Genomic DNA, 55,717 nt, shown 5'->3' with positions numbered 1-55,717 from the left:
CGGTGGCCAGGCGGGTCGCCCACTCCCGTGCCGTCTTCTCCAGGTCCCCGTCCGCAACGACTCGGTTGACCAGGCCCATCCGCTCCGCGTCCGCCGCCGGGACCGCGTCCCCGAAGAACATCAGCTCCTTGGTGCGGTGCGGGCCGATCAGCCGGGGGAGCAGGTACGCCCCGCCGCCGTCCGGTACGAGGCCGCGCCGTACGAACACCTCGATGAAACGGGCCGACTCGGCGGCCAGGACGAGGTCGCAGGCGAGCGCGAGGTGCGCGCCGAGGCCGGCCGCCGTGCCGTTCACGGCGGCGATCACCGGCTTCTCGCAGTCCAGCACGGCGCGGACGAGCCGCTGGGCGCCGAGGCGCAGGGTGCGGGACACGTCACCCGGGATGCGCTCCCCGCCCCCCGCCCCGCCCCGCAGATCAGCGCCCGCGCAGAAGCCGCGTCCGGTGCCGGTGAGGACGACAGCCCGTATGTCCGGGGACGCCGACGCCTCCTCCAGCAGTCCGATCAGGCGGTCCCGCAGCGCGGGTGTCAGGGCGTTGAGGGCCTCGGGGCGGTCCAGGGTGACGTACGAGACGTGGTCGCGGACCTCTTGCCGTACCGGCTCGCTCATCGGCACACCACCAGCGCGTCCAGTGCCACCGCGCCCTGGCCGCGGGGCAGCACCATCAGTGGGTTGATGTCCAACTCGGCCAGGTGGCCGCCCAGTTCGAGCGCAATGCGCTGGACGCGCAGGACCACCTCCACGAGGGCGTCGAGGTCGGCCGGGGGGCGGCCCCGGACGCCGTCCAGCAGGGCCCGGCCGCGCAGTTCGGCGAGCATGTCGCGGGCCTGCTCCTCGCCGAACGGCGGCACCCGTACGGCGGCGTCGTGCAGCACTTCCACCAGGACTCCGCCGAGCCCGACGGTCACCGTCGGCCCGAAGAGGTCGTCGTGCGTCATGCCGACGACCATCTCGACGCCCTGCTCGACCATCTGGCACACCAGCACGCCGTCCAGGCAGACGCCCTCGTAGCGGGCGATGTCGGTCAGCTCGCGGTAGGCGTCCCGGACCTGGCTGGCCGAGGTGAGACCGATCTTCACCAGACCCAGTTCCGTCTTGTGGGCGATCTGCGCGCCGGACGCCTTCATCACCACCGGATAGCCGACCTGCCCGGCCGCCCGTACGGCCGCCGCCGCGCTGGTGACCAGCTGCTCGCGCGGTACCCGGATGCCGTAGGCGCGCAGCAGTTGCTTGGCCGCGTGTTCGCTGAGCTGCTGACCGGGCCGCATCAGGGCCTCGGCCTTGCGGAAGGAGGGGGAAGGGGTGCGCGGGGCCTCGTCGAAGGGGGAGCGGTAGTCGCTCACGAAGCGGTGGTGGTCGAGCCAGGCGCCGACGGCCCTGAGGCAGTTGCCGACGGTGCGGAAGGTGGCCACGCGGGAGGAGCCGAGCAGGACTTCCCGGTACGCCGGCTCGGTGCCGACCGGCGACCCCCACACCACGCACACCAGCTTGCCCGTCGCCTCCGCCGCCTCGACCAGGTCGCGTACGAGCTTGTCGCTGAGCGGGGGGAAGGGGCCGGTGACCGGGCAGATCAGCACCCCGACCTCCGGGTCGGCGAGGATCGCGTCGATGATCTTCCGGCCGCGTTCGTCGCCGACCGGATGCCCGCCGTTGTCCACCGGGTTGGCCGCGCTCAGGTACTCCGGGATCCACTGGTGCAGCTCGGCCTGCCTGTCCGGCGACAGCGTCGGCAGTCGCAGCCCCAGTCCGGCGGCGAGGTCGGCGACATGGGCGCCCGTGCCGCCGGAGATGGAGTAGACGACGACGCCCTCGGCCCGCGGGGCCCGCGCCCGCGCCAACAGGGCAGCCGTGTCCTGGAGTTCGTCCAGGCCGTCGACGCGGACGACCCCGTACTGCCGCATGGCCGCGTCCACCACGTCGTCGGCGCCGGTGAGCTTGCCGGTGTGGGTGGCGGCCGTACGGGCTCCCGCCTCGGTGCGGCCCACCTTCACCGCGACCACCGGCACCTTGCGGCGGGCGGCGCGGTCGGCGGCCAGCAGGAAGGCGCGGCCGTCCTTCAGGCCCTCGACGTACGCGGCGATGGCGCCGACCTCGGGCTGCTCGGCGAAGTAGGAGATGAAGTCGGAGGTCTCCAGGTCGGCCTCGTTGCCGGTCGGCGCCCAGTGGGAGAGTCTGATGCCCAGTTCCTGGAGAGCGAAGAGGGGGCGACCCTGGTGTCCGGACTGGGTGATGAGGGCGATGGCGGGCCCTTCCAGGTCGTCCCGGAAGCGTTCGAAGGCGTTCAGGTTGGTGTTCGGCCCGAGCAGCCGCAGCCCCGACCGCCGTACGGCCTCGGCGAGCCGCTCCTGTGCCTCGGCCCCCTGCGCCCCGGTCTCCGCGAACCCGGAGGCGAAGGCCACGGCGAACTTCACCTTCGTCTCGGCGAGTTCCTCGATCACCGGCAGCGGGTCCGCCACCAGCAGCACGGCCAGGTCGACCTGTTCGGGCAGGTCGGCGACCGAGGCGCAGCAGGCGACGCCGAACACGGACGGCCGGGCCGGATGCACCGGGTGCACCCGCGCCCCCACCCGCTCGGCCCAGGTGAGCAGCTGTCGGGTGATCCCGGTGTTCGGCCGCCCCTCGGCGTCCGAGGCGCCGATCACGGCGACCGACTGGGGCCGGAAGAACCGCGCCAGATCCGGTACGTCCGCGTACAGCGGCCGCCCGCTGACATCGAGGCCGGCCCCGTCGTCCCCGCCGTCCAGGGGGTCGGCCCGGCCGTGGACGGCGGGTCCGGGCCGCTGCTCACCGCAGGCGATGATCCGGGCCCGGCGGGAGTCGGTGGTGAGGGTGCCGTGGGTTGATCCAAGCATCGTCCGCCCGCTCCTGTCATGACTGCCAAGTAACTGACGCACTGTCAGATTACTGAACTGACGCAATGTCAGGAACGGGTCGGGACGGCAAAGTTGTGTACGGCTAAGCCAGTCTCCTGGCCACCGCCTTGGCGATCTTCTCCGCGTCGATCGCCAGCTCCCGGAAAATCCCGCTGCCATCCGACGCTGGGCCGCAGCCACCGCTCTGCTGAGCGTCGCCGCCCCGGTCGTGGAAGCCTGACCCGTCATCCGAGAGTTCCGTGACGTCGGCCTCGGTAGCACCCAACAGGGCCAGGACGCCGGTACGGACCTCTCCCACCACATGCAGCGTTGGAATGGCCGGGTGCTGGTAGACCCTGGTTCCCTGCCCGCAGGTGCTCAGATGCTCCATGAGCGCCTGCCAAGCTCCGCTGCGGAACCAGGTCCCCTGACGCTGCCGAAGGGCTTCCGGGTTGCCCCAGCTCTCCAACTGTGACCACTCCACGCCGTGGCGAAGCCTGTGCAGCATCCCATTCAGGGCCACTCGCAGATCCAGCTTCGTCATCGAAAAGTGCCTCGGGCCGTGGAACTGGGCGATGACCTCACACGCCCTCCCCCACTGAGCTTCGGTCACGTCCGGCGGCACGAGAGTGCCGCTCTCGTGGTGCCAGGCGATGACCTTGCACGGAGCCCCGGACCGCTTGACGAAACGGTGTGTGTCGGGGAGGACAACGATCCGGAACATATCGAAGATCCCGGCCTTCTCGGACTCGCTCAGGTTCGCCAGCCGCCTCTTGGAGGAGCGGGCAAGGGCAACGATTGCGTTGGCTCGCTGCTGCGCCTTGTCGTAACCAGCCAACCAGTCCCGCACTTCCTTCAGCTGCTTCTCCCAGCCGTCCACTTCTTCCTGAAGCTTCTTCGCCGCTGCCACGGCCACGGCTGGCTCCATCCCGGCCTTGATGTACTCCGGCACAGCGTCCTCGATCAGCTTCTTCTGCTTTTCGATACTCGCCGTAAGGCTATTCTCCCGCTCGGCATATTTGTCCCGGTCACCCGGAAGGGTGTTGACCCACCGGCTTGCCAGGGCTTTCAAGCGATCCTCGTCACGGACCAGTTCCGCCACCTTGTTCCAAACGTCCTTTTCGGCTTCAGCAGCGTCCAGATTCGTGCAGTCGCACCCCGGCTTCTTCACTGCCTTGCCGTCCTCCATGACGACTTCGGGCCGCTGGCCCTGGCAGTAGTAACTGCGGTGTTCCGTGCGGCCACCGCCAACGTAGGTCTTTCCGCAGCCGCTGAGGATATGGCCGCTGAGTGAGTAGGTGCGGGCGGCGCTCTGTGGCTTCTCCAGGGACCGCTTCTTGAGCGCGGCCTTCAGCTCCACGTTTCGGTGGGCCGTGAGGATCTGCGGTACAGCAATACGTACGGGTTCGCCATGGACGGGCGTGCCGTCCTCGTAGAGCTTGGTGGCCTTCTTGCGGCAACCGCGGTTGGTCTTGCGGTACGTGGTGTAACCGTCGAAGGTCTCGGAGTGCACCCGCTGATAGAGATTCGTGCATGTCCAGGGCTTGCCGCTGCGCGTGTACATCTCCAGTCGATTAAGCTCGTCAGCAGCCTCCTCGAAACTCTTCTTGTCGTCGATGAGGAGGGAGACGGCCTTGTGGATGACGCGAGCCTCGTCCTCGTTGACAACGAGGAACGAGCCCTTCTGTCCCTTGCCCTCGATCCTGTACCTGTACGGCGCGGGCCCGGCCGGCCAACCTCCGTATTCGATCTTCTTGTTCCGCCCGTCCAGGGTGCGCTGACGGATGCGGTTCCACTCCATCTCAGAAAAGAACACGTACTGCTGGAACATCGTCCAGCCCAGCTCCGTGCTGGTGTCGATCCGTTCCTGGATGGCGATGAAATGGATGCCGATATCCTGCATGCGCCAGGCCCAGTTGAAGGCGGCTCGGGCGGTGCGCCCAACGCGGTCCACCTTGGGGACGACGATGCGGTTGGCCTCGCCTTCCCACGCTCGCGCCTCCAGACGAAGCATGCCCGGCCGGTGATCCAGGGAGCCGCCGACCCCTTCGTCCGAGAAGACCTCCAGGAGCGTGTGTTGCAGGCTCTCGGCCTCCCAGGCGTGAAGCTCGTCGTCCTGGACTTCGAGTCCGTACCCCTTCAACTGTTCTTCGCTGGAACAGCGTTTGTAGCCGAGTGCGATGATCTCGCTCCCGACCGTAGCGGTGTTGGGGCGTCGCATAAGCTTGGACATGTCAGTCCCTCCGTGGCTGGCCAGGCCCCGGGGTATGTGGCGTACCGCCGGGGTCACCCATGTGGCGCAGATCTTAGGGCGTCGCGCTGTCAGTGGGCGGACCAAAGATGTACGGCGCCGGTGCCGTTCTGCACCGGCGCATCACGGAACTGTCCGACCCGGAACCCTCCACCGCGGCCTGCGCAGGTACCGCGCCTGGCCCACGGCCGGATGACGTGAGGCCGTCACCCCGGCAGCCGAGACAGCCCTATGCCAGCGTTTTGGGCGATGACCCTCGCGATTTTGCGTGCGTCGATGGCTAGTTCGCGGAACATGCCGCTGAGCGGGTTGGTGTAACCCTGGAAGTAGAGGCCTGGCGCGTGGGCCGGGGTGCGGGCGCCGTGGACGACTGGCTTGCCGTGCGCGTCGAGCACGCCGAGGTGGCCTACGAGGTCTTCCAGGGCGCGGACGTAGCCGGTGGCCGCGATGGTGGCATCCGGTCCGACGCGGCTGCCGTCGGCGAGGAGGACCTTGTCGTCCTCGAAGCCCTCGATGGCGGCCACGATTTCGACCCGGCCCCTACGGACGGCGTCGATGATGCCGACGTCCTGCACCGGGATCGACCCTTCGTTGACCCGGCTGTAGAGGCCGGTGTCGGGGCGGGGCAGGCCGTGGCCGGAGAGATCCGGAACGCTCAGCCTGGCCATCAGCTTCGCCAGCCGGTCGACGAGGCCGACCGGCAGCCGTCGTACCAGCACACCTGTGTACTGGGCAGCCCAGCCGCAGGCCGTGCGACGCGCGATGTGCGGGGCGGTGCGCACGGCCAGCCGCACTCGGGAGGCGCCGCCCTCCACCAGGTCGACGGCGATCTCGGCGCCGGTGTTGCCGACGCCGACGACGAGGACGTCGCGGCCGGCGTACGGCTTCGCGTTGCGGTACTCAGAGGCGTGCAGGAACTCGCTGGTGTACGTTTCGCGGCCCGGCCAGTCGGGGACGTGCGGCGTGTGATTGTAGCCGGTGGCGACGACGACCGCGCTGCCGGTCAGTTCGCGGCCTCCAGTGGCGTGCAGTACCCAGCCGGTGCCGTCGGGGGAGCGATCGATCCGGAACACCTCGACCCCGGTGACGATCTCCAGCTCGTGGTGCTCGGTGTACTTCTCCAGGTAGCGCACCACGTTGTCGCGGGACACCCAGCGCCCGAACCTCCGCGGTATCGCGAGCCCCGGCAGGGCGGACAGCCGGCGGGTGGTGTGCAGGTGGAGCCGGTCGTAGTGGCGCCGCCAGGAGGCGCCCACCTGGTCGGCCTTCTCCAGGACCACGGCCCGTATGCCCCGCGCGCGCAGCGCGTATGCGGCGGCGAGCCCGCCGGGACCGGCGCCTATGACGTAGACGGGGCGGTCGGCGGGGGTCGGGGAGAGGTGCACGGAGGGGGGACGGTGGTCAGCCATGAGCGCGAGCGTAATCACGCACCCGGTTGATGGGTCTCGGTCAAGACCGGAATTGGTTGCGGATTGATCACGCCTGTAGGAGGAGTGAGTGGGATCGGTGACGTAGGCGTCCTGGTTGTGATGGCACGGCGCGCTACTTCCCGCCGCCCCTGCGGCAACCCGCAGACCTCGGCAGGGGACGCACAGGCGGGCTTCGCTGTGGGTTTTACGGCGCATCTGACGTATCGTCAGATGTCATGGACGCGATCTGGCTCGACGGTGCGGAGTGGCTCGCGGTGCTGCGCATAGGCCTCGGCCTGTGGTGGCTGGAGAGCTGGCGGCACAAGGACAAGAAGGCCTGGTTCCAGCGCGGGGCGGGCATCGCCTGGGCGGCGGACGTGGCGGCGAAACACCGCTGGGCCCCGGTGCGGGCGGGCTTCGAGACGGTGGTGAAACCGCGGCCGAAACTGATGGCGTACATCGTGGCCTACGCCGAACTCGCCCTGGGACTCGGCCTGGTCCTCGGCTTCCTGACCCCGGTGGCCCTGCTGGGCGGCCTGGTCCTGAACGCCCTCTACTTCGTCCTGATGATCCACGACTGGGCGGAACAGGGGCAGAACTCGATGATGGCGCTGATCTCGCTGGCCGGCTTCTTCGGGATGGCGTGGCAGACGTGGTCGGTGGACGCGGCGGTGGGGTGGTTCTGATGAGCGCCCGCTTCGACGTGCCCGAGGTGGACGCGTTCACGAGGACGTACTGGGACGCGGCGGCCGAAGGAACACTCCTGATCCGCCGCTGCGGGGCCTGCGGCCGGGCCCACCACTACCCCCGCGAGTTCTGCCCGCACTGCTGGAGCGAGGAGGTGAGCTGGGAGGAGGCGAGCGGCCGGGCGACCCTCTACACCTGGTCCACGGTCCACCGCAACGACCTCCCGCCCTTCGCCGACCGCACCCCGTACGTGGCCGCGGTGGTGGACCTGGCCGAGGGGCCGCGGATGATGACGGAGCTGGTGGAGTGCGGGGCGGGGGACCTGGCGGCCGGGATGCCCCTGCGGGTGGCCTTCCGGGAGGGAAAACCGGTGTTCAGGCCGGGCGGCTGACCGGAATCATGACGGCATGCATCCAGACGCCTGGCATCTGACCCACGACCTGGACGAGTTCCTCGCCCGCGCCGGGGACTTCCTCGGCTCCCGGCCGGACCTGCACACCGTGCAGCTGACGGTGACGCAGGCACTGCGCAAGCGCGGGCTGCACCTGTACAGCGACCAGGCGCCGCTCTTCGGGACGCTGGAGGACGAGAGTGGCACGGTCCGGGCGACGCTCCTGCACACCCCGCCCTTCCCGGTCCATCCCACCCCGCTCGGCCCGCAGGAGGCCGAAGGGCTGGCGGCCCGGCTGGCGGACCTCGGCCGCCCGGTCACCGGTGTCACCGCCGAACGGGACACGGCGGCCTCCTTCGCGGCGGCCTGGCAGCGGCGCACCGGCACCGCGGGCCGGATCCACAAGCGTCAACGACTGTACCGACTCGCGGAGTTGAGCGTCCCGCAGCCGGTACCCGAAGGCCGGGCACGGGTCGCCGGGCCGGCCGACCGGGACCTGCTGGTGCGCTGGTACGGCGCGTTCATGGCCGAGGTCGGGGAGCCCGTGAACCAGGACCCGGGCGGGTGGGCCGACGCCCGCATCGGCCACGGCGGCATCACCCTCTGGGAGACACCCGACGGCACCCCCGTCTCCATGGCCGGGGCGACCCCGGAGACGGCCGGCCAGGTACGGGTGGCCCCGGTGTACACCCCGGCACATCTGCGCGGCCACGGCTACGCGGGCGCGGCGACCGCAGAGGTCAGCCGAGCCGCCCTGGACTCCGGGACGGCCGAGGTCCTCCTCTTCACCGACCTCGCCAATCCCACGAGCAACGGGCTCTACCAGCGGATCGGCTACCGGGGCGTGGCGGACTTCGCGGTGTGGGAGTTCGGGGACTGAGCGGCGGAGGTCACGGCCACAGCAGCTGGCGGTGCCAGCCGAACGCGTTGCGCCGGTACTCCAGTCGTACGTGCCGCCGCTCGGCGTCACCCTGGAAGAACTCCACCACCTCCGGCCGCAGCCGGTACAGCGTCCACGTGGGCGAGGGCTCGGCCGGGTTCTCCCGGGCCCTCGCCCAGGCCGCCTCCGAGGCCTGCCTCAACTCCTCCAGCGAGGACAGCTCCTCGCTCTGCCGTCCGGTGAGCGCCGCCGCCAGCGCCCCTGTCGAGCGGGCGTGCAGGTCCGCCTGGCTCTCCTCGGAAGGCGCGGAGGTCACCGGCCCCCGCACCCGCACCTGGCGCCCCAGTGCCGGCCAGTAGAAGGCCAGGGCCGCGTACGGGTGGGCGTTCAGCGCCCGGCCCTTGCGGCTCGTGGCGTGCGTCGCGAACGACCAGCCCTCCGCGTCGGCACCGTGCAGCATCACGATCCGCACGTCCGGCCTGCCCTCGTCGTCCGTCGTCGCGAGCGACATCGTGTGCGGCTCCGGCTGCCCCGCCTCCACCGCCTCCGCGAACCAGCTCGTGAACAGCAGCAGGGGCGTCGGCGGGGCGGTGTCCGGGTCGAAGGGACGCAGCTCGGTCACCTCGGGCGCCCAGACCCGCAGCGAACGCAGCATGTCGTGGAGATCCATGTGTGCCATGGGGCGAGTATCGCCCCGGCGGCTGCAAGGTGATCCGGAAGCGGAGTCCTAGTCGCGCAGGTACTCCCACATGACCCAGCCCCACCTGCCCTTGTTGGCCCCGGACAGCACCTTGCCGTAGGTCCAGTTCGTCCCGCCCTTGGCGGCGAGGCAGCGGCCGCTGAACTTCGTGCCCTTGGCCAGGAGGCCCAGGGAGGCGGAGCCGGTCCCCGGGTTCTTACGGAGATTCACGCTTGCCGTGGTCGTCTCCTTCAGGGGTATGGGGAAGGTGTCGTCCTTGGCGCAGGCAGCGGGCAGGGCGGAAGCGGCGGGAGCGATGGCCACCAGACCGCCGAAGAGCACAGCAGCGGACACCGTTGCTGCCGCAAGTCGCCCGAAGGCATGCATGGCTTACCTCTTTCGGATTTCAGAGACGTGTTCGATCAAGAGGAAGCCTAAAGGGGCATGATCCGCCTCCGGCGGACGTCTCGCTCGACCGAGAAGTTCCTCCAGATCCCTTACACAAGCGGGACACAATCGAGGCGTTCGTTTCCGCGAAGCCCGCGAAGCCCGCGAAGCCCGGGGAGCCCGGGGAGCGGGGTAAGTTCCGGAGGACCGGCCGGTCAGCGGCCGAGGATCACGGTCCCCGACGAGCAGAACCACCCCCCGGTCCCCGAGGCGACCCCGAGGCGTGGCAGGTCTCCGTCGCGCCGCCGTACCTGCCGGTCCCCGGCCTCTCCGCGCAGCTGTCGCACCGCCTCGACCAGCAGGAACAGCCCCCGCATGCCGGGATGTTGGGCAGACAGCCCGCCGCCGTCCGTGTTCACCGGCAGGTCACCGCCCCGCACCAGCAGCCGGCCCTTCTCCACGAACGCGCCGCCCTCGCCCTTCCCGCAGAAGCCCAGGTCCTCCAGGGTCACCAGGGTCATGTAGGTGAAGGCGTCGTAGATCTCCGCGAAGTCGACCTCGGCCGGGCGCACCCCGGACCGTTCGAAGGCGAGCCGGCCGCTGACCGCCGCCGGGGAGACCGTGAAGTCCTCCCACTCGGACATCGCCGCGTGGGAGACGTGCTCGCCGGTGCCGAGGATCCAGACGGGGGCCGTACGGCAGTCCCGTACGTACTCCTCCGCCGCCAGCAGGACCGCCGCGCCGCCGTCCGAGCGCAGACAGCAGTGCAGCTTGGTGAAGGGGTCGGCGATCATGGGGCCGGACAGGACGTCGTCCACCGTGATCGGCTCGCGGAACATCGCCTCGGGGTTGAGGGCCGCGTTGGCCCTGGCCTGCACGGCCACCTCCGCCAACTGCTCGATCGTCGTGCCGTGTTCGATCATGTGGCGGCGGGCGGCCATCGCGTACTTGGCGATCAGGGTGTGGCCGTAGGGGACCTCGAACTGGAGCGGCCCGCGCGCGCCGAAGGACAGGTTCCCCGTCCTGCGGCCCGCCCTGATGTCCGCGCGCGCCGTCGAGCCGTAGACCAGCAGGACGGCGTTCGCGTGGCCCGCCGCTATCGCGTCCGCCGCGTGCGCCGCCATGACCTCCCAGGTCGAGCCGCCCACGGAGGTGGAGTCCACCCAGGTGGGGCGCAGGCCCAGGTACTCGGCCACCTCCACCGGGGCCAGCGTGCCGAGGCCCGCCGAGGCGAAGCCGTCCACCAGGGCACGGTCCAGACCCGCGTCCGCGAGGGCGCGGCGGGCCGCCTGGGCGTGCAGGGCGTACGGGGTCACGTCGTCCACGCGGCCGCAGTTGGAGAGGGCCACGCCGACCACGGCGACTTTCCGGCTCCCGGGATTCATGAGAGGCCTCCTGCCCCTGTGCATATCGTTCCGGCCCTCCTAATATGACGGACCGTCAGATCGGGAGGGAAGAGCCATGGACACGCGCCTCACCGCCGAGCAGGACGAGATCCGCCGCACCCTGCGCGAGCTGCTGCACAAACGCTGTGGCGCCGAGGAGCTGCGGGCCGCCGTCGACAGCCCGGCCGGGTACGACCCCGCCCTGTGGTCCGCCCTCGCCGACCAGCTCGGCCTGCCGGGACTGGCGCTCCCCGAGTCCTACGGCGGCGTCGGCTGCTCGGTCACCGAACTCGCCCTCGCCTGCGAGGAGACGGGGCGCGCCCTCGCCCCCTCCCCGCTGACGGCCACCTCCGTCCTCGCGGCCCCGCTGATCCTCGCCCTCGGTACCGAGGCCCAGCGTGCCGAGCTGCTGCCCCGCCTCGCCGCCGGAACCCGCACCGCCACCCTTGCCGTCCCCGGCCCCGCCCTCGCCGCCGCCCTCGCCCTGACCGGCGGCAACAGCGGGTTCTCCGCCGGCGGCGGCCGGGCGGGCGGCGTGCAGGCCCGGCACACCGCGGCGGGATGGCGGCTGTACGGGCAGGTCGACCAGGTGCTGGACGGGCACAGCGCAGGGCTGCTGGTCGTCGCCGCGCACACCGGCGGCTTCGCCCGGTCCCGGACGCTGCTGTTCCTGGTCGCGGGGGACGCCGAGGGGGTCGTACGGGCCCGGCAGACCGCGCTGGACGCCACCCGGCCGCAGGGGAGAGTCCAACTGCGGGACGTGGCAGCCGAGTTGCTCGGAACCCCCGACGCGGACGTGCTTCCCGCCCTCGCCGCACTCGGGGACACCGCCGCCGCCGTGCTCGCCGCCGAGGCGGTCGGGGCTGCCGGCCGGGCACTGGAGAAGACCGTCGAGTACGTGAAGCAGCGGGAGCAGTTCGGGCGGGCCATCGGGTCCTTCCAGGCGGTGAAGCACCGGCTCGCCGATGTGTATGTGCAGGTGCAGGCGGCGCGGTCCGCCGCCTGCTACGCCGCCTGGGCCACCGCTCACGGGGAGCTTGTGGGCGGGCTCGCCCTCGCCCAGGCGCTGGAGGCGCTGCGGGTCGCGGCCGCCGAAGGGATCCAGCTCCACGGGGGCATCGGGTTTACCTGGGAGCACGAAGCCCACCTGTATTTCAAGCGGGCCTCGGGCGACGAGCTGCTGTTCGGGCCCGTGCACCGGCTGCGGGCGCATGCCGCCGACGCGGCTCGGCTCTTCGAGGGGAACGAGGTGACCGTGTGATCGGCGTCAGGTGGGTGCAGAGGCTGTCGTCGACGCGGGGCTTCGCGAAGGCGGCGCCCCATGTGATCCCCGCGCTGGACCGGGCCGTCCATCGGCTCACCCGCGGGAAAGTGCTGCTCAGCGCACAGATGCTGCCCGGCGTGATCCTCACGTCCACGGGGGCGCGGAGCGGGCTGGCCCGCCGCACCCCGCTCGCCTGCATGCCCGAGGAGGGCGGGCGCGGCTGGATCCTCGTCGGCTCCAACTTCGGGCGCACCGACCACCCTGCCTGGACCCACAACCTGCTCGCCCACCCGGACGCCTCGATCAGCTGGAAGGGCCGGGACATCCCCGTCACGGCCCGGCTGCTGGAGGAGGAGGAACGGGCGGCGGCCTGGAAGGCACTGCTCGCCTTCTGGCCGCCGTACGCCACCTATCAGGCGCGGGTGACACGGGAGATCCGGCTCTTCCGGCTCACGCGCCGGTAGCCGTGAGGGCGCTCAGTCGCAGAGGAACAGGTGGGGGTTGTTCTTGACCTCGAGGTAGAGGCTGCTGGAGCTCTGCCCCATCTTCACGGACACGGTCGCGCAGAACTTGTCCGCGACGTGCACCGGCCCGGCGTACTCGCTGAACATGCCGGAGTCCGTGTCGCAGTGGGTCCCGTCCGACTTGCACAGGCTCAGGGACATGTACTGCTTGGAGCCCTGGTTGTTGCCGAGGATCGCGCAGCCCTTGTCGCCGTTCTCGTAGGCGTACAGCGTCGCCACCGTCTTGTCGCGATCCGTGGGCGTGTGCAGTGCCCAGGCATCGGTCTGGTGGTATCCGGCTCCGCACACGTTGGCGACCGCGGCCGCCGCGGGCTTCTCCGCTGCCATGGCCTGCGGAGCCGCCACGGCGACGGCGGCGAGGGCGGCGGTGGCAGCGGCGCTTGCGCGCAGCTTCGACAGGGACTTCAGCATGGGGGGCTCTTCCTGCTCGGCATGAAACGGTCGTGAATCGACCAGGTGTTTGGGTCGCGGTCGTTGACCGTAAGTGCCGAATGGGATCTTTGTGGAGCCGGTTTTCCCAGGGGGCCGGACCAGTTGGCCGGAAAACGCCATCGGCCGGAATATCGCCCCCGTGCCGGGGGAGGAGAGGAGGACTGCGCGAGGGTCGGCGCGGTTGCGTAAGCGGAAGGCCCTACGGCCTCGAAAAGACGACCGAATGCAGAGCCCCCGCGGAACGGTGGGCCTGCCTTGCCCGCCCGGCTGCCGGAGGGAAGGAGCGGGCGGCGGCCTGAAAGGTGCTGCTCGCCTCCTGGCCGCCGTACGCCACTTGTCAGGCCCTGGGTTCCTCGCTCGGTCAGTCCCCGGTCAGTGCATCGAGACCTGGGCGCAGGCCACGTCGTACTGCGAGACCGAGTGTGAGTTGTTGGAGTTCTGGGGCTGTTCGCCCGCGTAGTGGGTGCCGGCCGTGCCGTCGGGGTTGAAGGCGGAGCCGGGCGCGGCCTCGGCCTGGCCGGGGCGGGAGGGCTGGTCCTCGCAGGACTGGTTCGGCTGGCCGCCGCCTGCGAAGGCGGGGGCGGCGGCCAGGCCCGCGGTGCCGGCCACCAGCGCGGCGGAGGCGACGGCGAGCGCGGCACGCTTGAGAAGCGTCATGACGGGCTCCTTTCGTGGCTCACCTGGTGATACGTGCGCGGGCCAGGCAAGGATTGCCCGCCTGGCTACAGCGTCGCCAGGCGCTCCACCAGCAAGAACGCGCCGATTCCGAGCATCGCCGCGCCCGAGGTGCGGGTGACCGCGCGGGCCGCCACCGGGCGGGCCGCCAGCAGGACGCGGGAGAGGGCGCCGACGGTGAGGTACACGGCCGCGCAGCACGCCATGTGGAGCAGGCCCATGGCCGCCGTCTGCGCGGGTACGGGCAGACGGGCGCCCCGCAGGGTGAGGAACTGGGGAAGCACGGAGAGGTAGAGCAGCAGGCCCTTGGGGTTCAGGCCGCTGATCGTGGCGCCTCGGAGGAACAGCCTGCGGTCGGCGTCCGGGGTCTCGTCCCCCGCCTCCGGGACGGCCGGACGGCGCAGGACGCCCCAGCCCAGCCACAGCAGATATCCGGAGCCCGCCACCGTCAGTGCCGTCAGCAGCCGGGGCGAGCCCGCCACGAGCACCGCCAGGCCCGCCGCCGCCAGCACCGTGTGCAGGGCGTACCCGCAGACCAGGCCCGCCACCGCGCGCGGTACCGAGCGGCCGCGCAGGGCGGTCGCGATGACATACGCCCAGTCGGCGCCCGGCACGCACACCAGCAGCAGGTCCACGGCGAGGAAGGAGAAGAGCAGTCCCGAGTCCATAGTGGGGACATTAGGCGTGAATGGCCCGAAAGTGTTCCTGAAATTTGCCCATGATCGCCGATTCTGAGCAAGTATCTTCTTCATGGACGACATGGACCGGAAAATCCTTGCCGAGCTACAGCAGGACGGGCGGCTGACCGTGACCGAGCTGGCCGCCCGGGTGCGCCTGAGTGTCTCGCCCTGCCACCGGCGGCTGCGCGAGCTGGAGCGCTCCGGCGCCATCCAGGGTTACCGGGCGCTGGTGGACCCCGCCTCGCTCGGGCTGAACTTCGAGGCGCTGGTCTTCGTCTCCATGCGGCAGGAGGACCGGGACACGGTCGCCGAGTTCGAGCGGGCGGTCGGCGAGCTGGAGCACGTCCTGGACGCCCAGCGGCTGTTCGGCGAGCCCGACTACCTGCTGCGGGTGGCCACCGCCGACCTCGCCGCCTTCCAGCGGCTGTACGACGAACGGCTCGCGACCCTGCCCGGGGTGCAGCGGCTGACCTCGACGCTGGTGATGAAGCACGTGGTGCGGGACCGGCCGCTGCCCGCATAGCGGCGCAGGCGGTGGCTCACCGCATGTGAACCACCGCCTGCCAGACAGGACTTGGGACGCAAATAAGGGGCCGGGTACTACTTGGTCGGCTTCTTGCCGGTCACGCCCAGGTGGACCAACAGCGCCAGGTTCGGCTTCAGTTCGGCCTGCTTGACGCCCCAGGACGTGAAGCCCTTCTGGTGCGACGCCACCGCCGCGAGCATCGCGACCAGCGAGCCCGCGATCGCGGCCGGGTTCACGTCCTTGTCGACCCTGCCCTTGGCCTGCAGTTCCGCGATGGAGTCCACGAGGGAGTTGTTCACCGAGTTCAGGATCTTCATGCGGATCTTGTAGAACCGTTTGTCCCCCTCGGCCGCGCCGAGGTCGACCACGCGCAGGATGGCGTCGTTCTTCCGCCAGAACTCCAGGAAACCGTCCACGAGTTCCTGAGCGGTCTGCCAGCCCGACTTGCCGGCCCAGGACCGCCCCTCGAGCAGCTCGGTCAACCCGGCGCCCTCGGTGGCCATTTGCTCGGCGATCTCCAGGACGGCGCCCTCGACGTCCGGGAAGTACTGGTAGAAGGTCGCGGGCGAAGTGCCCGCCTTCCGGGCGACATCGATGACCTTGACGTCCCGGTAGGGGGAGGAGCTGAGCATCTCGCTGAGGCAGTCGAGCAGCTTCTGCCGGGTCGCCTGCCCACGCCGGCCGGCCACGCGGCCGTCGACGGTACGCACTTGTCCTGTCATGCCGTCAGCTTACCGAGGGGTGATCGGAGCGCGATTCGGCCGACTGCAAATGGGGTGCACGGGGGTATCGGGGGTGGTGTGGCTGGTCTGCGGGGTGCGCGCGGCGCGGTTACTTTGACGGCATGGCCGAAAACAGGGCATCGGTGTACGGAGAGGGCGTCCCCTGCTGGGTTGACGCCCAGCTCGCCGACGTCGAGGCGGGCAAGCGGTTCTACGGTGAACTTTTCGGGTGGACCTTCGAGGACGCTCTCGGCTCCTCCGTATGGGCCCTGCTGGACGACGAGCCCGTCGCCTCGCTCGCCCCCAAGATGGACGGCCGGATGCCCACCGTCTGGACGGTGTCCTTTGCCACTCCGGACGCCCGGGCCCTGTGCCGGCGGATCGCCGCGGCAGGCGGGCAGGTGGTCATGGCCCCGTTCCCGGTGGGCGACCTCGGTACCGCCGCCCTCGTCACCGACCCCGAGGGCGCGGTGTTCGGCCTGTGGCAGCCGGGCGGCCACGCCGGGTTCGGCCGCTGGCACGAGCCGGGCACCTTCGTCTGGGCCGAGCTGTACACCCGCGACACCGCCGCCGCCAACGCCTTCTACGGCGACCTCTTCCACGAGGCCCTGTTCGGCGCCGGCGCCGAGCCCGACTTCGGCCGCGCGGACGTCTCCGAGGTCTTCCCGGCCGAGATGCCCCCGCACTTCGTCACCCACTTCCGGGTCGCGGACCTCGACGACTCCCTCGGGGCCGTGCAGCGGCTCGGCGGGCGGGTCCAGGCGCCACCCTTCGAGACGTCGTACGGACGAGTGGCGGTCGTCACCGACAATCAGGGGGCGTCGTTCGCGGTACTGCAGCGGTGATCGCGGTAGCGCGGCGATGAAATGACCCTATTCAGACGTATTCGGACCTATTCGGCATGAGACACCCTGATTTCTCACCGGGTTCGCAACCAGCCGCCCGGCCAGGAAGAATCGGGGTGCGTGCCGCCATGGCGGTGCGGTGGTGAGACGCTGCACTTCGGTCGCGTACATATGTGGTGGCGCGGCTCGTACGGGGAGGTGGCAGGCAAGTGGTGGATCAGCTGACACAGCACGATCCGCGGCGGATCGGGCCGTTCGAGGTGCTGGGCCGGCTGGGCGCCGGCGGCATGGGGCTGGTCTATCTGGCACGCTCGGCATCCGGCCGGCGCGTGGCGATCAAGACGGTCCGCACCGAGCTGGCCGAGGACCAGCTCTTCCGTGTCCGCTTCACTCGTGAGGTGGAGGCGGCCCGCGCGGTCTCCGGCTTCTACACGGCGGCCGTCGTCGACGCCGACCCGCGCGCCGCCGTGCCCTGGCTGGCCACCGCCTACGTTCCCGCGCCCTCCCTCGAGGAGATAGTGAACGACTGCGGGCCGCTCCCGGCCCAGGCCGTGCGCTGGCTGGCGGCGGGCGTGGCCGAGGCCCTCCAGTCCATCCACGGCGCCGGCCTGGTCCACCGCGACCTGAAGCCGTCCAACGTCCTGGTGGTCGAGGACGGCCCCCGGGTGATCGACTTCGGTATCGCCTCCGGCGTCTCGAACACCCGTTTGACGATGACGAACGTCGCCGTCGGCACCCCCGCCTACATGTCCCCCGAGCAGGCCAAGGACTCCCGCAGCGTCACCGGCGCCAGCGACGTCTTCTCGCTCGGTTCGATGCTGGTCTTCGCCGCCACCGGACACCCGCCCTTCCACGGCGCCAACCCCGTCGAGACCGTCTTCATGCTGCTCCGCGAGGGCCCGGACCTCACCGGCCTCCCGGACGAGCTGCGCCCGCTGATCGAGTCCTGTATGCAGATGGAGGCCACCGGCCGGCCCAACCCCGCCGACCTCCAGGCCCAGCTCGCCCCCCATCTCTTCGGCTCCGGCTCCGACGACAGCGGCACCGCCTCCGCCTGGCTTCCGGAGAAGGCGGTCGGCCTCATCGAGGCCCGCCGCGGCGGCCGCCCCGCCGCCAAGCCCGCCCCCGCCTCGTCCGGCCCCCGCAGCGCCGGCCGGGCGGCCATGCCCCCGCCGCCCTCCTACGACCCCCCGGCCCCCGCACCGGCCGGCCCGGTGGGTGCCCCCGACACCGGCCCGGTCCGGCTGGCCGGCGCCCAGGTGCCCATCGGCCCCGGCCCGCGCGTCGCCGACGCCCGCGCCGCCGCCGTCAAGGCACCCCCGCCGGAGGCCGGCCTGGTCGCCAGCTGGTCCCGCCCCCGCCCCGGCGTCAACGGCGCCGACCCCGCCGTGCCGCCCGTACCGGCCCTGCCCCCGGAGACGGCCGGCGGCTGGCGCCCCTGGCGCTTCCGCATGTCCAACGACGTCTGGGGCACCCCGTCCGTCGACGGCGACCTGGTCTACGTCACCTCCTTCGAGGTGCACGCCCTGGACGTGGGCACCGGCCGCCGCCGCTTCAAGACGCGGGACGTCGCCTGGTCCATGGCGGTCGCCGACGGCCGCATCCACGCCTCCGACGGCCCCACCCTCTTCGCCCTGGACGCCCGCGAGGGCACCGACCTGTGGCGGCTGTCCACGGACTCCTGGGTGTACTCCCTGAAGGCGGACCACGGCACGGTCGTCACCGGCACCCGCGGCGGCGGCGTCCAGGCCTGGGAGGCCGCGAACGGCCAGAAGCTGTGGGAGATCAGCGGCTGCCAGACCGACTTCGAGTCCCCCGAGTCGGGCCCCGCCGTCCACGACGGCACCGTCTACGTCTGGCAGGAGGCCCGCCTGCGCGCCCTGGAGGCCCGCACCGGCGAGGAGCGCTGGTCGTACCCCATCGGCGACGCGGCCTCCTGCGGCGGCGTCCCGGTCCGCATCACCCCGGCCCCCGACGGCTACGTCTACGTGTCCGCCGGCACCCGCGTCCTCGCGATCGACGTGGCGAGCGGCCTGGTCCGCTGGCACTTCGAGGCCCCCGCGGTGTTCCTGTGCCCACCTGCCTTCGCGCCCGGCCCGGCCGTCACCGGCGGCGGCATCTACCTGGCCGACTACCTCGGCACGGTCTACGCCCTGGACGCCACCGACGGCCGCGACCGCTGGCGCATCGCCACCGAGGCCCGCTCCTCCATCGAGCCGGTCCTGGTGGCGGCCGGACACGTCCACGTGGGCAGCGGCAAGGGCCTCTACACCCTGGACGCGGTCACCGGCACCCCCAAGTGGCGCTTCCAGGCCGGCGGCGACGTCGTCGGAGCCCCCTCGGTCGCCGAGGGCCGCATCCACTTCGGCTCCACCGACCACCTGCTGTACACCCTGAAGGCCGACGACGGCCGGCTCAGATGGAAGCTGGCCACGGGCGGCGAGATCACCGGCTCGCCGGTCGTCAAGGACGGGGTGGTGTACGCGTGCAGCAAGGACCGGTGCGTGTACGCGCTGGACGCGGAGAAGGGAACGGGGACGGCCCGCACGGCGTGAAGGCGTGACGGCCGTCGTACCGGTGTACACGGAAGGGCTCCAGACGGCGGCCGTCTCAGGGCTGACGCTACCCCCGGCGCCGAGTACCCGCCAGGTGGCGGATCGTATGGCGGCTCCTGCAACAGGCGCCCCACACACCACACCACCCCCACCCCTTCCTGCCGTCGGCCGACCCCTGCCAGGCGGACCCGCAGGCCGACGTCAGGCCCTGAGGCTCAGGCCCTGAGGCCCAGGCCCTAGCGCAGCCGGTACTCCCGCCGCCTCCCGGCGAACAACTCCGCCTGCCGCTCGGCCGGCAGGTTCCCGAGTGCGATCAGATGCGGCGCCTGCGCGAACGCCTGCGCACGCGCCGCCTCCTTGGCCGCCCACAGCGCCCGCACGGTCCCCTGCACGCCCTGCGCCGGATACCCGGCGACGACGGTGGCGCAGCGTACGGCCGCGTCCAACGCCGCACCCGGTGCGGTGAGTTCGGACACGAGCCCGATGGTGTGGGCGCGTTGCGCGGAGATCCGTTCCGCGGTCCCCATGAGCATCATCCGCGCGACCTCGCCGTACGGCATCCGCTCGGCCATGAGCACGGACTCGTAGGCGCTGACCATGCCGTACGTCGTATGCGGATCGAAGAAGGCGGCCGTGCCGTCGGCGACGACGAACTCGCTCTCCCCGAGCAGATAGAAGGCGCCCCCGCAGGCCATCCCGGCCACGGCGGCCACGACCGGCTTCCACAGGCCGTTCGCTTTCGGCCCGATCGTCAGCAGCGGATCGTCCTGCATGTACGGCGACGAGGGCTGCGGCACGACGAAGTCCCGGTCGATGCCGGTGCAGAAGGCCCGCTCTCCGGCCCCGGTGAGGACGACGGCCCGCACCGAGTCGTCGTACCGCAATTCACGCCACACCCCGGCGAGTTCCCGGGCCATGTCCGCGTCGACGGCGTTGAGCCGCTCGGGCCGGTTCAGGGTGACGACGGCGACGCCGGTGTCCTTGTCGGCCGCGAGGCGGACCGTGGTCACGACAGCACCCACTGCGGAAGCCCGTCGCAGAAGACGACCTGAACCCGGGCGCCGATCCTGACCCGCTGCGGATCAAGGGAGCCGAGCGGCGCCCCGGCACGGCTCACCAGATTCCCGACGAGCCGTATCCGGGGCAGTTCCTCCAGCTCCACGACGACGACGTTGTACGGCGCCTGTTCCGCGTAGTCGGGCAGCAGCGGCGGATGCGGCACGACGTACGACCAGACGCGTCCGCGCCCCGAGACCGGCCGCCACTCGCTCGCGAAGGACTGGCAGTGCGGGCAGCAGGGCCGGGGCGGGAAGCGGGCCTCTCCGCAGTCGGCACAGGCCTGGACGCGCAGCTCGCCGCGGGCGGCGTACTCCCAGAAGGGGGCGCCGTCGGTGTCGATGACGGGATTCAGCATGGTCAGCTCCTGAGGAGGAGAGCGGAGGTGGGAACGCCTTCCCCGGCCGTGACCAGACAGGTGGCGGCCCCGGGAACCTGCGCGGTACTGCTGCCGCGCAGCTGCCTCACCCCTTCGTTGAGGAGGTTGAAGCCGTGCACATAGGCCTCGGAGAGTCCGCCTCCGCCGGTGTTGACGGGCAGCCGCCCTCCGATCTCCAGGGCACCTTGCTCGGTGAAGGCCCCGCCCTCCCCCCTCCCGCAGAAGCCGTACCCCTCCAGGGAGAGCGGGACGAGGGCGGTGAAGGCGTCGTAGATCTGTGCCACGTCCACGTCCTCGGGCGTGAAGTCGGCGTGCTTCCACAGATGCCGGGCGGCGGTCCAGGCCGGGCCGGTGAGCGGGTCGTCGTTCCAGTAGTTGACCATGCCGTGGTGCTGGGCGGGCAGACCCTGGGCGGCGGAGTGGACGTAGACCGGGGTCCGACGGCAGTCCCTGGCGCGCTCCCTGCTGACGACCACGCAGGCGAGGGCCCCGTCCGTCTCCAGACAGTTGTCGAAGAGGCAGAGGGGCTCGCTGATCCATCGCGAGGTCATGTACATCTCGCGGGTGAGCGGCCGTTCGTGCATCACGGCGGCGGGATTCTGGTTGGCCCGGTTCCGGCAGGCGAGGGCGACGTTGAAGAGGTGGTCCCGGGTGGCGCCGTACTCGTGCATGTAGCGGCGGGTGAGCATGGCTATCTCGTCCGCGGGGCGGAGCAGCCCGAAGGGCCGGGTCCACTGGGCCGGGGTGGGCAGTTGGGCGGCGGTGTTGCGCCAGGGCCGGGGTCCACTGCCCCGCTTCCGCGACCGCCAGGCCACCCCGACCGTGGCCTGCCCCGCGGCGATGGCGGCAGCGAGATGCGCGACGGTGGCACAGGACCCCCCACCCCCGTACCCCACCTTGCTGAAGTAGGTCAGATCCCCGAACCCGACGGCCTTCGCCAGCTCCACCTCGTCGGTCTCCTCCATGGTGTAGGAGGCGAGGGCGTCGACCTCGCCGGGCGCGATCCCGGCGTCGTCCAGGGCGGCGAGTACGGCGCGGCAGGCAAGGGTCTTCTCGTCCTCCGGGAGGTGTCTGGCGAAGGCGGTCTGCCCGATCCCGACGATGGCGGTGGCGTCCTTGAGCCCCGGTCCTGCCATGGTGCGTCCCCCTCCGCGCGGATGACCCTGTGCTGACAGCCCGTCAGGTTACAGCTAATCTGACGGTTAGTCAGCTACTGGTGGGGGGAGGCCTGCTGTGAGCGATTGGGGCACCATTCCTCGTCTGGTGCGGTGGTCGGCCGAGCGGTACGGGGACACCGAGGCGGTGGTCGAGGGCCGTACACGGATCACGTACGCGGAACTGGGCGTCCGGGTGGAACGTGCGGCGGCGGCCTGCATCGCGAGAGGAGTCCGGGCCGGCGACCGGGTGGCGATCTGGTCCCCCAACTCCCTGGACTGGATCGTCGCGGCACTGGGCGCGGTGTCGGCGGGGGCGGTGCTGGTGCCGCTGAACACCCGCTTCAAGGGGGCGGAGGCGGCGGACGTACTGCGCCGCAGCGGGGCGAGGCTGCTGTTCGTGACGGGCACGTTCCTGGGCACGTCGTACGTGGCGTCGCTGCGGCGGGCGGCGGGTCCATCCGACGGCACCTGCGGCACCGGTCGCCGCACGCCGCTGCCCGCCCTCCCGGCGCTGGAACAGGTGGTGGTCCTGGCGGACGACGCACCACAGGACTTCCGCACCTGGAAGGACTTCCTGGCGGGCGGGGAGGGGGTGGAGTCGTCCGAGGTTCTCCGCCACGGAGCGGAGTTGGACGGCGGCTCCCTGTCGGACATCGTCTTCACCTCGGGGACGACGGGCCGCCCCAAGGGCGCGATGATCACCCATGAGCAGACCCTGACGGCGTACGGCATCTGGGCGGATCTGGCGGGCCTGCGCAGCACGGACCGCTACCTGATCGTCAACCCCTTCTTCCACACCTTCGGCTACAAGGCCGGGGTGATCGCCTGCCTGATGCGCGGGGCGACGATGATCCCGCAGCCGGTGTTCAACGTGGACACGGCGCTGGCGAACGTGGCGGCGGAGCGGGTGACGGTACTGCCGGGCCCGCCGACCCTCCACCAGTCACTCCTGGACCACCCCTCCCGGCATGCCCACGACCTGTCCTCCCTGCGCCTGGTGGTGACGGGCGCGGCGGTGGTGCCGCTGCGGTTGGTGGAACGCCTGCGCGGTGAACTCGGCGTGGAGACGGTCCTGACGGCGTACGGCCTCTCGGAGGCCAGCGGCATGGTCACGATGTGCCGCCGCGGCGACGCCCCGTCGGTGATCGCTTCCACCTCCGGCCGGGCGATCCCGGGTACGGAGGTGAGGGTGGCCGACGCGGAGGGGACACCGGTGCCGCCCGGCACCCCCGGCGAGGTACTGGTCCGGGGCTTCAACGTCATGCGCGGCTACTACGAGGACCAGGCGGCCACGGACGAGGCGGTCTCCCCGGACGGCTGGCTGAGCACGGGCGACGTGGGCGTGCTGGACGAGGCCGGCAACCTGCGCATCACGGACCGGATCAAGGACATGTTCATAGCCGGCGGCTTCAACGCGTACCCGGCGGAGATAGAGCAACTGCTCGGCGTACACCCGGATGTGGCGGACGTCGCGGTGATCGGCGTACCGGACGCGCGACTGGGCGAGGTCGGCAAGGCGTTCGTCGTCCGCCGCCCGGGTTCGGTACTCACCGGGGACGACCTGATCGCCTGGGCGCGCCGCGAGATGGCGAACTACAAGGTGCCGAGAGCGGTGGAGTTCGTGGCGGAACTGCCGCGGAACGCGAGTGGCAAGGTGGTCAAGGGGGAGTTGCGGGGACCGGGGTGAGCGAGGCTCCGGACACACCTCGGCCGCGACGGCTCCCCCTCCGCGCCGCCGCGGCCGATATCCCCCGTCGTACCCGGATCAGGCGGGCTCGGACGTGATGTGCGTGTTGTCCGGAGTCACCGTGCCGTCGGCGGCCACCGCCTTGGCGTCGGTGATGTGGGTGTTGAGCGGCTTGACGCCGGTGCCGGCCTCGGCGTCGGTGATGTGCGTGTTGAGCGGCTTGACCTCGGTGCCGGCCTTGGCATCGGTGATGTGCGTGTTGTCCGGCTTGACGACCGGCTCGTCCTTGGTGATGTCGCTCATCAGGTGCTCCCCTTGGAGATTGCGTACAGCTGTGGCGGGCCCATCCGGTCACTCCCCCGAGTGTGTCCGGATGGGCCGCTGGAGTCGCCCACTCTAGATCGCGAGTGAGACGGTCTCACTGGCTGGTCCGTCTGCCCCCCGACACGACGGCCCGGCAGTCATGAGACTGCCGTGGGGCGATAAACGATCGATGAACGCTGTGACAGCGCCCAGGTCAGGCCGCGGCGGCCGGTGCCAGGAGCGCCTGAACCTCCGCGGCCTCCGGGGAGTTCAGCCGTTGGTAGATCTCCAGCGCCTCGCGCCAGCAGACCTGAGCCCTGCCCGTGTGTCCGATCCCGTTCAGTGCCCTCCCGAGTACGGTCAGCACGTTGCCGCGCCGCCACTCGCCGCCGATTTCCTTGAGCGGTGTCAGGGCCATCTCGGCGTTGGCGGCGGCCTGGGCCGGACGCTGGGCGAGCAGGTCCGCTTCGGCGAGCCGGAAGAGGGTCATCCCCTCCCACAGGCGCTGTCTGCTGGCGCGGAAGACGAGCAGGGCCTGACCCAGATGCGAACTGGCATCGGCCAGTTGACCGCTCTTGCCGAGGGCCAGCCCCAGGGCGTAGTGGCCGTTGGCCGCCTTCAGGGAGTGTCCCAGTTCCTCGTACATCTCGGTGCCCTGCCGCGCGAGGTGAACCGCGCTGTCGGCCCGGCCCGTCTGCAGATGCAGACGTGAGAGGTTGCACAGCGCCGCCGCCGCGCCGGACAGGTCGCCGCATGCGCGGAAGTCCGCGATGGCACGCTCCAGGAACTCCTCGCCCTCGGCGTAGCGACCCTGGTAGTACGCGAAGACTCCGAGGATGTTCGCGGCCCAGCAGCATGGCAGCGGATCGTCGGCGGCCTCCGACAGGGCGAGGGCCTGCCGGGCCTCTTCGTACGCCTGGGCGAACTGCCCTGACCAGTGGCGTGCGTTGGCCAGTACCAGCATGGCTCGGCCTTCGGCCCGTATGTCGGACGCGGCGTGGGAGGCGTCGCGCAAGGCTGTGCCGGCTGCCTCGTACTCCTTGAAGTTGGCGCCCGACTCCGCGAGGTCGACCGCCGCCCACAGCAGGTCGACGGCGCGCCACAGCGAAGTCCCGCTGGAGGACTGCCGTACGCAGGCCAGAAGCGGTACCGCCTCGGCGTAGAGCCAGTCCCGGGCGGCGTGGCGGTCGGCGAAGACCAGGCCGGAGACACCGGTCTTCTCCAGGTGATCCACCAGTCGGTCCCCCGGCCGCTCGATCGCATAGACCCCCGCCGCCGTGGCCAGATAGAAGTCCAGCAACCGCGACATGGCGGCCTCCCGCTCACTGGGCGGCCGCTCGTCCCTCTCCGCACAGGCACGCGCGTAGAGCCGTACCAGGTCATGGAAGCGGTAGCGTCCCGGCGCCGCCGACTCCAGCAGTGACGTGTCGACGAGGGACTCCAGCAGGTCCTCCGTCTCCTCCGGCGGAAGGTCGAGGACCGCCGCCGCGGCGGCGAGGGACATGTCCGGGCCGTCGGCCAGGCCCAGCAGGCGGAAGGCGCGGGCCTGGGCCGGCTCCAGCTGCCCGTACCCCAGATCGAAGGTCGCCTTCACCGCCAGGTCGCCCGCCTGGAGCTCGTCCAGCCGGCGCCGACCGTCGGCCAGCTTTGCCGCCAGCACCGATACCGTCCACGTCCGCCGAGCGGCCAGCCGGGACGCCGCGATACGGATCGCCAGGGGAAGGAAGCCGCAGGCGGCCACGACGTCCAGTGCGGCCTCGCGTTCCGCCCGCACCCGCTCCTCGCCCACGATCTTCGTGAACAGGGCGAGCGCCTCGTCCGGCGACATCACGTCCAGGTCCACCAGGTGGGCCCCGGCCAGGTCCACCATCCGGATCCGGGAGGTCACCAGCGCCGCACAGCCCTCCGTGCCGGGCAGCAGTGGCCGTACCTGGGCCGCGTCCTTCGCGTTGTCCAGCAGGACCAGGACCCGGCGGCCGTCCAGTACGGACCGGTACAGGGCCGCGCGCTCCTCCAGGGAGTCCGGGATCGCCGAGTCCGCCGTGCCCAGCGCGCGCAGGAACGAGCCGAGTACCGTCTCCGGTTCCGCCGGGCGCGGCCCGGCCCCCTGCAAGTCCACGTACAGCTGCCCGTCCGGGAAGGCCGGGCGCGCCCGGTGCGCGACGTGCACCGCCAGCGTCGTCTTGCCCACGCCCCCGATCCCGGCCAGCGCCGACACCGCCATCACCCGGCCCTCGGCCGCCGCCTCGGACGCCGACGCCAGCACCTCGCTCAGTTCGGAGACGAAGGCCGAACGTCCCGTGAAGTCGGGGACGGAGGCCGGAAGCTGGGCCGGGCGCACCGCGACCTTGGCAGGCTCCGCGGCCGGGGCGGAGGGCTCCGCCAGGGCCGGGTCCGCCTGGAGGATGCGTTGCTGCAGCTCCCGCAGGCCCGGTCGCGGGTCCACGCCCAGCTCCTCCGCCAGCAGGCGGCGGGTGTCCGCGTACACCGCGAGGGCCTCGGCCTGCCGCCCGCTCCGGTACAGCGCCAGCATGAGCAGTTCGCGCAGGCGCTCACGGAGCGGGTGCGCCGCCGTCAGGGCCGTCAGCTCCGAGACCGCCTCCGCGTGGCAGCCCTGCTCCAGGTCCATGTCCAGACGGGATTCGAGGAGCTGGAGACGCCACTCCTCCAGGCGGACCCGCTGTGCGTCGGCGTAGGGGCCGGGTACGCCCGCCAGTGGCTCCCCGTCCCACAGTCCAAGGGCGCGTTTCAGCAGCTTCCGTGCCTGGCACAGATCCCCGGCACTGCGCGCCTTCTCCGCCTCCGCCGCCAGATCCTGTGCCACCGCCAGGTCCAGCGCGCCCTCGCCCGGCGCACGTACGGCGTAGCCGCCCGACTCGCTCACCAGGACCCCGGGGTCCAGCACCTTGCGCAGCCGGGACGCGTACGTGCGTACCGCCGCCAGCGCCTGGGACGGCGGCTCCGTGCCCCACAGCGCGTCGATGAGCTCGGCCGCCGTCGCTGTACGGCCCTCGCGCAGCAGCAGGGCGGCCAGCAGGGCGCGCTGCTGCGGGGAGCCGGTGTTCAGCGTCTCCTCGCCGCGCCAGGCCCGCACCGGACCGAGCACGCTGAAGCGCAACGCCGCCGGCTCCGCGATGGCCGCGGAGCCGGAACGCCGCTGCTCAGGTACTCGCGGTCCACCGTCCATGCGTTCGTCCCCCTAGGCATCACGAACAACTCCGTCAGTTTGCCTTGTTCGGGGCGGTTGCGTCAGCCGTGGGAGACGCCGATCACAGACCGGCACACCTCAGCACACAAGGTCCTCACACGGTCTTCGCACACAGTCGGCCGACCCCACTAGCTGACGGGTCGTCAGATCGGCGCTACGGTGAGCGCCATGGACACCCAGAGCGACTTTCCGAGCGACGTTCCGGGCGGCGACTTCCCCCGGATCATCTCCGTCGACGACCACACGGTGGAGCCCGCACACGTCTGGCAGGACCGGCTCCCGAAGAAGTACCTGGACACCGGGCCACGGATCGTCCGCGCCCCGCTGAAGGAAATGACCTTCCTGGGCGGTCGGTTCAAGCCCGTCATGGGTGAGCCGGGCGACAGCGGCCCGGTCGGCGACTGGTGGGTGTACGAGGACCTGCACCGGCCCCTCACCCGGCTCGACACCGCCGTCGGGTACAGCAGGGACGACATCAAGCTCGAGGTCATCACGTACGACCAGATGAGGGCGGGGTCGTACGACGTTCCCCAGCGCCTCGCCGACATGGACGTCAACCACGTCCAGTCCGCCCTCTGCTTCCCCACCTTCCCCCGCTTCTGCGGCCAGACCTTCACCGAGGCCCGGGACCGGGACCTCGCCCTGCTCTGCGTCCGCGCCTACAACGACTGGATGGTGGAGGAGTGGTGCGGGCCGAAGGCGCACGGGCGGCTCATCCCCCTCACCCTCATCCCGCTGTGGGACGCCCACCTCGCGGCCCAGGAAGTCCGGCGCAACGCCGCGCGCGGGGTCCGGGCCGTCGCCTTCTCCGAGATACCCCCGCACCTGGGCCTGCCGTCCGTCCACACCGACGACTGGGACCCGTTCCTCGCGGCCTGCGACGAGACCGGCACGGTCGTCGCCATGCACATCGGCTCCAGCAGCCGGATGCCCTCCACCTCCGCCGACGCCCCGCCCGCCGTCGGCTCCACCATCACCTTCGCCAACTGCTGCTTCTCGATGGTGGACTGGCTGATGAGCGGGAAGTTCGAGCGCTTCCCGAACCTCCGGATCATGTACGCCGAGGGACAGATCGGGTGGATCCCGTACATCCTGGAGCGTGCGGACGTGGTCTGGGAGGAGAACCGGGGCTGGGGCGGGGTCGCCGGCAAGGTCCACCGGCCGCCGTCCGAGCTGTTCGCCGGGCATGTCTACGGCTGCTTCTTCGACGACGCCTTCGGGCTCAGGAACCTCGACTCCATCGGCGTCGGCAATGTCCTGTACGAGACCGACTACCCCCACTCCGACTCCACCTGGCCCAAGTCCCGCGAGGTCGGCGAGGCGCAGATGGGGCATCTGGCGCAGGATGTGGTGGAGCGGATCGTGCGGGGGAACGCCATCGAGCTGCTGGGGCTCACGGAGGACGGGCTCTGGAAGGGGGCCCGGTGAGCCGCCTCGCCTACGGCATCCAGCTGCCCGTCCAGTCGCAGAGCACCCTCTACACGGAGCGCTGGGAAGCCGCCGCCGGGCCCGCCGACCTGGTCGAGACCGCCCGGGCCGTGGACCGGGCCGGGTTCGCGTACCTGGCCTGCTGCGACCACGTGGCCATCCCGCGCCGCCTGGCCCCGGCGATGAGCACCGTCTGGTACGACCCGGTCGCCACCCTCGCCCACCTCGCCGCCGTCACCGAGCGCGTCCGGCTGCTCAGCCACGTGGCCGTCGTGGGCCTTCGGCATCCCCTGCTCAGCGCCAAGCAGTACGCCACCCTCGACCATCTCTCCGGAGGGCGGCTCGTCCTCGGGGTCGGGGCCGGGCATGTGCGCGAGGAGTTCGAGGTACTGGACGTGGACTTCGATCGGCGCGGGGCCGTTCTCGACGAGGCGATCGACGCGCTGCGGTCCGCCCTCGGGCCCGAGGAGTTCCCCGAGCACCACGGCAAGCTGTACGACTTCGCCGATCTGGGGCAGCGGCCCCGGCCCGCGCAGGAGCACGTCCCGATCTGGATCGGGGGCTCCTCGCCCGCCGCCGTCCGCCGGGCCGCCCTGAAGGGGGACGGCTGGCTGCCGCAGGGGGATCCACGGGACCGGCTGCCCGACCGGATCGGCCGCCTCAAGGCCCTGCGGGAGGAAGCGGGCATCGAGGCGCCCCTCACCGTCGGCGCCATCACCGAGCCCCTGTACGTCGGGCGGGCCGGCTGGGACGTCGGGCGGCGCACGCTCAGCGGGGCGCCGGAGGAGATCGCCGCATCGCTGCGGGCGTACCGCGCGATGGGCGTGCACCAGATCCAGGTGCGGTTCCGCAGCCGGAGCCGCAGCGAACTCATCGACCAGATCGGCGCGTTCGGGGCCGAGGTCGCGCCCCGGCTGGACTGAGGAGCGGACATGGGCAAGCTGGACGGGCGGGTCGTCGTCATCACCGGGGCGGCGCGCGGACAGGGCGAGCAGGAGGCGCGGCTCTTCCGGGAGGAGGGTGCGCGGATCGTCGTCGCGGATGTGCTGGACGACCAGGGGGAGGCCCTGGCCAAGGAGATCGGGGCCCTGTACGTCCATCTCGACGTGGGCACGGAGGACGGCTGGCGGGAGGCCGTCGGCGCCGTCAAGCAGGCGTACGGGCGTATCGACGGGCTGGTCAACAACGCGGGCATCCTGCGTTTCAACGCGCTGGTGGACACCCCTCTCGACGAGTTCATGCAGGTCGTGCAGGTCAACCAGGTCGGCTGCTTCCTGGGGATGAAGGCCGTCGTGCCGGAGATGACGGACGGCGGGACCATCGTCAACACCGCCTCCTACACCGCGCTCACCGGGATGGCGGCCGTGGGCACCTATGCCGCCACCAAGCACGCCGTGCTCGGGCTGACCCGGGTGGCCGCGCTGGAGCTGGCGAGCAGGCGGATCCGGGTCAACGCCATCTGCCCGGGCGCCATCGACACCGCGATGTCCAACCCGGCCCGGCTGGACCCCGGCGCGGACCCGGAGGAGATGAGCCGGGCCCTGGACGAGCTGTACCGCAAGCTCGTGCCGCTGGGGCGGGTCGGGCAGCCGGAGGAGGTGGCCCGGCTGGCCCTCTTCCTGACCTCGGAGGACTCCTCGTACATCACCGGGCAGCCGTTCGTGATCGACGGGGGCTGGCTGGCGGGGGTCAGTGTCATCTGAGCCGAGCTGACGAACCGTCAGCTATTGACGGTCACGTCAGCCGGTGCGACAGTCGGCCGACAGAGAGAAACTGACGACTCGTCAGATACGTTGAGGACGGTGAACCGCCGTGGAATTCGGGCTCTTCGTACAGGGATACGTGGGCAAGCGCGCCGAGACCGACCCGCTGGCCGAGCACAAGGCACTGATGGAGGAGACCGAGTACGTCATCCAGGCGGACAAGTCCGGCTTCAAGTACGCCTGGGCCTCCGAGCACCACTTCCTGGAGGAGTACTCGCACCTCTCCGCCAACGATGTGTTTCTGGGGTACCTGGCCCATGCGACCGAGCGGATCCATCTCGGCTCCGGGATCTTCAACCCGCTCGCCCAGGTCAACCACCCCGTGAAGGTCGCCGAGAAGGTCGCCATGCTGGACCACCTCAGCGAGGGGCGCTTCGAGTTCGGCAGCGGCCGGGGCGCCGGCAGCCACGAGATCCTCGGCTTCCTGCCCGGCATCACCGACATGAACTACACGAAGGAGATCTGGGAGGAGACCATCGCCGAGTTCCCGAAGATGTGGCTCCAGGACGAGTACGCGGGCTTCCAGGGCAAGCACTGGCAGCTGCCGCCGAGGAAGGTGCTCCCGAAGCCGTACGGGAAGTCGCATCCGGCGATGTGGTACGCGGCCGGGTCGCCGCCGTCGTACGCCATGGCCGCGAAGAAGGGGCTCGGCGTGCTCGGCTTCAGCATCCAGAAGGTCTCCGACATGGAGTGGGTGCTGGAGCAGTACAAGACGGCCGTCGTGAACGCGGAGCCCGTCGGGGACTTCGTCAACGACAACGTGATGGTGACGACCACCGCCATCTGCGCGCCCACGCATGCGGAGGCGATCGAGATCGCGGTCAACGGGGGGCTGCACTATCTGCCCTCGCTGGTGTTCCGGTACCACGACACGTTTCCCCGGCCGGAGGGGTTCCCGGTGTGGCCGGAGACGCTGCCCCGGTACACGCCCGAGTTCGTGGAGCTGCTCGTCGAGGAGGAGCTTCTCATTTGCGGGGATCCGGATGAGGTGCTGCGGCAGTGCAAGCGGTGGGAGCAGGCCGGGGCCGATCAGCTGAGCTTCGGGTTGCCGGTGGGGGTGCCGAAGGAGGAGACGTTGCAGACGATTCGGCTGATCGGGGAGCACGTGATTCCGGAGATCGATACGGACCCTGTGCATCGGACGTCCCGGTTCCGGGCTGCCGTGTGAGCGCCGTTGCGGGGTGCGGGTGCGTTGTGGCTTGTCGCGCCCACGCGGCGGAGCCGCATATTGATGCAGCCCCGCGCCCCTGGGCAGCTCACCGTTCCCGGAGTTGAGAAGGAGCCCCATGCTTGATCACGTCATCAAGGGTGCGACCGTCGTCGACGGGACGGGAGCGCCTGCGTTCACCGCCGACGTCGGCATACGTGGCGGACGTATCGCCGTCGTCGGGCAAGTCGGCGAGGAATCCCGCACCAGCGAGGACGCGCACGGTCTCGTCCTCACCCCCGGCTTCGTGGATCCCCACACCCACTACGACGCCCAGCTCTTCTGGGACCCGTATGCCACGCCCTCCCTCAATCACGGGGTGACGACCGTGGCCGCCGGGAACTGCGGGTTCACCCTCGCCCCGCTCAACCCCTCCCGTCCCGAGGACGCCGACTACACCCGGCGGATGATGTCCAAGGTGGAGGGCATGTCGCTGGTGGCGCTGGAGGAGGGGGCGCCCTGGAGCTGGCACAGCTTCGGCGAGTATCTGGATGCCCTGGAGGGGCGGATCGCGGTCAACGCGGGCTTCATGGTGGGGCATTGTGCGTTGCGGCGGTATGCGATGGGGCCGCAGGCCATCGGCGGGCAGCCGAGTGAGGAGCAGCTTCGGCAGATGCTTCGGCTGTTCCACGAGGCCATGGACGCGGGGGCCTGGGGGCTGTCCACCACCCAGTCCAGTACGCACTCCGACGGCGACGGGCAGCCGGTGGCGTCGAGGCACGCGAGGCCGGCCGAACTGCTGGCGCTCTCCCAGGCCGTCGGGGAGCACGAGGGGACCCAGATCGAGGCGATCGTCGCCGGGTGCCTGGACCAGTTCAGCGATGCCGAGATCGATCTGTTCGTGGAGATGAGCGCGGCGGCGGGACGGCCGCTGAACTGGAACGTCCTCACCATCGACGCGGCCGTGCCCGAGCGGGTGCCCCGGCAGCTCAGTGCCGGTGAGCGGGCGCGGAAGGCCGGTGGGCGGGTCGTGGCGCTCACCATGCCGATCCTCACCCCGATGAACATGTCCCTGGGCACCTTCTGCGCCCTGAACCTCATCCCGGGGTGGGGGCCGGTCCTCGGTCTGCCCGTGCCCGAGCGGATCGCCAGGCTCGGCGATCCGGAGGTCAGGAGCGAGATGCTGCGCCGGGCCGAGTCGAAGGAGGCGGGCGTCTTCCGGCGGCTCGCGAACTTCGGGCGGTACGTCATCGGGGACACCTACAGCGAGGCCAACCGCGGGCTGACGGGCCGGGTCGTCCGGGACATCGCCGCCGAGCGCGGGCAGGACCCCTTCAGCTGTCTGGTGGAGATCTGCGCCCATGACGATCTCCGTACGGTCCTGTGGCCCATGCCCACCGACAACGACCCCGCCTCCTGGACCCTGCGGGCCGAGACCTGGCAGCACGAGGACGTGCTGCTCGGCGGCTCGGACGCGGGCGCGCACCTGGACCGGATGTGCGGGGCGCCGTACACCACCCGGTTCCTCGGGGACTGCCTGCGCGGCCGCAGGCTGGTCGGCCTGGAGCAGGCGGTGAAGATGCTGACCGACGACCCGGCGCGGCTCTTCGGGCTGCGCGAGCGGGGGCGGGTGCGGGAGGGCTGGCATGCCGACCTGGTGCTGTTCGACCCGGAGCGGATCGACGCCGGCCAGGCCACCCTGGTGCACGACCTGCCGGGTGACAGCCCGCGGCTGGACTCCCGGGCGCTCGGCGTGCGGGCCGTGTGGGTCAACGGGGTCGAGGCGATCCGGGACGACGTGGTGAGCGGGGCGGTACCGGGCAGGGTGCTGCGGTCCGGGCGGGACACCGGGACGGTGAGCACCAAGTGACCGATGGGCAGCGGCTGTTCGTCGGGGGTGCGTGGGTCGAGCCGGACGGCGGGTACTACCCGGTGACCGACCCGGCCACCGAGGAGACCGTCGGCTGGGCCCCGGAGGCCTCGCCGGAGCAGGCGGGGGCGGCCTGTGCGGCGGCCCGGGAGGCGTTCGGGGCGTGGTCGCGGACCGAGCCGGAGGAGCGGGCGGCGGTGCTGGCGCGGGCGGCGGAGATCATCCGCGGTCGGATGGGACCGTACGCCGACCTGGCCCGCGCGGAGACCGGTGCGACGACCGGGACCGCCCGCGCGATGCAGGTCGGGGTGGCCGCCGCCCGCTTCCGCCGGTACGCCACCGTGGAGCCCGCCGAGTGGGCCGTTCCGCCGCAGATCAACGAGGCGGGTGGGGGTACCTCCCACGCCCTTAAGGCAGTGGGGGCGGGGAAGGCCGGGGTGACAGGGGCGCTGGCGGTACGGCAGCCCGTCGGGGTCGTCACCTGCATCACCTCCTACAACAACCCATGGGCCAACCCCGCCGGCAAGGTCGCCCCGGCCCTCGCCATGGGCAACACGGTGGTCGTGAAACCGGCCCCGCAGGACCCGCTGTCCGTCTACCGGATGGCGCAGGCGCTGGAGGCCGCGGGTGCGCCGGCGGGTGTGGTGAACGTGGTCTCCGGGCGTGCCACGGACGTCGGTGAGGCCGCCGTCGTGTCCCCCGACGTCGACATGGTGAGCTTCACCGGCTCCACGGTCGTCGGCCGGCGCATCGCCGAGGTGTGCGGGCGGGACATGAAACGCCAGTTGATGGAGCTGGGCGGGAAGGGAGCGGCGGTCGTCTTCGACGACGCGGACCTCGGGTCCGCGGTGGCGGGGATCGGGACCACCTTCTCCTTCTACAGCGGGCAGATCTGTACGGCGCCGACGCGGGTGCTGGCGCAGAGAGGGGTCTACGACCGGCTGGTCGAGCAACTCGCCGTCTACGCCGGTCGGTTGAAGGTGGGAGATCCGCGGGAGGCGGACACCGTCGTGGGCCCGGTCATCTCCGCCGAGCACCGGGCGCGCGTGGAGTCGTACGTCGAACTCGGCCGCAAGGAGGGAGCGACGGTGGTCGTCGGCGGTGAACGCCCTCCCCTGGAGCGAGGGTTCTACGTGGCCCCCGCCCTCCTCGCCGACTGCACCAACGACATGCGGGTGGCCCGGGAGGAGATCTTCGGGCCGGTCGTGACGGTGATCCCGTTCGAGGAGGAGGACGAGGGAGTCGCCCTCGCCAACGACTCCGACTACGGCCTGATCGACTACGTCTGGTCCGGCGACGTGGCCCGCGCCTTCCGGGTGGCCCGGCGGCTGCGGGCCGGCGGGGTCGGGATCAACACGGTCGGCCGCAACATGGAGGCGCCCTTCGGCGGCTTCAAGAAGAGCGGGGTCGGCCGCGACGTGGGCTCCTACGCCCTGCACGCATACAGCGAGGTGCAGGCGATCGTGTGGCCGGGGTGAGCGGCGGGCTCAGTCCGTCAGATCCACCCGCACCGTCAGCAGGTCGGTGCCGAACGCCCGTACCGCCGCACTGTTGAACCGGGGCAGGCCGCGCAGCCGGGCCACGGCGTCGTCCTCGGGAAGCAGGTGGGCGGTGCCGTGGTGCCAGCGGCCGCGGATGCGGATGCGGACGTGCGGGTCGGCCTGGATGTTGCGGACGTACTGGGACTTGAAGCCGAACTCCGAGACGATCCAGAAGGAGTCCCCGACCCGGCGTCCGCCCACCGGTGTCGGCCGGGGCAGGCCGGACTTGCGGCCGGTGGTCTCCAGGAGGGTCTGGGAGGGGATGCGCCGGTTGAGCGGGTTGGCGAGGTGGCGCTGGAACCGGGTCACGATCCGGTGCTTGAGGTCGGTGTTGCGTGGCATGGCTCGGGTTTCTCCTGCTCTGCTCCACGGAGGGCACCTCGCGTGGATGGTGTGACGACCCTGTGCGGGGCGGGTGCTGGGTGAACGGGCGTACGGCCGGTGCGTGTTAGCCTCCCCCGCGATCGTGAACAATCGCAACGGGGGAGCGTGATGGGCGCGTCTTCGGACGGCTACCAGGTCAAGTCCGGCATGTCCGGCCAGGCGAAGGAACTGGACGGCGCGGGCGACGACACCGGGAAGATCCGCAAGGCGATCGAACCCGGACTCTGCTACATGAACGACGCGCTGGGCGGCCCGGACTCGGCCGCGGCGTTCAACGCGTACGCCGCCGCCTGGGAGGCGGAGGCCAAGACGCTCGAGTCGGCGCTGCACGAACTGGCGGACAAGGTGCGCCTGTCCAAGGGGGCGTACGGCGAGAGCGACGGCCTGGTCGACACCTCCGTCCGCAGTGTGCCCGCCGGTGACAGCTACCTCACCACCATGCCCGCACACGCCACCCGCCCGTCGGCGCTGGCCGCGTACTGAGGGGCGGCGCGCGATGACGACGGAGGACACCACCGACCGCCGCAAGCGGCTCGACGGCCTGTGCAAGCGCATCTCCTCGGCCGACAGCAAGAACGACCTGATCGACGCGATCGACGACGCCCTCGGGGTGTCCGCGCCGGCCGGTGACCACGCGACGCTGGAGTCGCTGGCCAAGCGCTACCGCGGCCAGTGCGACGACGCCGGCCATGTGCGGGACCGCGTCGACAAGGTGGCCCGCAAGGGGCTGCCCGAGGTGTGGGTCGGCAAGACGAGCGTCCTCGCCTCCGATGTGGTGGCCGCCGCCTCCCGGGACGCGCAGCAGATGTCCGACGCGTTCGAGGGCGGCGCCAAGGCGCTGCTGAAGCTCGCCGACTCGGTCAAGAGCGCGCAGGACCAGGACCGCGACGGGCGGTCCAAGTTGCGCCAGGCGCGCACCACGCTCGGCGGCAAGGACGGCTTCTTCGACGACTGGTACGAGGACGACGACGAGGAGAGCACCCGGCTGAAGGCCCGCTCCGTCGCCTCCGCGGGCGTCGACCTGCTGCTCAAGGCCGCCGTCGCCGCCGACGACGCCGCCCGCGCAGCGGCCCGGGACCTGAACAAGTGGGCGTCCGAGGCGCGGGCCGGGAAGCTCGACGCCGACGGGCTCACTGCCGCCGACCGGCTGGCGCTGGCCGACACCAGCAACCCCGACGGCGACCCCGAGATGAACGAGATCCTCAGCGCCAACGACCTCGAACGCTCCGGCCGTGCCATGGACCGCCTCTCGGCCGCCGACCGGGCCCGCATGGACCACCTGATGGCGAACGCCTCCACCCCGCAGGAGAAGGCGTACATCCTGAAGGCCCTCGCCTCGGGCTACTCCGTGGACGACGTCGAGAAGTTCGACGGGAAGATCCACGGCAAGGACCCGGCGTGGCTGGAGGACCATCTGGCGCCGGTCACCACCCAGACGGACAGCCTGACCGACGAAGGCAAGAACACCAACGGCTCCAACCGCAACACCGACGACCAGACGTTCGGCAACCAGCGGTGGTCGCAGGACGCCGCGACCTGCGTGCCGTCCTCGACCGTCACGGCACGGGCCATGGTCGACCCGGTCTACGCCCTCCAGCTGACCGGCGGCCCGACCGGCCAGGACGCCGACCCCGCGCACTTCCGCAAGCGGCTCCACGACGAGCAGTACCGGATGCACGAGGAGGGTGACGGCGACTACACCCACTTCTGGAGCGACACCCCGGCCGGCATGGACTCCGACGGCCAGGTCGACATCTCCAACAAGGAACTGAGCCCGCACACCGGTGACCACTACGAGTCGCACGACATGAACGGCGCCGACGACCGCCGTGACGTGCTGACCGACATCGAGAAGTCCGTCGCCGAGGGCAAGCCCGTGCCCATCAACGTCGAGGGGCATGAGAAGAACGGCGACTGGGTCGGCCACGGCATGATGATCGTCGGCCAGGAGGGCGACAAGCTCCAGGTCTACAACCCCTGGGGCACCACCACCTGGGTCAGCGAGGACGACTTCGTCAAGGGCGACCTCAGCGGCGCCTGCGACAACCGCTTCGACAACGTCAACCGCGTCTACATCGACCAGAACTGACCAGGACTGACCGTGCGCACATCAACAGTGGCCCGCCGGCTGGCGGCCTCGGCCCTCCTCCCGCTCACCCTGACCGGCTGCGGCCTGTTCGGCGGAGGCGGGCAGCACGAGTACGGCGCCCAGCAGCGTGCCATCAAGGTCCGCAAGGGCGCCAAGTTCACCCTTTCGCTGCCCGCCAGCCCCGCCCTGGCGGAGCACTGGTATCTGGCCGACCCGTGGCCGAACGGGCGCGTCCTGAAGTACCGCGGCAAGCGGGAGGACATCCACGGCAGCCCCAAGGGGGTCACCGGCGGTGGTGAGGGCACCGAGTACTTCGACTTCACCGCGCGCAAGAAGGGCAGGACGACGCTGAAGCTGCTGCACTGCCCGATGGCCAGGTGCAGCAGCGCCACCGAGGCCGCGGCTTCGGCGAGCCCCGTCCCCACCGCGACCGGCACACCCGACGACAACGCCGCCTACTTCGTCTACACCGTCACGGTCCGCTGACCCGGACCCCCAGCGAGGCCCGCATGCCACCCACGCCCACCACCCGCACCGACGACGACCTCCTCGCCACCACCGACGTCGCCGTCCTGCTCCGCTACGGCCTCACCCAGGACGCCTTCCGCACCGCCCTGTTCGGCGACGGCGCCATCGCGGCCGCCGTCACCCTCGACCGGCTCGGGGTGGCCCCGCGCTCGGTGTCGTACGTCGCGAAGGTCGTCCGCGCCGGCGGCCTGCGCTACGCCGCCGAGCTGCCCGAGCCGCTGCCCTCGCCCGAGGCGTCCGCGCTGCTGCGCGACTGGCTGGAGACGGCCGCGCAGCTGGCCGACGGGCCGGAGGGCGAGGCACGCGTCGCCCGCTGGCTGGACACGGTCGCCGAGATCACCGGCCTGCGCCGAGGCGCCCGCGCCCGGATCAGCGACGCCCCAGGAACACCGGGTTCGTGAACGCGGCCAGCGCCCCCGGGACCGGGCCCAGTGCCGTCTCGTGGCGCAGTTCCGCCCGTACGTAGGCCGCGTACGCCGGGGTCGTGAGCCACTCGACGGCACCCTCGCCCGACACCGGCAGTGGACCGCTGCTGAACAGCACGCCCTGGTCGGTGACGAAGCGGACCGAGCAGCGCGGCGCGCCGGAGACCTCCAGGCGGACCGTGACCGGGGTGTCGTCGGGCACCGCCAGCCGTTCGCCGATGCCCGCCTGTCGCCCCCCGGCGGCCGTCGCCGTGAAGGCCAGGGACACGTTCCGGGACTCGGCGACGTACGACCGGCCCGCGCGCAGGCCGTCCAGGACCGCCTCGCGGGTCAGGTCGTCGGCGAGGACGACCGTCTGGGGCAGGCCGACCACGTCCGGGTCGCGGTGGGCGTCGCTGTTGCCCAGGGCGGGCAGCCAGGCGCGGTTGTCCTTCACGGAGGCGACGAGCAGGGCGTCCCAGGTGGCCAGTGTGACCTCGTCGTCGGGTGTGTACGGCCCGTTCCACACCTCGACCGCGTCCGCCTCCCCGAACCCGAACTTCCAGGCGCACCCGACGCAGGTGGCGTGCGGATGGGCCGGTACGACCAGACCCCCGGCCTCCCGGATCCGGCGGGCGAAGCGGCCGAAGCGGTCGTCCCGGGCCCGGTACCGCCAGTCGACAAAGGTGCCCGGTTCGGTCCCGAGGGCCAGCACATGGCCGTTTCTCGTGGTGACCTCCTCGCCCAGCAGCACGAGCAGGTCGTCGCCCGCGGCGTCGGCCCAGTGGGCGTGCGAGGAGGTCGTGTTGTGCTCGGAGCTGTTGATGAAGTCCAGGCCTGCCGCGCGGGCCAGCGCCGCGATCTCGGCCGGGGTGCGGCGCCCGTCGGAGTGCCAGGAGTGCAGGTGGCAGTCCCCCCGGTACCAGTCACGGCCCCGGCCCGCCGCCCGGGAGGGGGGATACACCGGCCGAGGGGACGGGCCGGACTCGCCTTCGGTGAGCGTGATGGTCAGCTCGTACGCCAGGCCCTGCGGGGCGACCGTGTAGGGGCCGAGCACGATGTGCCAGGTCCCCGGATCGAGCGGCCCGGGCAGATAGCCGGGGGTCGCGTCGTCCGCCCGCACGAAGAACTCCGCCCGGGCCCCACCCGACCACCCCCGAAACCCCCGCCCACCCAACTCGACACCGCGCCGGTCGAAGAGCCCGATGTCGAGGGCGTTGCCGGGGGTACCGGGCGGGACGGTGGGCCTGTCGTAGGTATAGGAAACCTTCAACTCGCCGGTGCCGGGCGGTACTTCGACGGGCAGATAGACGTAGTCCGGTGAGCCGGGTGCCAGAGTCCCGCGCAACGTCGTCACACGTCCAACGTAAGCCGCCCCCAGGGGCGCGGGACAGTATCAATTTGCGACCCGCGCCAAAGTCCCGACCAGTCGGTATGGACAGGTGGGACAATGCCGGGTACAGAAGAACCATGCGCATCGCCGTCACGATCTTCCTCACGGACGAGACCGTCACCCCCACGCGCCTGGCCCGCGAACTGGAAACCCGGGGTTTCGCAGGCCTGTATCTCCCCGAGCACACCCACATCCCCGTAGACCGGACGACCCCGTACCCCGCCGGAGGCGACCTGCCCCGCGAGTACGCCCGCACCCTCGACCCCTTCGTCGCCCTCGGCCAAGCCGCAGCCGTCACCCAGCGGCTGGCACTCGGCACGGGGATCACGCTGGTCGCCCAGCACGACCCGATCGGCCTGGCCAAGCAGATCGCCACCCTCGACCACCTCTCCGGCGGCCGCTTCACCCTCGGCCTCGGCTACGGCTGGAACGTGGAGGAGGCCGCCGACCACGGAGTGGAGTGGCGCACCCGCCGGGAGCTGGTCCGGGACCGGATGGGTCTCATGCGGGCGCTGTGGTCCGAGGAACCGGTGGGGTACGACGGGGAGTTCGGCGGCGTACGGCCGAGCTTCGCGTTCCCCAAGCCGGTGCAGAAGGCGCGCGGCCCGGTCGTCGGCCCCCGCACCCTCGTCGGCGGGGCGGCCGGGCCCAAGCTGTTCGCGCACATCGCCGAGTACGCGGACGGCTGGCTGCCGATCGGCGGACGCGGGCTCACCGAGGCGCTGCCCGTGCTGCGGTCCGTCTGGGCGGATGCCGGCCGCGACCCGTCCGCCCTCCAGATCGTCCCGTACGCCGTCCTGCCGACCCCGGGCAAGCTCGCGCACTATGCGGAGCTGGGCATCGAGGAGGTCGTGCTCCAGCTGCCGTCTGCGCAGGAGAGGGAGGTGCTGCGGGTGCTGGACGGGTACGCCGAGTACGTGTGAGGAACGGTGGCGGCAGCCGAGTCAGGGGCGCGGGGCCGTGCCGATGTGCGGCTCCGCCGCGTCGGCGCGAGCAACCACGACGGACCCGCACCCAGCACTGCAGAGCCCCCCGGACGCCCCCGATCTCGCTGAACCGGCGGAGCCATATGCTCAAGGGATGACGACTTCCGCGACCTCCGGAACCGGCCCTACCGAGAACTCCATGCGTCGCGCCCTCAAACGTGCCCGGGACGGCGTCGCCCTCGACGTCACCGAGGCGGCAGTGCTCCTCCAGGCCCGCGGCGAGGCCCTGACCGACCTCGCCGCTTCCGCCGCCCGGGTGCGGGACGCGGGCCTCGAGGCGGCGGGCAGGCCCGGTGTCATCACCTACTCGAAGAGCGTCTTCGTCCCTCTCACCCGGCTGTGCCGGGACAAGTGCCACTACTGCACCTTCGTCACCGTCCCCGGCAAGCTGCGCCGGGCGGGCCACGGGATGTTCATGTCCCCGGACGAGGTGCTCGACATCGCACGCAAGGGTGCCGCCCTCGGCTGCAAGGAAGCCCTGATCACCCTCGGCGACAAGCCCGAGGACCGCTGGCCGGAAGCGCGCGAGTGGCTGGACGCGCACGGCTACGACGACACCATCGCCTACGTCCGCGCCATCTCCATCCGCATCCTGGAGGAGACGGGCCTGCTGCCCCACCTCAACCCGGGCGTGATGACGTGGACGGACTTCCAGCGCCTCAAGCCGGTGGCGCCCTCCATGGGCATGATGCTGGAGACGACCGCGACCCGCCTGTGGTCCGAGCCCGGCGGCCCGCACCACGGCTCCCCGGACAAGGAACCGGCCGTACGCCTGCGGGTGTTGGAGGACGCGGGCCGTTCCTCCGTCCCCTTCACCTCCGGCCTGTTGATCGGCATCGGCGAGACGTACGAGGAGCGCGCGGAGTCCCTCTTCGCCCTGCGCAAGGTCTCCCGGGCCTACCACGGCATCCAGGAACTGATCATCCAGAACTTCCGTGCCAAGCCGGACACGGCGATGCGCGGCATGCCGGACGCCGAACTGGACGACCTGGTCGCCACGGTGGCCGTGGCCCGGCACATCATGGGCCCGAGCGCCTGCCTCCAGGCCCCGCCGAACCTGGTGGACGACGAGTACGAGCGCCTCATCGGCGCCGGTATCGACGACTGGGGCGGGGTGTCGCCCCTGACCATCGACCACGTCAACCCCGAACGCCCCTGGCCGCAGATCGAGGCCCTCACCGAGCGCTCCCGGGCCGTCGGCTTCGAGCTGCGTGAACGTCTCTGCGTCTACCCGGAGTTCGTCCGCCGCGGCGAACCCTGGCTGGACCCGCGCCTGCGCCCGCACGTCGCCGCGCTGGCCGACCCGGAGACCGGCCTCGCGCGCCCGGACGCGGAGGTCGAGGGGCACCCGTGGCAGGAGCCGGAGGAGGCCTTCGTGCCCACCGGCCGCACGGACCTGCACCGCACGATCGACACCGAGGGCCGCACCGCCGACCGGCGCGACGACTTCGACGAGGTGTACGGCGACTGGGAGGCGCTGCGCGAGGCGGCCGCCCCCGGCATGGCGCCCGAGCGCATCGACACGGACGTACGCCAGGCGCTGCGCACGGCGGCCGACGACCCCACCCGGCTCACGGACGCCGAGGCCCTGGCCCTGCTGCACGCGGACGGCCCGGCGCTGGACGCGCTGTGCCGGGTGGCGGACGACGTGCGCAGGTCGGCGGTGGGCGACGACGTGACGTACATCGTCACCCGCAACATCAACTTCACCAACGTCTGTTACACGGGCTGCCGCTTCTGCGCCTTCGCCCAGCGCCGCACGGACGCCGACGCGTACACCCTCTCCCTGGACCAGGTCGCGGACCGCGCCCAGCAGGCGTGGGACCTGGGCGCGGTCGAGGTGTGCATGCAGGGCGGGATCCACCCCGACCTGCCGGGCACGGCGTACTTCGACATCGCGAAGGCGGTGAAGGAACGCGTCCCCGGGATGCACGTGCACGCCTTCTCGCCGATGGAGGTGGTGAACGGCGCGACCCGCACCGGCCTGTCGATCCGGGAGTGGCTCTCCGCCGCCAAGGAGGCGGGTCTCGGCTCGATCCCCGGTACGGCGGCGGAGATCCTGGACGACGAGGTCCGCTGGGTGCTGACGAAGGGCAAGCTGCCGACGGCGACGTGGATCGAGGTCGTGACGACGGCCCATGAGCTGGGCATCCGTTCCTCGTCCACGATGATGTACGGCCATGTCGACCAGCCCCGCCACTGGCTCGGCCATCTGCGCACGCTGGCCGGGATCCAGCAGCGGACGGGCGGCTTCACGGAGTTCGTGACGCTCCCCTTCATCCACACGAACGCGCCGGTGTACCTGGCGGGCATCGCCCGCCCCGGCCCGTCCACGAGGGACAACAGGGCGGTGACGGCGATGGCGAGGCTCCTGCTGCACCCCTGGATCCCCAACATCCAGACAAGCTGGGTCAAACTGGGCGCCGAGGGTGCGGCGGAGATGCTCCGCTCCGGGGCGAACGACCTGGGCGGCACGCTCATGGAGGAAACGATCTCCCGCATGGCAGGCTCCTCCTACGGCTCCTACAAGTCGATCCGTGACCTGGTGGCGGTGGCGGAGGCGGCCGGCCGCCCGGCGAAGCCGCGCACGACCCTGTACGGCGAGGTGTCCGAGGAGCGGCAGCGGGCGGCGGCGGCCTCCGACGGGCACCTGCCCGACCTGCTGCCGGTCCTGGACTGAGCACGGACTGAGTACGATGATCCGACCCCTGTGCTGAGCAGGGAGACCCATAGCGGAGGAGATGCGTACCCGTGGCTGCCCGACTGCCCTCGTGGACCTGGGTCTCCGGCCTGACCGCGGGGGCGACCGCGGCCGTCATCGCCCTCGCCGTCCAGGCGGAGCACGGGCCGCATCCCACGGCCGCGACGGCCAGGCCCGGCGCGTCGGCATCGGCGTCGGCGGGCGCCCATGCGTCCGCCTCGCCGAAGCCGTCGGGTCCCCCTGCGCTGCCGCAGCTGTCCGGCACGGGCCGCCGCATCGTCTACTCCGTCGCCGCGCAGCGGGTGTGGCTGGTGGACGCGACGGGCAAGGCGACGCGGACGTTCACGGTGTGGCCGGGCACGGTGAGCCCGCAGCCCGGCCGCTACTCGGTCATCAAGCGCGCCGCGGGCCTCAAGGGCTCGGACGGCGTCCAGATCGAGCACGTCATGTACTTCACCGTGGTGTCCGGCGTGAACATAGCGTTCTCGAACGCCCTCGACGGCGCCTCGCCGCCGCCCGCGAACGGCCTGAAGACCGGCGGCATCCGCCTCCACAAGGAGGACGGAGCCGCACTGTGGGCCTTCGGCGACCTGAACACCGGGGTGACGGTCGTCAGGTAGCGTCCCGCTGCCCGCCGCCCGGCAGCTGGTTGACGATCAACGCGACCCCGCTGAGCAGGAACACCCGGGTCGCCGCGTCCAGCCCGTTCCAGGTCTTCGACTGCCACATGGAGAACCACTCCCCGCCGATGGCGATGAACCCGGCACCGAAGAGCAGGACGAGCATCAGCAGGCCGTAGGTGGAGAACCGCCGGGCACGGCCGACGTCCCGCCGGGCCCAGAGATACGTGCCATAGACGAGCACGAGGGCGGCCACGCTCTCCCACACGATGATCGCGACATAGGCGGTGTCCTGGAGCGCGGTGCTGGTGATCGCCCGCCACATCAGGTCGTCGTCCTTGAAGGTCGTGTCCATCGCGAGCACGTGCCGCACGAACTGCTGATTGGTCCCGAAGTCGGTGATGTTGCCGAGGGCTACGAGGGCGATGTAGAGGGCGAGAACGCCGGTGAGCACACCGGCGGCCAGCGGAAGGGTGTTTCCAGAGATGCGGCTGGTGGGGGCGGTGCCCGTGGTGGGGGTGGTGGTCATGGCCGAATTCTCTCGCGGCGGGGGCCGCCTTCTCCCCCCGGCATTGCGCCAGAATGAGGAGGCCGGCTTCGGGGGAAAGGCGTACGGATGGCGCAGGCACGACCGTCGATGCAGGAGCTGATCGGACGGCGCAGACGGGCGGGGTTCGTCGGCCGTAGCGACGAACGGGCCGCATTCCGGGAGAACTTGGACCTTCCTCCCGAGGACGAACGCCACCGGTTCCTCTTCCATGTGCACGGCAACGCCGGTGTCGGAAAGACGTTCCTGGTCCGGGAGCTGGAGCAGATCGCGCGGGAGCGCGGGGCGCTGACGGCGTACGTCGACGAGGGCGTGGGGAGCGTGCCAGAGGCGATGGCGGCGATGAGCCGCGAATTCGCCGGACAGGGGCACGAGTTGAAGAAGTTCGACCGTGCCCTCGCCACCTACCGGGAACGGCGGCACGAGGCGGAGGCGGTGATGGCGGGGCTGGAGCCTGAGGGCCCTTCGCCGGTGACGGCCACCGCGGTGCGGGCCGGGCTTGCGGGACTGGGCCTGATACCCGGTGCCGGACCGTTCGTGGGCGCGGTCGACGCAGCCCAACTCGTCCACTACGCCGACAGGTTGAGGCGAGGCCTCAGTGCCCGCTTCACCAGCCAGGACGACGTGCAGCTCGTGCTGTCACCGGAACAGGTGCTGACCCCCAAGCTGCTGGACGAACTGGCGGGGCTGGCCTCCGCGGTACCGTGGATCGTCCTGTTCTTCGACACGTACGAGCGGATCGGGCCCTTCGTGGACGCCTGGCTGTACGAGACGATGACGAACGACCGGCACGGCTCGCTGCCCGCCAACGTGGTCGTGGTGACCGCCGGCCAACGCCCCTTCGACACGGCCCGCTGGGGCGGCTTCGCGGACTTCATGACCGATGTGCCGCTCGGGCCGTTCACGGAGGCGGAGGCGCGGGGCCTGCTGGCGGACCGGGGGGTGGTGGCCGAGCCGGTCGTGGCGGAGGTGCTGCGGCTGGCGGGTGGGCTCCCGCTGCTGGTGTCCACCCTGGCCGAACAGCGTCCCGCCGACCCGGACGGCATCGGTGACCCCACCGCCACGGCCGTGGAACGCTTCCTGAAGTGGGAGCCGGATCCGGTCCGGCGGGGGGTGGCCCTGGTCTGTGCGCTGCCCCGGAGACTGGACGCCGACGTCTTCCGGGCGCTCGTGGAGCGTCCCGAGGACGAGGTCGAGGCCCTGTACGACTGGCTGCGGGGCCTGCCCTTCGTCAGCGAGCGCGGCGACCGGGCGCAGTACCACGACGTCGTACGCGCCCCGATGCTCCGCTTGCAGCGCCGGCGGTCCCCCCGGGGCTGGGCACAGCGCCAGCGACGGCTGGCGGAGGAGTTCGGCCGATGGCGGGAGGAGACGGCGGCGGGACGGGACGTCGACGAACTGTGGGCGGACGAGCAGTGGCGGGAGCTGCGGCTGGCGGAGTCGTATCACCGGCTGTGCGCGGGCGATCGGCAAGCGTTGCCGACGGTACTGCGGGAGTTCGTCCATGCCTGTGTCGCCGGTGACGCCACCGCCCAGCGGTGGGCGCGGGCCCTTGTGGACGCGGGCGAGGACGCCGACGTGGGGTCCGTGGCTCGCTGGGGAAGCGATCTGGTGCAGGCGCTTGAGAGCGGTGGAGTGGCCGACGCCCTCGGGCGGCTGCTGTATCAGGCGGCGCTCGACGATCCGGACCGGGCACTCGCTCACGCGGCGCGGGGAAACGCGCTGCGGCGTGGCGGGGCGTACGACGAGGCACTGGCCGCATACGGGAGGGCCGTCGCGCTGGATCGCGAACTGGCGCGGGCCTATCGCGGCCGGGCCCTGACCTACGGCGAGCTGGGCGATTACGAGGCGGCCCTCGCGGACATGGAACGGGCCGTGGCGCTCGCGCCGGACGACCCGTGGGTTCACGCGGTGCGCGGCGAGTACCACCGCATTCTGCGCAATCACGACGAGGCGGTCCAGCACCTGGACGAGGCGATCCGGCTCGACCCGGCCAGTGACTTCGCCTGGGCTTCCCGAGGCGCCACCTGTCTCGCGCGGGGTGAACTCGACAGGGCTCTCGACGATCTCAACCATGCCCTGGAACTCAACCCGGACTACGCGTGGGCGCTCGCCCGCCGGGCCCGCGTATGGCGCGCCCGCGACGAGTCCGCCCGTCAGCTCGCCGACCTCGACCGTGCCCTGGCCCTCCAGCCGGACTGGGCCTGGGGGCGCTGCGAACGCGGTGACGCCCTCCGTGTGGCCGGGCGTGACGAGGAAGCCCTCTCCGACTACGACCGTGCGCTCGCCCTCGACCCCGAGTACGCGTCGGCGTACGCGAGCCGGGGGGTGTCGTTGTCCGGTCTCGGCCGTCACGCCGAGGCTCTGACCGACCTGGACCGCGCCGTCCGGCTGAGGCCCGAGTACCCCTGGGCAGAGTGCCGACGGGGCATCGTCCTCTTGGAACTGGGCTCCCGCGACGCGGCTTTGGCCGCTCTGGACAGGGCGAAGGCTCTGTCGCCCGACGATGAATGGATTCTCACGTGGCGCGGCAGGGCGCTGGCTGTCCTGGAACGCTGGGACGAGGCGCGCGCCGAGCTGGACCGCGCGCTTGAACTCAACGCCGACTTCGTACTGGCCCACGGCTTTCGATGCGCCGTCCTGACCCGGCTCGCGCTCCACGAAGAGGCGTGCGCGGACCTGGTGCGGTGCTTCGAGTTCCTGGAGGCCGTGCCCCTCGGGGAGAACGGGATCGGCCGAGGGGAAGCGGTACTCGATGAGCCGACAAGCCGGGTGATCCGGGTGCTGGAAGAGCTGATCCGGGCGCCGGACGCCGACCGAGCGGCCCTCGCCCGGATCCTGGCCCGGTTCGGCACCGCTCGCGACCTCCTCCGCCCGCAGAGCACGGACTGACTTCAGCCATGAGCCGTGAACGCCCGGGAATACCTCAAGAACCCGAGGCGAGGAGTGTCATTTCCTCCTCCGAGAGCCGCAGCGCGCCGGCCGCGATGTTCTGCGCGAGGTGGTCAGGATCGCCGGTCCCCGGGATGCCCAGCACATGGGGCCTCTGGTGCAGGGTCCAGGCCAGCCGGACCTGTGCGACGGAAACCCCGTGTGCGCGGGCGACGGCGCGCACCTCCTCGCCGCCTCACCACCCAACTGCCGCCCCACCTCCCGGCCGCGCCACCCCGCCCGGCACAGCACCCCCCCACCCCACTCCAGACCTGCGACGGCTGCGACCGCGCCTTCCGCGCCCCTCACCCGGGCCGGTGCCGCGATTGCCGCGCGTCGTCCGCGGCTGTGGCATGAGCGCCACGTCACCGGCATACCGCCGATTCCACGGGTACCGTACGAGGACCGAGCCAGCCGCACCGGAGGTCATCGTGAGCGCCCAGACCGACGGCCCGTACGAACCGCTGATCCCCATGCCCGAGCTGACGCCCGACGCGTTGCGGGCGGCGGTTGCACGCATCGCGCCGAGTCGGGTCCCAGCCCTCACGCAGCACCTTTTCGAAGCCACGACCAACGCCCAGCAGACCCAGAGCCTTGCGCCGCTGCGTGCCTTTGTCCACTCCTGGGCCGTGTTCGTGGCCATCGAGCGGCATCCGGGACGGTCTGCCCGCCTGCGCGAACTGGAGCGCATCGTGGATGCGGGGGAGCAGGACCCGGCGGCGGCCATCGAGGAGATCCGCGCGATTCGCGAGGCGGCCGAGGCGGAGGCCGGGTTGTGACGGACTGGACTTGGGACTACAACCCGAGCGCCGAGTACGTCACGGGAGGGCTGCCGCCGGGTGTGGTGGCGGAGGTGGAGCGGCTCACGGCAGAGCCGGCCGCACTCGGCCATGACGCCGTCAAGGTGGGCCGGCCTCTCGACCGCGAGGGCGGACTGCGCGAGTTCGACCTTCTCGGCGGGCGCGGCTTCATCAGCTTCCTTGCCGTGCCCCGCCACGAGTGCGTCTACATCTGCAACGTCACTTGGTACGGCTGACTCTGCCCTGAAGCCCTCAGCGCCGCCCCGCAGCCTCCCCCGTCACCACCGGCCGCACCTTCGACAGCATCAGCTCCAGGAACTGCTCCGGATGCCGGAACGACGCGAAGTGGCTGGCCTCCCTGATGAGGGCGAAGCCCTTTACGGGGGCCGTGACCTGCTCGAAGAAGCCGCGTGCCGGCTCCGGCGGGGTCAGGACGTCGCTGTCGCCCTGGAAGAGGAAGAAGGGGAGGCGGAAGGTCGTGCCCTCGGCGACCTCGTCGATCGTCATCGCCTGCGGGCCCAGCTGCTCGGAGAAGTTCATGCCCTTCAGGTACGAGCGCAGGCCGCGCAGGTTGTGGAACGGGGAGAACCAGAGGGAGCGGATCACGACCTTCTTCATCGTGTCGTAGGTGAGTGGATCGGTGGTCACCACCGTCTTCGCGTACTCCGACCACTGCTCGGCGCTCCAGGCCGTCTGGTCCGGGCCCATCTCCACCACCTTCGCCAGCTCCTTCTTCCTGCCCGCCTTCTCCAGCCGGGCCAGCAGCGCCTCGTAGGACGAGGTGTCGCGGCCGCCGCCGATGATGTTCTGGTCGGTGCCGACGTACGCCGAGTACAGCTCGGGGTGGTTGCGGGCGAGGCGCAGGCCGGTGACCGTGCCGAAGCTGTTGGCGACGAGGAGGAGCCGGGAGACGCCGAGGCGGGCGCGGATGTACTCCGTCACCTCCAGGGCGTCCGCGTAGAGGCGGTCGAGCGTCATCTCACCCTGGGCGGCCGGGCCGCTTCCCGCGAACGTCCTGCCCGCGCCCCGCATGTCCCAGCGGACGATCGTGAAGTGCCGCTCCCAGGCGCGGGTGCGCGGAACGTGGATCAGGTTGGAGGCGCCGGGGCCGCCGTGGATCTCCAGGATCACGGGGTTCGACAGGTCCTCGCCGCGGATGGAGATCCACTGGTCGATGCCGCCGATGCGGACGTACGACGCCTGGTCGATGCCGTTCGGTGTGGTGATGCGCAGCTTCTTCGCGAGCGAGGCGCGCTTGAGGGCCCGGTAGGTGAGCAGCATGAGTGTTCCCCCTTAAACTGTTTATGCCGTCAGCAGTTGTGTTTACGGTATATACAGTTGGTGGGCGGAGTCAACGGGCTTCGTCCGAGCCGAAGGGGAGGGGAACCGCATGGCCGCCCGGAACAAGGAGCAGGACAAGCCGCGTGACCCGCGGGCGAGCCTCGCACTGCTGTGGGGCGAGCAGGAGCAGCCCACCCGCGGGCCCAAGCCGAAGCTGTCCCCGCAGCGGATCGCCGCGGCCGCCGTCGAACTGGCCGACGGGGAAGGTCTTGACGCCGTCTCCATGAGCAAGGTGGCCGGCGGGTTCGGGGTCTCGGCCATGGCGCTGTACCGGTACGTCCCCGGGAAGGGTGAACTGGTCGAGCTGATGGTGGAGGCCGTGCTGGCCGAGGGCCCGGACCTGTCGGGCGTGCCGGGCGGGGACTGGCGGGCGGGGGTGCGGGAGTGGGCCCGCCGGTGTGCGCGGGTCTATGCGGCCCATCCGTGGCTGCTCGGCGCCACCGCCATGCGCCGGCACGTCATGGGGCCGCAGCAGCTGCGCTGGCTGGATGCTGCGCTCGCCGCCCTGGAGCCGACCGGCCTCGGCGCCGCCCAGCGGCACCAGGTCTTTCTGCTCCTCGTCGGACTCGTGCGCAACCTCGCCCAGCAGGTGTCCGACTACGACGAGGAACAGGACCGGGAGTGGAACCGGCTCACCGGCGAACTGCTCGCCCGGCACGCCGACCGCTTCCCGGCCCTCACCAAGGCGATCGCCGAAGGTGCGTTCGAGCCGGCCGGCCTCGACCCGCTCGAATTCGGCCTCGACCGGATCCTCGACGGAGTCGAAGCGCTCATAGCTGGGCGGGAATGACCGGGCGGGGCCGATTTGCCCCCGTGAACCGGCCGTCCCCGGTCGATTACAGTGCTGACCGTCGTACGTACGGGCGGTGCCGTGAGGAGGTCTGGATGGGTGCCACGACCGGTGCCGTCTGGGGCCGTGCCGAGCAGCAGGACTTCCGCAGCAGGGTGCGCGGCACGCTGCTCGGCGGCGCCGTCGGCGATGCGCTCGGCGGGCCCGCCGATGCGCTCGCGCTGGACGAGATCCGGTCCGCGTACGGCGGGGAGGGGCTGCTCGACCTGGCCTTCGGGCACGGAGGGCGCGGCACGGTCACCCACCACACCCAGCTCACCCTCTTCACGGTCGACGGGCTGATCCGGGCTCAGGTACGCCGTGACACCGGCGCCTGGCATCCGCCGACCGACCTGCACCGGGCGTATCTGCGCTGGGCGGCCACCCAGCGGGACTGGGGGCCCGACGAGCGCCGCAAGGACGACGGGTGGCTGGCGCGGGAGGAGTGGCTGTACGCCCGCCGGGATCCGACCCGGGCGCTGCTCATCGGCCTCGGCGACGACACCATGGGCACGCTGGAGACCCCGAAGAACCCCGGGGAACTGGGCCCGGAGGCGGTGGCCCGGTCCGCCCCCTTCGGCCTGCTGGTCGGCTGGGAACCCCAGCTGGTCATCCAGCTGGCCGTGGAGTGCGCGGCCCAGACCCACGGACACCCCATCGCCTACCTCTCGGCGGGCGCGTACGCCGTGATCATGCACGCCCTCGCCCGCGGCGAGAGCCTGGACGGCGCCGTGCAGCGGGCCCTCGCCCTGCTCGCCGCCCGCCCCGGCCACCAGCCGGTCTCCGACGCCCTCCAGCACGCGCTCGGTGCGGTACGACAGGGGCTGCCCGGCCCGGCCCGGGTGGAGGAACTGGCCGGCGACGGCACCGCGGACGGCCTGCTGGCCGCGTCCGTGTACTGCGCGCTGGTGGGGGAGGACGTACGCCACGGCCTGTGCCTCGCGGTGAACCAGAGCGGCCCCTCCGCGGCGGCGGGCGCACTGACCGGCGGCCTCCTCGGCGCCCTCCACGGCGAAACGGCCCTGCCGCCGGCCTGGCTGGCCGAGCTGGAAGGACGGCCGACGATTCTGGAACTGGCCGACGATTTCGCGATGGAGATGACCCAGGGGCCTGCACTGCACGGCCCTGCCGGGTCGTCACCGGGGTGGCTGGCGCGTTACCCGCGGTAGGGGCTGCGCCGCGGTCAGGCGATGGTGGCGTGGAAGAACTTGACGCTTCCGCCAAAGGCGGTGACACCGGCGATCACCGCTGCGGCCGGCCCGTAGCCGGGAGCTTGCTCACATGAGGTTCAAGTCTCCTGTGAGTAGTTGCATCTCAGGAGGGACGCAGCGTCTGCAGCAGCCCGCCCGTCTCCGTGACAACCCAGAAGCTCCAGCCGTTGCGGTTCGGCTTCACCTGGGGGTTCACGGCCTGCAGGACCGCGCTGGCCGCCCCGCTCGGGGTGCGGTAATCGCCCGCCGCAGGGCCGGTGGTGACGGTGAGGGTCTGGGTGACGGGGTCGTATTCGCCCTCGATCCGGACGCCGCCGTAGAGGGCGTGCACCGCCACGCGCTCGCCCTTCGCGGAGGCGGCCTGCGTCACGGCGTCCGGTCGCTGGAAGTGTTCGATCAGCTTGCGTACGGCGTCGGCCGGGCTCACGTTCCAGGCCCGTGCGAGCAGGTTGACCTGGGTGAAGGTGACGTCGTCCACGCCGTCGATGCTGTTGCTCATGCCCTCAGTCTAACCGCACTGTGAGCAAAACGGAGAATATTTGAGGGCATTCGCTATGCCCTCGTGCAGGTGTGCACGGTCATCCCGCTCGCTTCCATGTGGCGGATGCGCAGGACGCCGCTCTTCTTGGTGTAGTTCACATCGAGCTGCTGCCCGGAATCGCTGCCGGTGAGACCCGGCGGCTGCCAGGGCAGGAGCCGGGATACCGAGTCGCCGACCTTGGAGGGAACGTTCTCGGCTGCGGCGTCGGCAAGTTCGCCGGAGCTGTCGCCCATGTGTTCGGGGGCGCGCAGCGCCAACCGGGTGCCCTGGAGTGCCCAGGTGCCCTTCTGCGTCTTCCCGCCGCTGAAGTCGCTAATCCTTCACCGGAGTCCCCACGATGTCGTCCCCCGCCGCGGTCGGCACCGGTACGGCCGTCATGCCGTCCCCGTCCGTGTTGAGTTTCTCGATGACCGCCAGGCGCTCGGGGGTGTCCTCCGGCTTCAGGAAGCCGATCAGGATGTACAGGACCAGGGAGACCGCCAGCGGGATCGAGACCTGGTACTGGAGCGGGACTCCGCCGTCGACGTTCCCGTTGATGGGGTAGTTGACCAGCCAGAAGGCCAGCAGGCCCGCCGCCCAGCTGGTGAGGGCCGCCGTCGGGCCGGAGCGGCGGAACGGGCGGAGCAGCCCGAGCATCATCGGGATCGCGATCGGGCCCATCAGACCGGCCACCCACTTGATCACGACCGTGATGATGTCCTTGAAGGCGGGGGAGTCGACCTGCGTCGCCACCGCCATGGACAGGCCGAGGAAGACGACTGTCGTCACACGGGCCGCGATCAGGCCCGAACGCTCGCCCCAGCCCCGGGCCTTCTCCGACAGCACCGGCGCCACGTCACGGGTGAAGACCGCGGCGATCGCGTTCGCGTCGGAGGAGCACATGGCCATCGTGTGCGAGAAGAACCCGACGATGACCAGTCCCAACAGCCCGTGCGGCAGCAGCTGTTCGGTCATCAGGGCGTAGGAGTCGGAGCCGTCGGGCTTCTTCGCGTGGACGAGGAGCGGGGACATCCACATGGGGAAGAAGAGGACCACCGGCCAGACCAGCCACAGGACCGCCGACAGGCGTGCCGAGCGCTCGGCCTCGCGTGCGCTGCCCGTCGCCATGTAGCGCTGGGCCTGGTTGAGCATGCCGCCGTTGTACTCGAAGAGCTTGATGAAGAGGAACGCGAGCAGGAAGACCGTCCCGTACGGGCCGACCAGCGGCTTGCCGTGGCCGTGCAGAGCAGGCTCGTCCCAGGCGCCGAAGAAGCCGATGTTCTTGTCGTTCAGCTTCACCACGACCGCGACGGACATCGAGATTCCGGCCAGTAACTGGATGACGAACTGCCCGAGTTCGGTCAGCGCGTCCGCCCACAGGCCGCCGATCGTGCAGTAGACGGCGGTGATCGCGCCGGTGATGAGGATGCCCTGGTTCAGCGACGCACCCGTGAACACCGACAACAGGGTCGCGATCGCCGCCCACTTGGCGCCGACGTCCACGATCTTCAGCAGCATGCCCGACCAGGCGAGCGTCTGCTGCGTGGGCAGGTTGTAGCGGTTCTTCAGGTACTCCAGCGGGGAGGCCACATGCAGCCGGGACCGCAGCCGGTTGATGCGCGGCGCGAACAGCTTCGAGCCGATGGCGATGCCGAGCGCGATCGGGAAGGACCAGGTGATGAAGGAGGTGACACCGTAGGTGTAGGCGATCCCGGCGTACCCCGTGAACATCACCGCGCTGTAGCCCGACATGTGGTGCGAGATGCCGGACAGCCACCAGGGCATCCTGCCGCCGGCCGTGAAGAAGTCGCTGACGTTGTCCACCCGCTTGTGCGACCAGAGGCCGATCGCGACCATCACGCCGAAGTAGCCGGTCAGCACGGCCCAGTCGAGACTGTTCATGTGCCCGATCGTGGGACTGCCTACGTGAACACGACAAGCAAGGGGAAGGTCAAGTCCAGGCAAAAATGTTCGGTGTGGTGACCTTCGTTCACTTACATGAACATAGGAACTCGGCTCAGCGCATCAGCTCCCCCGCATTGACCAGCAGTTGCTGTCCCGTGATGGACCTTGCCCGGTCCGAGGCGAGGAATGCCGCCGCGTCGGCCACGTCCCCGTCCGTCGCCAGCTCCGGCAGCGCCATCCGCTCCGTCAGCCGCCCCAGCACCTCGGCCTCCGGCACCCCTTCCGTCTGCGCGGTGAACCGGACGTAGGCCTGCACCGGCGGCCCCCACATCCAGCCCGGCAGCACGGTGTTGACCCGGATCCGGTGCGGCCCCAGCTCCCGCGCCAGCGAGTACATCGCACTGGTCAGCGCCCCCTTCGAGGCGGCGTACGCGGCCTGCTTGACCTGTGAGGGCGCGGCGACGGCCGACTGTGTCCCGATGAACACCACCGACCCGCCCCCGCCTGCCTTCAGCGCCGGCAGGCAGGCCCTGGTCATCCGCAGCGTCCCCAGCAGGTTCACGTCGATGACCGACTGCCAGGTCGCGAAGTCCGCGTCCTCGACGCCGCCGAAGTAGGAGTCCCAGGCGGCCACGTGCACCACGGCATGGATCCCGCCGAACCGTTCCCGCGCCAGCGCGGCCAGTGCCGCGCACTGCCCCTCGTCGGTGATGTCGGTCGCCCGGTACGCCGTGTGCGTCCCGTCCGGATCGATCTCGGCCGCGCTCTTGGCGAGGTTCGCCTCGGTGCGCGCCCCCAGCACCGCGTTCCCGCCGTCCCGTACGACGGCCGCGGCGACCTGGTGGCCGAGCCCGGCCCCGACCCCCGAGACGAGGACGGTCCTGCCTGCGAGCAGAGACATTGCGGCCTCCCTGGCTATGGCACTTCATCTGACGGAGCGTCAGAGTATGGGCGACCGCTGGAAAGGGGAACCGCATGAGCGAGGACACCCGCAGCGAGGTGTACGCCGAACTGGCCGCCCTGGGCCCGTACGGCGTCCGCCCCGGCCACGCCCTGATCACCATGGTCGAGCCGCACCCCGGCCACGAGTACGCCTACAACCGCTGGTACGAGGACGACCACTACTACGCCGGCGCGATGGCCATGCCCTGGATGTACGCAGGGCGCCGCTGGGTCGCGACCAGGGACCTGCAACTGCTCCGCTACCCGGAGAAGTCGGCCGTCGCCCAGCCGGTCACCGCCGGCTGCTACCTCTCCACGTACTGGATCACCGACGGCCGCTACGACGACCACATGAAGTGGACGGTTGCCATCAACAAGCGCCTCAACCGCGATGCCCGCGTCCACCACGCCCGCACCCACGTCTTCACGGCGTTCCAGGACCACGAGACGACGGTCTACCGGGACGGCGCGGCGGGCCCCCGCGACTTCCACGCCCTCGACCATCCGTACGCGGGGCTGGTGCTGGAGGTGATCGACACGGAGTCGGCCCAGCAGCGGGCACAGGTGCTGGAGTGGCTGAGCACCCGCCACCTTCCCCGGCGGCTGGCGGGCTCTCCGGCCGCGATGGTGACGGTCTTCAGGCCCACGCCCCTGCCCGGCGACCGCATGACCTATGTCAAACAGGTCGAGGGCGTCGACACCCGGCTCACCCTGCTGTGGTTCCTGGAGACGGATCCGCGGGAGTGCTGGCAGGAGCGCTTCACGGGGCTGGACGAGCAGGTGACGGAGGCGGGGCTGGGCACGGTGGAGCTGGTGGCGCCGTTCATCCCGACGATTCCGGGCACGGACAGGTACGTGACGGAACTACGCAGCTGAGAGAGTCGGGTGGGCGGGTGGAAAAA

The 55,717-nt window shown here is 71.2% G+C and carries 52 protein-coding genes and 1 pseudogene (1 of these 53 cut by a window edge); 28 read left to right on the top strand and 25 right to left on the bottom strand.

The window, feature by feature from the left end; genetic code table 11:
• The 4 genes from AQI88_RS34615 to AQI88_RS34600 form a co-directional block, all read right to left on the bottom strand.
• On the bottom strand, positions 1-610 hold the 5' portion of the coding sequence (locus tag AQI88_RS34615) for an enoyl-CoA hydratase/isomerase family protein (RefSeq protein WP_208615985.1). Its footprint begins 179 nt before the window's first position; only the first 610 of its 789 coding nucleotides appear in the window; its start codon is at positions 608-610; its stop codon lies off the left edge, out of view.
• Complete coding sequence (locus AQI88_RS34610) at positions 607-2,853, bottom strand: acetate--CoA ligase family protein (RefSeq protein ID WP_067007168.1); 2,247 nt, start codon at positions 2,851-2,853, stop codon at positions 607-609. Before AQI88_RS34610 ends, AQI88_RS34615 begins: the two co-directional genes overlap by 4 nt.
• A 103-nt stretch (positions 2,854-2,956) precedes the next feature.
• Positions 2,957-5,086: a recombinase family protein gene (locus tag AQI88_RS34605; protein WP_067007165.1), complete on the bottom strand. Its 2,130-nt coding sequence runs from the start codon at positions 5,084-5,086 to the stop codon at positions 2,957-2,959.
• A gap of 224 nt (positions 5,087-5,310) precedes the next feature.
• A complete protein-coding gene (locus AQI88_RS34600; RefSeq protein ID WP_067007163.1) occupies positions 5,311-6,513 on the bottom strand; it encodes a flavin-containing monooxygenase in 1,203 nt (400 codons plus the stop codon).
• 236 nt (positions 6,514-6,749) lie between these two features.
• On the opposite strand from AQI88_RS34600, the gene AQI88_RS34595 reads away from it, so the two are divergent.
• The 3 genes from AQI88_RS34595 to AQI88_RS34585 are packed head-to-tail and all read left to right on the top strand — an operon-like array spanning position 6,750 to position 8,471.
• Entirely contained in the window at positions 6,750-7,199 is a 450-nt protein-coding gene (locus AQI88_RS34595) for a DoxX family membrane protein (protein WP_067007160.1), read from the top strand.
• On the top strand, positions 7,199-7,591 hold the full coding sequence (locus tag AQI88_RS34590) for a Zn-ribbon domain-containing OB-fold protein (protein WP_067007157.1): 393 nt from the start codon (positions 7,199-7,201) through the stop codon (positions 7,589-7,591). The genes AQI88_RS34595 and AQI88_RS34590 overlap by 1 nt, the downstream gene beginning before the upstream one ends.
• 16 nt (positions 7,592-7,607) lie before the next feature.
• Complete coding sequence (locus AQI88_RS34585; protein ID WP_067007155.1) at positions 7,608-8,471, top strand: GNAT family N-acetyltransferase; 864 nt, start codon at positions 7,608-7,610, stop codon at positions 8,469-8,471.
• A gap of 10 nt (positions 8,472-8,481) precedes the next feature.
• Here the strand turns inward: AQI88_RS34585 and AQI88_RS34580 are convergent, their stop codons facing one another.
• The 3 genes from AQI88_RS34580 to AQI88_RS34570 all read right to left on the bottom strand — a co-directional run bounded on the left by AQI88_RS34580 (position 8,482) and on the right by AQI88_RS34570 (position 10,922).
• The gene (locus tag AQI88_RS34580) at positions 8,482-9,150 is read right to left on the bottom strand and encodes a pyridoxine/pyridoxamine 5'-phosphate oxidase (RefSeq protein ID WP_067007153.1); all 669 of its coding nucleotides are present in this window, start codon (positions 9,148-9,150) and stop codon (positions 8,482-8,484) included.
• Positions 9,151-9,198: 48 nt separating this feature from the next.
• Positions 9,199-9,537: an SH3 domain-containing protein gene (locus AQI88_RS34575; RefSeq protein WP_244184455.1), complete on the bottom strand. Its 339-nt coding sequence runs from the start codon at positions 9,535-9,537 to the stop codon at positions 9,199-9,201.
• 215 nt (positions 9,538-9,752) lie between these two features.
• On the bottom strand, positions 9,753-10,922 hold the full coding sequence (locus AQI88_RS34570; RefSeq protein ID WP_067007147.1) for a thiolase C-terminal domain-containing protein: 1,170 nt from the start codon (positions 10,920-10,922) through the stop codon (positions 9,753-9,755).
• Between the two features lie 76 nt (positions 10,923-10,998).
• Between AQI88_RS34570 and AQI88_RS34565 the strand changes: the two genes are divergently transcribed.
• Together AQI88_RS34565 and AQI88_RS34560 are read left to right on the top strand one after the other, a co-directional pair.
• Positions 10,999-12,183, top strand: coding sequence for an acyl-CoA dehydrogenase family protein (locus AQI88_RS34565; RefSeq protein WP_067007144.1), 1,185 nt, complete (start codon positions 10,999-11,001; stop codon positions 12,181-12,183).
• Positions 12,180-12,650 carry a nitroreductase family deazaflavin-dependent oxidoreductase gene (locus AQI88_RS34560; protein ID WP_067007141.1) on the top strand — a complete coding sequence of 157 codons (471 nt, stop codon included), beginning with the start codon at positions 12,180-12,182 and terminating at the stop codon, positions 12,648-12,650. The genes AQI88_RS34565 and AQI88_RS34560 overlap by 4 nt, the downstream gene beginning before the upstream one ends.
• 12 nt (positions 12,651-12,662) lie before the next feature.
• Here the strand turns inward: AQI88_RS34560 and AQI88_RS34555 are convergent, their stop codons facing one another.
• From AQI88_RS34555 to AQI88_RS34545, 3 genes are all read right to left on the bottom strand, one after another.
• On the bottom strand, positions 12,663-13,121 hold the full coding sequence (locus AQI88_RS34555; protein ID WP_067007138.1) for a hypothetical protein: 459 nt from the start codon (positions 13,119-13,121) through the stop codon (positions 12,663-12,665).
• Between the two features lie 393 nt (positions 13,122-13,514).
• Complete coding sequence (locus AQI88_RS34550; protein ID WP_067007135.1) at positions 13,515-13,799, bottom strand: hypothetical protein; 285 nt, start codon at positions 13,797-13,799, stop codon at positions 13,515-13,517.
• Between the two features lie 65 nt (positions 13,800-13,864).
• Positions 13,865-14,485 (bottom strand): LysE family translocator, encoded by a 621-nt coding sequence (locus AQI88_RS34545; protein WP_067007132.1) that lies wholly within the window; start codon positions 14,483-14,485, stop codon positions 13,865-13,867.
• An 82-nt stretch (positions 14,486-14,567) separates the two neighbouring features.
• Here AQI88_RS34545 and AQI88_RS34540 point away from each other — a divergent pair, with 82 nt between their 5' ends.
• Positions 14,568-15,020: an Lrp/AsnC family transcriptional regulator gene (locus tag AQI88_RS34540; protein WP_067007129.1), complete on the top strand. Its 453-nt coding sequence runs from the start codon at positions 14,568-14,570 to the stop codon at positions 15,018-15,020.
• Between the two features lie 77 nt (positions 15,021-15,097).
• Here AQI88_RS34540 and AQI88_RS34535 read toward each other — a convergent pair whose 3' ends face one another.
• A complete protein-coding gene (locus tag AQI88_RS34535) occupies positions 15,098-15,733 on the bottom strand; it encodes a TetR family transcriptional regulator (protein ID WP_067007126.1) in 636 nt (211 codons plus the stop codon).
• Between the two features lie 134 nt (positions 15,734-15,867).
• Here AQI88_RS34535 and kbpA point away from each other — a divergent pair, with 134 nt between their 5' ends.
• Together kbpA and afsK are read left to right on the top strand one after the other, a co-directional pair.
• On the top strand, positions 15,868-16,590 hold the full coding sequence (gene kbpA / locus AQI88_RS34530) for an AfsK-binding protein KbpA (RefSeq protein WP_067007123.1): 723 nt from the start codon (positions 15,868-15,870) through the stop codon (positions 16,588-16,590).
• 209 nt (positions 16,591-16,799) lie between these two features.
• Positions 16,800-19,145, top strand: coding sequence for a protein serine/threonine kinase AfsK (gene afsK / locus AQI88_RS34525; protein ID WP_067007120.1), 2,346 nt, complete (start codon positions 16,800-16,802; stop codon positions 19,143-19,145).
• A gap of 236 nt (positions 19,146-19,381) precedes the next feature.
• Here afsK and AQI88_RS34520 read toward each other — a convergent pair whose 3' ends face one another.
• The 3 genes from AQI88_RS34520 to AQI88_RS34510 are packed head-to-tail and all read right to left on the bottom strand — an operon-like array spanning position 19,382 to position 21,716.
• Complete coding sequence (locus AQI88_RS34520) at positions 19,382-20,155, bottom strand: enoyl-CoA hydratase/isomerase family protein (RefSeq protein ID WP_067007117.1); 774 nt, start codon at positions 20,153-20,155, stop codon at positions 19,382-19,384.
• Positions 20,152-20,559: a Zn-ribbon domain-containing OB-fold protein gene (locus AQI88_RS34515; RefSeq protein ID WP_067007115.1), complete on the bottom strand. Its 408-nt coding sequence runs from the start codon at positions 20,557-20,559 to the stop codon at positions 20,152-20,154. Before AQI88_RS34515 ends, AQI88_RS34520 begins: the two co-directional genes overlap by 4 nt.
• A gap of 2 nt (positions 20,560-20,561) precedes the next feature.
• Positions 20,562-21,716, bottom strand: a complete 1,155-nt coding sequence (locus tag AQI88_RS34510; RefSeq protein WP_067007112.1) for a lipid-transfer protein — start codon at positions 21,714-21,716, stop codon at positions 20,562-20,564.
• Between the two features lie 97 nt (positions 21,717-21,813).
• Here AQI88_RS34510 and AQI88_RS34505 point away from each other — a divergent pair, with 97 nt between their 5' ends.
• Positions 21,814-23,424 (top strand): FadD3 family acyl-CoA ligase, encoded by a 1,611-nt coding sequence (locus AQI88_RS34505; RefSeq protein ID WP_067007109.1) that lies wholly within the window; start codon positions 21,814-21,816, stop codon positions 23,422-23,424.
• Between the two features lie 78 nt (positions 23,425-23,502).
• Here AQI88_RS34505 and AQI88_RS34500 read toward each other — a convergent pair whose 3' ends face one another.
• Together AQI88_RS34500 and afsR are read right to left on the bottom strand one after the other, a co-directional pair.
• Positions 23,503-23,727, bottom strand: a complete 225-nt coding sequence (locus tag AQI88_RS34500) for a hypothetical protein (RefSeq protein WP_067007106.1) — start codon at positions 23,725-23,727, stop codon at positions 23,503-23,505.
• A 214-nt stretch (positions 23,728-23,941) separates the two neighbouring features.
• A complete protein-coding gene (gene afsR, locus AQI88_RS34495) occupies positions 23,942-26,914 on the bottom strand; it encodes an SARP-family global regulator AfsR (protein WP_067007103.1) in 2,973 nt (990 codons plus the stop codon).
• A gap of 189 nt (positions 26,915-27,103) precedes the next feature.
• On the opposite strand from afsR, the gene AQI88_RS34490 reads away from it, so the two are divergent.
• The 6 genes from AQI88_RS34490 (at position 27,104) to AQI88_RS34465 (ending at position 34,621) form a co-directional block, all read left to right on the top strand.
• Positions 27,104-28,363, top strand: a complete 1,260-nt coding sequence (locus AQI88_RS34490; protein WP_067007100.1) for an amidohydrolase family protein — start codon at positions 27,104-27,106, stop codon at positions 28,361-28,363.
• The gene (locus AQI88_RS34485) at positions 28,360-29,286 is read left to right on the top strand and encodes an LLM class F420-dependent oxidoreductase (RefSeq protein ID WP_244184454.1); all 927 of its coding nucleotides are present in this window, start codon (positions 28,360-28,362) and stop codon (positions 29,284-29,286) included. Before AQI88_RS34490 ends, AQI88_RS34485 begins: the two co-directional genes overlap by 4 nt.
• A gap of 9 nt (positions 29,287-29,295) precedes the next feature.
• Entirely contained in the window at positions 29,296-30,066 is a 771-nt protein-coding gene (locus AQI88_RS34480) for an SDR family NAD(P)-dependent oxidoreductase (protein WP_067007097.1), read from the top strand.
• Positions 30,067-30,175: 109 nt separating this feature from the next.
• A complete protein-coding gene (locus tag AQI88_RS34475) occupies positions 30,176-31,294 on the top strand; it encodes an LLM class flavin-dependent oxidoreductase (RefSeq protein WP_079057988.1) in 1,119 nt (372 codons plus the stop codon).
• Between the two features lie 118 nt (positions 31,295-31,412).
• Entirely contained in the window at positions 31,413-33,143 is a 1,731-nt protein-coding gene (locus tag AQI88_RS34470; protein ID WP_067007094.1) for an N-acyl-D-amino-acid deacylase family protein, read from the top strand.
• Positions 33,140-34,621: an aldehyde dehydrogenase family protein gene (locus AQI88_RS34465; protein ID WP_067007091.1), complete on the top strand. Its 1,482-nt coding sequence runs from the start codon at positions 33,140-33,142 to the stop codon at positions 34,619-34,621. The genes AQI88_RS34470 and AQI88_RS34465 overlap by 4 nt, the downstream gene beginning before the upstream one ends.
• A 9-nt stretch (positions 34,622-34,630) precedes the next feature.
• Here the strand turns inward: AQI88_RS34465 and AQI88_RS34460 are convergent, their stop codons facing one another.
• Positions 34,631-35,026, bottom strand: coding sequence for a nitroreductase family deazaflavin-dependent oxidoreductase (locus AQI88_RS34460; RefSeq protein WP_067007088.1), 396 nt, complete (start codon positions 35,024-35,026; stop codon positions 34,631-34,633).
• Between the two features lie 150 nt (positions 35,027-35,176).
• Here AQI88_RS34460 and AQI88_RS34455 point away from each other — a divergent pair, with 150 nt between their 5' ends.
• Genes AQI88_RS34455 through AQI88_RS34440 form a run of 4 tightly spaced genes read left to right on the top strand, consistent with a single transcriptional unit; the run spans position 35,177 to position 38,086 of the window.
• Positions 35,177-35,551, top strand: coding sequence for a hypothetical protein (locus AQI88_RS34455; protein WP_067007085.1), 375 nt, complete (start codon positions 35,177-35,179; stop codon positions 35,549-35,551).
• Between the two features lie 13 nt (positions 35,552-35,564).
• Positions 35,565-37,157: a peptidoglycan-binding protein gene (locus tag AQI88_RS34450; protein ID WP_067007083.1), complete on the top strand. Its 1,593-nt coding sequence runs from the start codon at positions 35,565-35,567 to the stop codon at positions 37,155-37,157.
• A 12-nt stretch (positions 37,158-37,169) separates the two neighbouring features.
• Complete coding sequence (locus tag AQI88_RS34445; protein ID WP_159050462.1) at positions 37,170-37,643, top strand: protease inhibitor I42 family protein; 474 nt, start codon at positions 37,170-37,172, stop codon at positions 37,641-37,643.
• Between the two features lie 23 nt (positions 37,644-37,666).
• Positions 37,667-38,086, top strand: coding sequence for a hypothetical protein (locus AQI88_RS34440; RefSeq protein WP_067007075.1), 420 nt, complete (start codon positions 37,667-37,669; stop codon positions 38,084-38,086).
• On the opposite strand, the gene AQI88_RS34435 is transcribed toward AQI88_RS34440, so the two are convergent.
• Entirely contained in the window at positions 38,055-39,446 is a 1,392-nt protein-coding gene (locus tag AQI88_RS34435; RefSeq protein ID WP_067007072.1) for a CehA/McbA family metallohydrolase, read from the bottom strand. The two genes, AQI88_RS34440 and AQI88_RS34435, sit on opposite strands and share 32 nt — an antisense overlap.
• A 113-nt stretch (positions 39,447-39,559) precedes the next feature.
• Here AQI88_RS34435 and AQI88_RS34430 point away from each other — a divergent pair, with 113 nt between their 5' ends.
• From AQI88_RS34430 to AQI88_RS34420, 3 genes are all read left to right on the top strand, one after another.
• The gene (locus AQI88_RS34430; protein ID WP_067007069.1) at positions 39,560-40,405 is read left to right on the top strand and encodes an LLM class F420-dependent oxidoreductase; all 846 of its coding nucleotides are present in this window, start codon (positions 39,560-39,562) and stop codon (positions 40,403-40,405) included.
• A gap of 157 nt (positions 40,406-40,562) precedes the next feature.
• Positions 40,563-43,148: a bifunctional FO biosynthesis protein CofGH gene (locus tag AQI88_RS34425; protein WP_067007065.1), complete on the top strand. Its 2,586-nt coding sequence runs from the start codon at positions 40,563-40,565 to the stop codon at positions 43,146-43,148.
• A 71-nt stretch (positions 43,149-43,219) separates the two neighbouring features.
• Positions 43,220-43,789, top strand: a complete 570-nt coding sequence (locus tag AQI88_RS34420; RefSeq protein WP_067007062.1) for a hypothetical protein — start codon at positions 43,220-43,222, stop codon at positions 43,787-43,789.
• On the opposite strand, the gene AQI88_RS34415 is transcribed toward AQI88_RS34420, so the two are convergent.
• Positions 43,782-44,318 (bottom strand): DUF2165 domain-containing protein, encoded by a 537-nt coding sequence (locus tag AQI88_RS34415; RefSeq protein WP_067007061.1) that lies wholly within the window; start codon positions 44,316-44,318, stop codon positions 43,782-43,784. The two genes, AQI88_RS34420 and AQI88_RS34415, sit on opposite strands and share 8 nt — an antisense overlap.
• Before the next feature lie 87 nt (positions 44,319-44,405).
• Between AQI88_RS34415 and AQI88_RS34410 the strand changes: the two genes are divergently transcribed.
• Positions 44,406-47,228, top strand: coding sequence for a tetratricopeptide repeat protein (locus tag AQI88_RS34410; RefSeq protein ID WP_067007060.1), 2,823 nt, complete (start codon positions 44,406-44,408; stop codon positions 47,226-47,228).
• Positions 47,229-47,262: 34 nt separating this feature from the next.
• Here AQI88_RS34410 and AQI88_RS34405 read toward each other — a convergent pair.
• Positions 47,263-47,457: pseudogene (locus AQI88_RS34405) on the bottom strand (aldo/keto reductase); the annotation flags it as partial.
• Positions 47,458-47,698: 241 nt separating this feature from the next.
• On the opposite strand from AQI88_RS34405, the gene AQI88_RS34400 reads away from it, so the two are divergent.
• A complete protein-coding gene (locus AQI88_RS34400; protein WP_067007053.1) occupies positions 47,699-48,046 on the top strand; it encodes a DUF6247 family protein in 348 nt (115 codons plus the stop codon).
• Positions 48,043-48,303: a hypothetical protein gene (locus tag AQI88_RS34395; protein ID WP_067007050.1), complete on the top strand. Its 261-nt coding sequence runs from the start codon at positions 48,043-48,045 to the stop codon at positions 48,301-48,303. The genes AQI88_RS34400 and AQI88_RS34395 overlap by 4 nt, the downstream gene beginning before the upstream one ends.
• 16 nt (positions 48,304-48,319) lie before the next feature.
• On the opposite strand, the gene AQI88_RS34390 is transcribed toward AQI88_RS34395, so the two are convergent.
• The gene (locus tag AQI88_RS34390) at positions 48,320-49,348 is read right to left on the bottom strand and encodes an alpha/beta hydrolase (protein WP_067007047.1); all 1,029 of its coding nucleotides are present in this window, start codon (positions 49,346-49,348) and stop codon (positions 48,320-48,322) included.
• 109 nt (positions 49,349-49,457) lie between these two features.
• Here AQI88_RS34390 and AQI88_RS34385 point away from each other — a divergent pair, with 109 nt between their 5' ends.
• On the top strand, positions 49,458-50,198 hold the full coding sequence (locus AQI88_RS34385) for a TetR/AcrR family transcriptional regulator C-terminal domain-containing protein (RefSeq protein WP_067007045.1): 741 nt from the start codon (positions 49,458-49,460) through the stop codon (positions 50,196-50,198).
• Between the two features lie 95 nt (positions 50,199-50,293).
• Positions 50,294-51,406: an ADP-ribosylglycohydrolase family protein gene (locus AQI88_RS34380; RefSeq protein WP_067007042.1), complete on the top strand. Its 1,113-nt coding sequence runs from the start codon at positions 50,294-50,296 to the stop codon at positions 51,404-51,406.
• A 145-nt stretch (positions 51,407-51,551) separates the two neighbouring features.
• On the opposite strand, the gene AQI88_RS34375 is transcribed toward AQI88_RS34380, so the two are convergent.
• The 4 genes from AQI88_RS34375 to AQI88_RS34360 all read right to left on the bottom strand — a co-directional run bounded on the left by AQI88_RS34375 (position 51,552) and on the right by AQI88_RS34360 (position 54,774).
• On the bottom strand, positions 51,552-51,947 hold the full coding sequence (locus AQI88_RS34375; protein ID WP_067007039.1) for a hypothetical protein: 396 nt from the start codon (positions 51,945-51,947) through the stop codon (positions 51,552-51,554).
• A gap of 53 nt (positions 51,948-52,000) precedes the next feature.
• Positions 52,001-52,222, bottom strand: a complete 222-nt coding sequence (locus AQI88_RS34370; RefSeq protein ID WP_067007036.1) for a hypothetical protein — start codon at positions 52,220-52,222, stop codon at positions 52,001-52,003.
• Between the two features lie 79 nt (positions 52,223-52,301).
• Positions 52,302-53,870 (bottom strand): sodium:solute symporter family protein, encoded by a 1,569-nt coding sequence (locus AQI88_RS34365; RefSeq protein WP_067007034.1) that lies wholly within the window; start codon positions 53,868-53,870, stop codon positions 52,302-52,304.
• Between the two features lie 115 nt (positions 53,871-53,985).
• Positions 53,986-54,774: an SDR family oxidoreductase gene (locus tag AQI88_RS34360; RefSeq protein ID WP_067007032.1), complete on the bottom strand. Its 789-nt coding sequence runs from the start codon at positions 54,772-54,774 to the stop codon at positions 53,986-53,988.
• A gap of 74 nt (positions 54,775-54,848) precedes the next feature.
• On the opposite strand from AQI88_RS34360, the gene AQI88_RS34355 reads away from it, so the two are divergent.
• Positions 54,849-55,691, top strand: a complete 843-nt coding sequence (locus AQI88_RS34355) for a hypothetical protein (protein ID WP_067007028.1) — start codon at positions 54,849-54,851, stop codon at positions 55,689-55,691.
• The last annotated feature ends 26 nt before the right edge of the window (positions 55,692-55,717 follow it).

The organism is Streptomyces cellostaticus, from assembly GCF_001513965.1.
Taxonomy (GTDB): Bacteria; Actinomycetota; Actinomycetes; order Streptomycetales; family Streptomycetaceae; genus Streptomyces; species Streptomyces cellostaticus.
This window is presented reverse-complemented; position numbering and strand designations above follow the sequence as displayed.

Excerpts from the sequence above, each read along its gene's own strand:
- AQI88_RS34610 (WP_067007168.1), bottom strand. The coding sequence starts at position 2,853 with ATGCTTGGATCAACCCACGGCACCCTCACCACCGACTCCCGCCGGGCC.
- AQI88_RS34605 (WP_067007165.1), bottom strand. The coding sequence starts at position 5,086 with ATGTCCAAGCTTATGCGACGCCCCAACACCGCTACGGTCGGGAGCGAG.
- AQI88_RS34600 (WP_067007163.1), bottom strand. The coding sequence starts at position 6,513 with ATGGCTGACCACCGTCCCCCCTCCGTGCACCTCTCCCCGACCCCCGCC.
- AQI88_RS34595 (WP_067007160.1), top strand. The coding sequence starts at position 6,750 with ATGGACGCGATCTGGCTCGACGGTGCGGAGTGGCTCGCGGTGCTGCGC.
- AQI88_RS34590 (WP_067007157.1), top strand. The coding sequence starts at position 7,199 with ATGAGCGCCCGCTTCGACGTGCCCGAGGTGGACGCGTTCACGAGGACG.
- AQI88_RS34585 (WP_067007155.1), top strand. The coding sequence starts at position 7,608 with ATGCATCCAGACGCCTGGCATCTGACCCACGACCTGGACGAGTTCCTC.
- AQI88_RS34580 (WP_067007153.1), bottom strand. The coding sequence starts at position 9,150 with ATGGCACACATGGATCTCCACGACATGCTGCGTTCGCTGCGGGTCTGG.
- AQI88_RS34575 (WP_244184455.1), bottom strand. The coding sequence starts at position 9,537 with ATGCATGCCTTCGGGCGACTTGCGGCAGCAACGGTGTCCGCTGCTGTG.
- AQI88_RS34570 (WP_067007147.1), bottom strand. The coding sequence starts at position 10,922 with ATGAATCCCGGGAGCCGGAAAGTCGCCGTGGTCGGCGTGGCCCTCTCC.
- AQI88_RS34565 (WP_067007144.1), top strand. The coding sequence starts at position 10,999 with ATGGACACGCGCCTCACCGCCGAGCAGGACGAGATCCGCCGCACCCTG.
- AQI88_RS34555 (WP_067007138.1), bottom strand. The coding sequence starts at position 13,121 with ATGCTGAAGTCCCTGTCGAAGCTGCGCGCAAGCGCCGCTGCCACCGCC.
- AQI88_RS34550 (WP_067007135.1), bottom strand. The coding sequence starts at position 13,799 with ATGACGCTTCTCAAGCGTGCCGCGCTCGCCGTCGCCTCCGCCGCGCTG.
- AQI88_RS34545 (WP_067007132.1), bottom strand. The coding sequence starts at position 14,485 with ATGGACTCGGGACTGCTCTTCTCCTTCCTCGCCGTGGACCTGCTGCTG.
- AQI88_RS34540 (WP_067007129.1), top strand. The coding sequence starts at position 14,568 with ATGGACGACATGGACCGGAAAATCCTTGCCGAGCTACAGCAGGACGGG.
- kbpA (WP_067007123.1), top strand. The coding sequence starts at position 15,868 with ATGGCCGAAAACAGGGCATCGGTGTACGGAGAGGGCGTCCCCTGCTGG.
- AQI88_RS34515 (WP_067007115.1), bottom strand. The coding sequence starts at position 20,559 with ATGCTGAATCCCGTCATCGACACCGACGGCGCCCCCTTCTGGGAGTAC.
- AQI88_RS34510 (WP_067007112.1), bottom strand. The coding sequence starts at position 21,716 with ATGGCAGGACCGGGGCTCAAGGACGCCACCGCCATCGTCGGGATCGGG.
- AQI88_RS34500 (WP_067007106.1), bottom strand. The coding sequence starts at position 23,727 with ATGAGCGACATCACCAAGGACGAGCCGGTCGTCAAGCCGGACAACACG.
- afsR (WP_067007103.1), bottom strand. The coding sequence starts at position 26,914 with ATGGACGGTGGACCGCGAGTACCTGAGCAGCGGCGTTCCGGCTCCGCG.
- AQI88_RS34490 (WP_067007100.1), top strand. The coding sequence starts at position 27,104 with ATGGACACCCAGAGCGACTTTCCGAGCGACGTTCCGGGCGGCGACTTC.
- AQI88_RS34480 (WP_067007097.1), top strand. The coding sequence starts at position 29,296 with ATGGGCAAGCTGGACGGGCGGGTCGTCGTCATCACCGGGGCGGCGCGC.
- AQI88_RS34470 (WP_067007094.1), top strand. The coding sequence starts at position 31,413 with ATGCTTGATCACGTCATCAAGGGTGCGACCGTCGTCGACGGGACGGGA.
- AQI88_RS34460 (WP_067007088.1), bottom strand. The coding sequence starts at position 35,026 with ATGCCACGCAACACCGACCTCAAGCACCGGATCGTGACCCGGTTCCAG.
- AQI88_RS34455 (WP_067007085.1), top strand. The coding sequence starts at position 35,177 with ATGGGCGCGTCTTCGGACGGCTACCAGGTCAAGTCCGGCATGTCCGGC.
- AQI88_RS34450 (WP_067007083.1), top strand. The coding sequence starts at position 35,565 with ATGACGACGGAGGACACCACCGACCGCCGCAAGCGGCTCGACGGCCTG.
- AQI88_RS34440 (WP_067007075.1), top strand. The coding sequence starts at position 37,667 with ATGCCACCCACGCCCACCACCCGCACCGACGACGACCTCCTCGCCACC.
- AQI88_RS34430 (WP_067007069.1), top strand. The coding sequence starts at position 39,560 with ATGCGCATCGCCGTCACGATCTTCCTCACGGACGAGACCGTCACCCCC.
- AQI88_RS34425 (WP_067007065.1), top strand. The coding sequence starts at position 40,563 with ATGACGACTTCCGCGACCTCCGGAACCGGCCCTACCGAGAACTCCATG.
- AQI88_RS34415 (WP_067007061.1), bottom strand. The coding sequence starts at position 44,318 with ATGACCACCACCCCCACCACGGGCACCGCCCCCACCAGCCGCATCTCT.
- AQI88_RS34410 (WP_067007060.1), top strand. The coding sequence starts at position 44,406 with ATGGCGCAGGCACGACCGTCGATGCAGGAGCTGATCGGACGGCGCAGA.
- AQI88_RS34390 (WP_067007047.1), bottom strand. The coding sequence starts at position 49,348 with ATGCTGCTCACCTACCGGGCCCTCAAGCGCGCCTCGCTCGCGAAGAAG.
- AQI88_RS34385 (WP_067007045.1), top strand. The coding sequence starts at position 49,458 with ATGGCCGCCCGGAACAAGGAGCAGGACAAGCCGCGTGACCCGCGGGCG.
- AQI88_RS34380 (WP_067007042.1), top strand. The coding sequence starts at position 50,294 with ATGGGTGCCACGACCGGTGCCGTCTGGGGCCGTGCCGAGCAGCAGGAC.
- AQI88_RS34375 (WP_067007039.1), bottom strand. The coding sequence starts at position 51,947 with ATGAGCAACAGCATCGACGGCGTGGACGACGTCACCTTCACCCAGGTC.
- AQI88_RS34370 (WP_067007036.1), bottom strand. The coding sequence starts at position 52,222 with ATGGGCGACAGCTCCGGCGAACTTGCCGACGCCGCAGCCGAGAACGTT.
- AQI88_RS34365 (WP_067007034.1), bottom strand. The coding sequence starts at position 53,870 with ATGAACAGTCTCGACTGGGCCGTGCTGACCGGCTACTTCGGCGTGATG.
- AQI88_RS34360 (WP_067007032.1), bottom strand. The coding sequence starts at position 54,774 with ATGTCTCTGCTCGCAGGCAGGACCGTCCTCGTCTCGGGGGTCGGGGCC.
- AQI88_RS34355 (WP_067007028.1), top strand. The coding sequence starts at position 54,849 with ATGAGCGAGGACACCCGCAGCGAGGTGTACGCCGAACTGGCCGCCCTG.